Origin of the sequence: Gilliamella bombicola, from assembly GCF_900094945.1 — a bacterium.
In the GTDB taxonomy this organism is placed as follows: domain Bacteria; phylum Pseudomonadota; class Gammaproteobacteria; order Enterobacterales; family Orbaceae; genus Gilliamella; species Gilliamella bombicola.
This window is the reverse complement of the sequence record NZ_FMAQ01000001.1, coordinates 1-57,671: the sequence shown is the minus strand read 5'-3', so window position 1 is coordinate 57,671 and position 57,671 is coordinate 1. Positions and strand designations below refer to the sequence as shown.

The following is a 57,671-nucleotide window of genomic DNA, read 5'->3' as shown; positions in this document are numbered from 1 at the left end:
ATCGGCTGAAATTGATAATAAGCAAGGTATTAAAAGTGTTATGATTGTCGATAGTGCATTACGCATTTCGGCAATAAATAATGAAGTCACTTTTAAGGCATTGACTACAAATGGTGAAAAGCTATTACCTTTATTGCAACACTCTTTTTTGGATAAACCAGTCAATGTTCAAATGGATGAAAAAACACTTAAATTGGTTTTTCCTGCTATTGATAGTATGCAAGATGAAGATTCACGGTTAAAGTCATTATCTGTTTTTGACTCCTTACGAACATTATTAACTATTGTGGATATTCCAGAACAATACGGTCAAGATGCAGTTTTTGTCGGTGGCTTATTTGGTTATGATCTCGTTTCTGGATTTGAGAACTTACCTAGTTTACCCACAGATCAGCGTTGTCAAGATTTCTGTTTTTATTTGGCAGAAACACTATTAGAAATTAATCATCAAGATCATGAGTCAATTTTAAAAGCGACAGCTTTTACGGATGATTCTGTTGAGATTTCGCGATTAACTCAACAATTAGAAAACTTACAAAAAACATTAAATAAGCCGATAAAACCAATTAGTACTCAGTCGTTGACGGATATTGAAGTGACTTGTAATAAAAGCGATGATGATTTCAATACAATTGTCAAAAAGATGCAAGATGCAATTCAGCAGGGGGAAATTTTCCAAGCTGTGCCTTCACGGCGTTTTAGTTTACCTTGTCCAGAACCGTTATCGGCTTATCGGGTATTAAAAAATAACAACCCAAGCCCGTATATGTTTTATATGCAAGATAATGATTTTATATTATTTGGCGCATCTCCTGAAAGTGCACTTAAATACACTAAAGCAACCAATCAAGTTGAAATCTACCCTATTGCGGGCACCCGTCCACGTGGGTTAACCACCAATGGCGAGATTGATTATGACTTAGATAGCCGGTTAGAGCTTGAAATGCGTACAGATAAAAAAGAGCTGGCTGAACACTTGATGTTAGTGGATTTAGCGCGTAATGATTTAGCCCGCATTTGTAAACCAGGTACTCGTTACACCAAAGAGTTATTAAAAGTGGACCGTTATTCGTTTGTTATGCATTTAGTTTCTCGGGTTGTTGGACAATTGCGTGATGATTTAGATGCGCTTTATGCTTATCAAGCTACCATGAATATGGGGACATTAACGGGAGCACCTAAAATTAGAGCAATGCAATTAATTGCTGAGTCTGAAAAAGTCAAACGTGGTAGTTATGGCGGTGCGGTTGGTTATTTTACTGCTAATGGTGATTTGGATACTTGTATTGTGATTCGTAGTGCGTACGTAGAAGAGGGTATTGCAACAGTACAAGCTGGTGCCGGTGTGGTTTTGGATTCAGAACCACAATCAGAATCTGATGAATCGCGTAATAAAGCGCGAGCCGTCATCCATGCGATTATGGCAGCACATCATGTAGAAGGTGAATTCTAATGGCTAATATCTTATTTATTGATAATGTTGATTCTTTTACATATAACTTAGTTGATCAATTACGTAATAACAAACATTGTGTGACTATTTATCGAAACACAATTGCGACTGATGTAATTATTGAAAAATTGTCACAAATGCAAAATCCTATTTTAATGTTATCTCCAGGTCCTGGTGCTCCAAGTGAAGCCGGTTGTATGCCTGATCTGCTTAAACGTTTAAAAGGGAAATTGCCAATAATCGGCATTTGCCTTGGACATCAAGCAATTGTTGAATCTTATGGCGGTAGTATTGTGCCAGCCGGTGATATATTACATGGTAAAGCCTCGTTGATTGAGCACGATCAGCAGGCGATGTTTAAAGAATTGCCCAATCCGCTACCAGTTGCGCGTTATCACTCTTTAAAAGGTGAGAATATTCCCAAAACACTCACTATTAATGCGCTTTGCAACAATGTTGTTATGGCGGTGCGTAATGATGAAGATCGTGTTTGTGGCTTTCAGTTTCACCCTGAATCAATTCTAACCATTCAAGGGGTAAAACTATTAGAGCAAACAATTGCGTGGGCACTTAATCCACCAGAAAAGAAAGAACAACCAAAACAAGAAGCTATTGTTGATAAGCAAGAGTACAATATTCAACCAACACTAAATAAGTTGTATTTAGGACAAACATTAAGCCAAGAAGAAAGCAAAGTATTATTTAATTTAATTATTCAAGGAAAAATTGAACCAACGATATTGGCGAGTGCAGTTATTAGTATGAAAGTTCGAGGCGAAAAACCTGATGAGATTGCAGGTGCCGCTCAGGCTTTACTTGAAAATGCAGATGCTTTTGATATTCCCGATTACGATTTTACCGATATTGTCGGAACCGGCGGGGATGGTACCAATAGTATTAATATCTCAACTGCTAGTGCCTTTGTGGCGGCGGCATTGGGGTATAAGGTGGCTAAACATGGTAACCGTGGAGTATCAAGTAAATCGGGATCTTCAGATGTGTTATCGTCTTTAGGTATTCGATTAAATATGTCCGCTGAAGCGTCGCGCCAAGCGTTAGACGAACTAGGAGTCTGCTTTTTGTTTGCCCAGCAATATCATTCAGGCTTCCGTCATGCAGCTCCTATTCGACAACAGTTAAAAACACGTACCATTTTTAATGTATTAGGACCATTGATAAACCCGTCTCGTCCTAAACGTATTTTATTGGGTGTGTATCATCCTGATTTAATTAAACCTATTGCTGAAACATTAAAAATGTTGAACTATACCCATGCTTATGTGGTGCATGGTGCAGGAATGGACGAAGTGGCTATTCATGGAGCAACTCAAGTAGCTGAAGTTAAAAATGGCGAAATCCGTTATTTTACAATTACTCCAGATGATTTTGGCTTACCAACATTTACCTTAAAAGATATTGAAGGTGGGACACCAGAGCAGAATCGTGATATGTTGCTTGCCATTTTACAAGGTCATGGTAAACCCGCTCACGAGGCCGCTATTGCAGCCAATGTCGCAATGTTAATGAGCTTATTTGGTGAACTAGATTTAAAACAAAATGCGCAACGTGCAATTGATATGATGCGTAGTGGTAAAGCCTATGCGCTATTACAACAATTAGCAGCAAGATAATAAATGGAGAATAACATGGCAATTGCAGCATTAGTAAAAAATGTTGAAATGGCAACAGTATTAAAAAAGATTATTGAAGATAAGCAAATTTGGTTAACTGAGCAGCAAGCAGTAAAGCCACTTGCGACTTTTCAATCAGCGGTAACCCCAAGTGATCGCAATTTTTATCAAGCGCTAAATCAACCTGAAACTGTCTTTATTTTAGAGTGTAAAAAAGCATCACCGTCGAAAGGATTAATTCGGGATGATTTTAATCCCGCTAATATTGCTAAGGTTTATAATGATTATGCTTCGGTAATTTCGGTGCTGACTGATGAAAAATATTTCCAAGGTAGCTTTGAATTTTTACCGATAGTTCGTAATGAAGTGACACAACCCGTGCTTTGTAAAGATTTTATTATCGACGAATATCAAATCTATTTAGCGCGTTATTATCAAGCTGATGCGATACTATTAATGTTATCTGTATTGAACGATGATGAATATCGTCATCTAAGTAAAATTGCTCATCAACTTAATATGGGGATACTGACTGAAGCTAGTACTGAAAGCGAAGTTGAAAGAGCCATTCAATTGGGTGCAAAAGTAATCGGTATTAATAATCGTAATTTAAGGGATCTAACCGTTGATCTAAATCGGGTAAAAGTTTTATCTAAGTCAATTCCTGACGATCGCATTATTATTAGTGAGTCAGGTATTTATACTCATAATCAAGTTAAAGAATTAAGCCATTACGCTCATGGATTTTTAATTGGTAGTACGTTAATGTCTGAACCAAACTTAACGTTGGCAATTCGCAAAGTAATGTTAGGTGAAAATAAAGTCTGTGGCTTAACACGCGCCGAAGATGCAGTAAATGCTTATCAAGCTGGTGCTGTCTATGGTGGTTTGATTTTTGTGCCAAATTCAGCGCGTTATATACAGCCAATTAAGGCACGATCTGTTATTGCCTCTGCACCACTGAATTGGGTTGGTGTTTTTCGAAATGAAGAGATTGAAACTGTATGCCAAATCGCAAAACAGTTATCTTTGTATGCTGTCCAACTGCATGGTGATGAAGATGAAAACTATATCGAAACATTGCGACAAGAATTACCTAAAACTTGCCAAATTTGGAAAGCACTAAGTATTGGAAGCACCATCCCTAAACATGACAATCCATTAGTTTCACGCTATCTATTCGACAACGGGGCGGGTGGCACGGGTAAATGTTTTGATTGGACAATGCTTGCTAATCACAATTTAAATAATGTCATTTTAGCTGGTGGTATTAATCCAAAAAATATAAAGGCAGCTTTAGCGACGGGGGTGATGGGGGTTGATCTTAATTCAGGGGTTGAAGTTTCACCAGGAATTAAAGATAAACAGAAAATTCAAGCTGCATTTGAGCAAATTTAATTTTTAATTTAAAAAAGGAATGGTTATGTCTAAATTAAACCCTTATTTTGGCGAATTTGGTGGGCAATATGTTCCCCAAATATTAATGCCTGTACTTGAGCAACTCGAGGACGCCTTTATTTCAGCTATCAACGATCCCAACTTTCAAAAAGAATTTAACGATTTATTAGTCAACTATGCAGGCAGACCAACGGCATTAACTTTATGCAAAAATCTAACTGCTGGCACAAAAACCAAGCTTTATTTAAAACGAGAAGATTTAGTCCATGGTGGTGCACATAAAACGAACCAAGTTTTAGGGCAAGCGTTACTTGCTAAAAGAATGGGCAAAACCGAAATTATCGCCGAAACAGGGGCAGGGCAACACGGTGTTGCTTCAGCGTTGGCTTGTGCACTACTTGGTTTAAAATGCCGAATTTATATGGGCGCAAAAGATGTTAAACGCCAAGCACCGAATGTGTTTAGAATGCGACTGATGGGGGCAACGGTGATCCCAGTTGAAACAGGTTCAGCCACGTTAAAAGATGCCTGTAACGAGGCATTACGTGATTGGTCTGGAAGCTATGAAAAAGCCCATTATATGCTTGGTACGGCAGCAGGCCCTCATCCATTCCCAACCATTGTGCGTGAATTTCAGCAAATGATCAGCCGTGAAGCAAAACAACAAATCCTTGAAAAAGAAGGGCGTTTGCCTGATGCGGTGATTGCTTGTGTTGGTGGTGGTTCAAACGCAATTGGCATGTTTGCTAATTTCATTGACGATAAATCGGTCAGATTAATTGGCGTCGAGCCTGGTGGTCATGGTATTGAAAGTGGTGAACATGGGGCATCGCTTAAACATGGTAAACTAGGTATCTATTTTGGGATGAAATCACCCATGATGCAAACAGATGAAGGTCAAATTGAAGAGTCTTATTCAATATCAGCTGGGCTTGATTTTCCATCAGTTGGTCCTCAGCATGCGTATTTAGATAGTATTGGTCGTGCTGATTATGTCTCCATTACCGATGATGAAGCGCTTGATGCCTTTAAGGCTTTATCGCGACATGAGGGCATTATTCCTGCGCTAGAGTCATCACATGCATTAGCCTATGCGATGAAAATGATCAAAGAAAATCCAACAAAAGAACAGCTATTAATCGTTAATCTATCGGGTCGTGGCGATAAAGATATTTTTACTGTTTATGATATTTTAAAAGCAAAAGGAGAAGTCGAATGAGCCGTTATAAAAAACTGTTTGCCATATTAACAGCTGAAAAACGAGGTGCCTTTGTTCCTTTTGTGCCGGTTGGCGATCCAACGCCAGAGTTGTCTTTTAACATTATTCAAACATTGATCGAATCTGGTGCCGATGCGTTAGAGTTAGGCATACCATTTTCAGACCCGATGGCCGATGGTCCAACCATCCAAAATGCTAATATTCGTGCATTCAAAGGTGGAATAACCGTTGAAAAGTGTTTTGAGATTTTAACTAATGTGAGAGCGCAATATGCTGATATCCCAATTGGGTTACTTATTTATGCTAATTTAGTGTTCAAAAATGGTATCGACAATTTTTATGCCAAGTGCGCCAAAGCGGGAGTTGATTCGGTATTGATTGCTGATTTACCTGTTGAATATGCACAAGAATTTACAGTTGCAGCGGAAAAATACAATATCGCACCCATTTTTATTTGTCCACCTAATGCTGATGATGAAGTCATTAAAAATATTGCTAAGTATGGTAAAGGTTATACCTATTTGGTATCTCGTGCCGGTGTTACGGGGGCTGAAAATCGCGCGAATAAACCACTTACTCATTTGTTAAAAAAATTAACTGAGTTTGGAGCGCCTCCTGCTCTACAAGGGTTTGGTATTTCCGAGCCAACTCAAGTTAGCGAAGCGATTAAATCAGGTGCGGCTGGGGCAATTAGTGGATCTGCAACTGTTAAAATTATTGAGGAAAATCTTAATAACCCAGAACAAATGCTTAGCCAGTTAGCAAATTTTGTTAAAACCATGAAAAAGGCAACTTATAAGTAATTTAACGCACTGAATTATCGGTACAAATAGTTGCATTGACACGTGAATTATTGTGCCGATATAAATTTATCGGTTATGCCTTGTATTATTATTAAACACGCTAGAATTAACGTGTAATGTTTTTTCACAATTTTAGGCATATGAATAAAACTACAGTGATTTGCAGTTGCATTTTATTCAAAATACCGTATAATTCTCACTCATCTATCGCGGGGTGGAGCAGCATGGTAGCTCGTCGGGCTCATAACCCGAAGGTCGTTGGTTCAAATCCAGCCCCCGCAACCACTTAAATTTTCATTCATACCAATCTATCCTGCTATTGTATGAAAGTTCGAATGAAGTGGCTTCATTATAGTTAGTATTTAAATGTAAGCCTCGCATGTCGAGGTTTTTTTTGTGTTATGATTTAAACGTAAGTTTAAAAGAAATGTTGGGCTTTATGCCCTTTTTTATTTTTTGCAGTGGAGGTTTGTTTGGCTAATATAGAACAGCAATTAACCAACATTATCCAAGAGCCAGTTAATGCTCTTGGTTTTGAATTAGTCGGGGTTGAATATATTCGTGGTCGTTACCCTGTACTACGAGTCTATATCGATAGTGAAAATGGTATAACGGTTGATGATTGTGCTGATGTTAGCCGACAGATTAGTGCAGTACTGGATGTCGAAGACCCTATCAAAGATGCTTACAATCTTGAAGTTTCATCGCCAGGAATGGACAGGCCTTTGTTTACGCTTGAACATTACCTGCGTTTTGTTGGTGAAGAGGTCACAGTGAGTCTGCGTATTCCTGTTGCTAACCGTCGCAAATGGAAAGGACGAATTAAGTCTATCGATAGTGGGATGATTACATTAACTGTCGACGATAATGATGAAGTGTTTGCTTTTAGCAATATACAAAAAGCAAACATTGTACCTAATTTTAACCTTAAATAGAGTACGGATGTAAAGGATGAATAAAGAAATTTTAGCTGTTGTTGAAGCGGTATCAAACGAAAAAGCGCTTACGCGCGACAAAATTTTTGAAGCGTTAGAAACTGCATTAGCAACGGCCACTAAAAAGAAACATGCTGTTGATATTGATGTTGTTGTAAAAATTGACCATAAAACTGGCGATTATGATACCTTCCGTCGTTGGCTAGTTGTTAACGAAGTTACCCAACCAACGAAAGAAATTACATTAGATGCAGCACAATACGAAGATCCATCAGTGCAACTAGGCGATTATGTTGAAGAGCAAATTGAGTCAGTTGCTTTTGACCGTATCACCACGCAAACGGCTAAACAAGTTATTGTGCAAAAAGTGCGCGAAGCTGAACGTGCCATGGTGATTGACATGTTTAGACATCGTATTGGCGATATTGTGACAGGTATTGTCAAAAAGACTAATCGCGATAGTGTCATTCTTGACTTAGGCAACAATGCTGATGCCATGATGTCACGCCATGATATGTTACCGCGTGAAAATTTCCGTATTGGCGATCGTGTTCGAGGAATTTTATATCTTGTAGAACAGAATAATAAACCAGCACAACTTTGCATTAGCCGTTCGAACCCCGAAATGATGGAAGAACTATTCCGCATTGAAGTGCCTGAAATCGGTGAAGAGATGATCGACATCAAAGGCGCGGCTCGTGATCCGGGTTCACGTGCTAAAATTGCTGTTAGCAGTAATGACCGTCGTATTGACCCTGTTGGTGCTTGCGTTGGTATGCGTGGAGCGCGTGTACAAGCTGTATCAAATGAATTTGGTGGCGAACGTATTGATATTGTTTTATGGGACGATAACCCTGCACAATATGTAATCAATGCCATGGCACCTGCCGATGTGGTTTCGATCGTTGTTGATGAAGATAAACATACCATGGACGTAGCGGTAAATGCAGACACTTTACCACAAGCCATTGGTCGAAATGGTCAAAATATTCGTTTAGCGTCTCAACTTACTGGTTGGACATTAAATGTAATGAGTACCGAAGATTTGCAAGAAAAACACCATGCAGAATCTTTTGCAGCAATCAATAATCTAATTAAACATCTTGATATTGATGAAGGACTTGCACAGCTATTAGTTGAAGAAGGCTTTACCTCGCTTGAGGAACTTGCCTATGTACCTGTTGATGAATTACTTGAAATCGAAGATCTTGATGAAGAACTAGTTGAAGCATTAAGAAACCGAGCAAAAGATGCATTAACAACACTTGCACTAGCAAATAGTGGCGACAAACAACCTGCTCAAGATTTACTTAATCTGCCAGGTATGACACAAGAGTTAGCTTATCAATTAGTGCAACATGACATCATTACTTTGGAAGATTTAGCAGAACAAGGTACCGAAGATCTAGCCGATATTGAAGGCTTAACAAGCAAACAAGCTGGCGATTTTATTATGGCTGCACGTAATATTTGTTGGTTTGCAGATGAATAATTGAGGAAAAGTAATACATGACCAAAGTATCAATCGAAACACTGGCTCAAGAAATCAACACTCCAGTGCAAACACTTTTGCAACAGTTTGCCGATGCAGGTATGAATAAAACTGCGTCTGATACTGTGACACAAAAGGAAAAAGAAGCTTTGCTTGCCCACTTAAAACCTCAGCAAGGCCCAACAAAATTGACATTGCAACGTAAAACGCACTCAACCTTGAATGTGTCTAGCGGTGGTGGTAAAAGTAAAGAAATTAAAGTAGAAGTGCGTAAAAAACGCACTTTTGTTAAACGTGATCCAGCCGAAATTGCTGCTGAGCAAGAAAAGGCACGCCTTGAAGCTGAACAAAAAGCCAAAAAAGAGGCGGAAGAAAAAGAAAAATTAGCCGCACAAGAGGCGAAAAAACGCGAAGAAGCACAAGCTAAAAAACGTGCACAAGAAGAAAAAGCAAAAGCAGTGCAAGAACAATCCAACGATCCAAAAGTGAAAAAAGCACAAGAAGAAAAAGCACGATTAGAAGCAGAAGCGAACGAAATTAAACGTAAAGCTGAAGAAGAAAATCGTCGTAAACTAGAAGAAGACGCTAAACGCATGGCTGAAGAAGCGCGCAAATTAGCTGAACAATATAGTAATATCGACGAAAAAGACACTACCGAAGACGAAGATTACCATGTCACAACTTCTAAATATGCTCGTGCAGCTGAAGACGACACCGATCGTGAGGTTGAAAGCGCGCGTGGTCGAGGTCGGAGTGGTAAACAAACTAAGCAGAAAAAAGGTAGCAAATTATCCGAAGGGAAAGCTGAGCGTGAAGAAGCACGTGCAGTGACTCGTAGTGGTCATAAAAAGAAAGGTAAAAGTACATTACAGCAGGGCTTTAACAAACCAGTACAGGCAGTCAACCGTGACGTTGTGATTGGTGAAACCATCACTGTTGCTGAACTTGCTAACAAAATGGCAGTAAAAGGCTCTGAAGTTATCAAAACTATGATGAAAATGGGTGCGATGGCAACCATCAATCAGGTTATTGACCAAGAAACTGCGCAGCTTGTTGCTGAAGAAATGGGACATAAAGTGGTATTACGTCGTGAAAATGAGCTTGAAGAATCACTCATGAGCGACCGTGATACAGGTGCAGAAAAAGTTGCACGCGCTCCAGTTGTCACCATTATGGGACATGTTGACCATGGTAAAACCTCATTGCTTGATTATATCCGTAAAGCGAAGGTGGCATCAGGTGAAGCTGGTGGTATTACTCAGCACATCGGTGCTTATCATGTTAAAACCGCAAGCGGTGAAATTACATTCTTAGATACTCCGGGTCATGCGGCATTTACTTCAATGCGTGCGCGTGGTGCTAAAGCAACAGATATTGTGGTACTTGTAGTCGCTGCCGATGATGGTGTGATGCCACAAACCATTGAAGCAATTCAACATGCTAAAGCGGCAAATGTGCCAATTGTGGTTGCTGTGAACAAAATTGATAAACCAGAAGCTGATCCAGAGCGCGTAAAAGGTGAACTTGCTCAATATGGTGTAATGTCAGAAGATTGGGGTGGAGATACACAGTTTGTTCATGTTTCAGCAAAAGCGGGAACCGGTATTGATCAACTGCTTGAAGCTATTTTATTACAAGCGGAAGTGCTTGAGCTTACTGCATACGAAACCGGTATGGCAAGTGGTGTGGTTATTGAATCATTCCTTGACAAAGGTCGTGGTTCGGTAGCTACTGTTCTTGTGCAATCAGGTACACTGCGTAAAGGCGACATCGTTCTTTGTGGATTTGAATATGGACGTATTCGTGCAATGCGTAACGAACTTGGCAAAGAAGTGACAGAAGCGGGTCCATCAATACCAGTTGAAATCCTTGGTTTGTCTGGTGTGCCATCAGCAGGTGACGAAGCCACCGTTGTGCGTGATGAAAAGAAAGCACGTGAAGTTGCCCTTTATCGACAAGGTAAATTCCGTGATGTGAAACTTGCTCGTCAGCAAAAAGCGAAACTTGAAAACATGTTTACTAATATGACAGAAGGCGATGTTTCTGAGCTTAATATCGTATTAAAAGCGGATGTTCAAGGTTCGGCTGAAGCAATTTCTGATTCATTACTTAAACTGTCAACAGACGAAGTTAAAGTTAAAATTATTGGATCAGGTGTGGGTGGTATCACTGAAACTGATGCATCGCTTGCTGCAGCATCGAATGCGATTATTTTAGGTTTCAACGTTCGTGCCGATGCATCAGCACGTAAAGTGATCGAATCAGAAAACTTAGATCTACGTTACTATTCTGTTATTTATGACTTAATTGATGAAGTTAAACAAGCAATGAGCGGTATGCTCGCACCAGAATACAAACAAGAAATCATTGGTCTTGCTGAAGTGCGTGATGTATTTAAATCACCTAAATTTGGTGCAATTGCTGGTTGTATGGTAACCGAAGGTGTGGTTAAACGTCATAATCCAATTCGTGTTCTACGTGATAATGTAGTTATCTATGAAGGAGAACTTGAATCATTACGTCGCTTTAAAGATGATGTTAACGAAGTCCGTAACGGAACCGAATGTGGTATTGGTGTGCGTAACTACAACGATGTTCGTGTTGGCGATACGATTGAAGTCTTTGAAACTATCGAAATCAAACGTACGATCTAATTACAACGTATTAATGTTATAAGCAAGGTTTAGCCTTACTTATTCATTTTTTAAGGAAAATAGATATGGCAAAAGCATTTAATCGTTCATCTCGAGTTGGGCATGAATTACAAAAAGAAATTGCAATTATCTTACAACGAGAAATTAAAGATCCTCGTCTTGGCATGGTTACTGTTTCGGGTGTTGATATTTCGCGCGATCTTGCCTATGCTAAAGTGTTTGTCACTTTTTTAAATGACGATGATCCGCAAGTGATTGAACAAGGTTTAGCAGTACTTAATGATGCTAAAGGCTATATTCGCACTTTGATTGGCAAAGCGATGCGTTTGCGAATCATTCCTGAGATCAAATTCTTTTACGATGAGTCGCTCGTTAAAGGTATGCAAATGTCGAGCTTGGTGGCGGATGTTATCAAGCATGATAACGAGCGTCATAAAGATTAATATTAAAAAAATAGCCCTGAATTTTTAAAAAAATTTCAGATAACTATGCATTTCAGTATAAAATAAATGATGAATATAAAAAGAACTCGCCGTGATCTTCACGGCGTTTTGTTACTAGACAAACCCCAAGGCATGACATCCAACGATGCGTTGCAAAAAGTGAAATGGCTATTTAATGCTAAAAAAGCAGGGCACACAGGGGCACTTGATCCATTAGCGACAGGCATGTTGCCTATCTGTTTTGGTGAAGCGACCAAATTTTCACAGTATTTATTAGATTCAGACAAGCGCTACCGAGTTATCGCCAAACTTGGTGAACGTACAGATACCTCTGATGCTGATGGGCAAATTATTTGCACTAAGCCTGTCAACGTAACCGAATCGCAAATTAACCAAGCTTTAACACATTTTCGAGGTGATATTTTACAAGTGCCGACCATGTTTTCGGCTTTAAAATATCAAGGCAAACCACTTTACGAATATGCCCGCCAAGGTATTGTCATTGAACGTGAAGCTAGACCTATTACCGTTTACGAAAATCAATTTATTCAATTTGATGCTATAAAAAACGAATTAACCCTAGAAATACACTGCTCTAAAGGCACTTATATTCGCACAATTATTGATGATTTAGGCGAATTACTGGGTTGTGGGGCACATGTTATTTATTTAAGACGATTACAAGTATCTAATTATCCGATTGATAAAATGATCAGTTTATATGCATTACAAAATAGGTTCGAAAAGGATGAACTGTTAATGCCTGTTGATAGCCCGTTACAAGAACGTCCAAAAATCACGCTGACTGATGCACAAGGTAAAGATATATTGTTAGGACGAACCATTGAACTTGAAAATACTACGCAAGTTGAAACCTTAGTGCGAATTTATCAAGGTCAGCTATTTATTGGTGCCGGTGTGATGCAAAGTAACAAATTATCGCCAAAACGCTTAATATCAACATTCATCAACTAATCTTGCGTGGTTTAAATCCCACTGTAAAAAAACAAGCAAATAGTACAGCAGAAGTTATGATTGTAAACTCGGTTCAGAAAATCTCTGCCTAAACTATAATTTTAATATAAAGACGATTTGGTACTCTGTTATTTTAACCAAAGCGAATTTACTACTTTTTGCTGTACTAGTTAAAAGGATAGTTACAACTCCCTTATCGTTATTTAGAAATTGATTTAGGAATCCAGCAAATTGCTAAAATACCAACAGTAAAAGTTAGTGTACTTGCAACGAAAATTGCGATCTTGCAGATCATAAATAGACTATGAAGATACAGCCACTGCAATTCATAAAGATAGCGGATAGAATTGTTGCTTCTTAGGGACTAAATAACACAAAACGAATTGAATTTGACTGAGTGCTATATATCCTCTATTCAAAAATAAAAAATACACTTATTCCTATTTTTCTTACAAAAACGGTCAGAAAAGGCATTGATTTTATTAATGTTTTTTTTGTGTGTTTCCTGTATCGGTAAAGGCGGATTTGTTATCATGGTTGGTAACAAAACATTTATAAAATATTGAATTTTCATGCCATATTTATGGCAAAACTCTTTAATAGGAATACTTGCTTCAACTTCTTTTAAAATAGATACGATTTGATGCTCTGTCATCTTTTTCATGTTTCAATCCTCTTTTACTTTTATCATAGAGAATTTTCTACTTTTTGGCTGTACTATTTTAGGGGGTAGTTACACTGCGGTAGCGAAAGGGGCGATTATTATCTGTAATAAAGAGGAACAAAAACAAGATATCAACGAATTAAGTTGTGATACTTGGCATGTCAATAACGAGCTCAAACATATCTTTAACCAAGAAAAAGAACAAGACATCATCGACCAAATGTAACTAGTAAGTGAACTTGGTGGTGAAACGTTGATTACAATAAGTTTAACAATAAATCATGCGGCTCAAACATTAATAAAACATCGATTCAGTGTTAATGATTGTACATCGCTTAATGGGTTTTATTGTGTTTTCTATAAGCTCACACAGTAAAGCAGCCGATTTTTGGCCCATTTTAAACAATGGTTTATTTATTCTGCACAGGCTATCTAATTCATTGTATTTAAGTTCCTTAGAGGCACTAAAATACGATATTGTAAGTGGTTTAGTCAGTTTTGCTTTATTTTCATTGGCTTGGTGCAAGGCGCCCAGAACCATGCTATCGGGTAATTGGTGGTGTTGTTCTTTATAGTTATTTTTATTCAAGTAATTTAAACTAAAATGATCGGTACAAATAATCGCAGTAGGTGATTTTGTGCTGTTTATTAGTTTATTTACCGCTGATCTAGCATGTTGATAGGTAAAGCAGCCGTGAATAATATATCGGGGTTCAATAGCAATACTGGCGCGCAGTAAAGCCTGTTTATAACCTTGTAGCAAAAGCATGGTGCTGGTTAGTGTTTCATTGTTAAGCAAAATGGCAATTTTGCTATGTGATTTATCAATCAAATATTTTGTTATTTGATGCCCAATTAATAAATGATCAAAGTGCACACAAACAAAATCAAGCGAAAAATGATTAACTAATACAATAGGTGGTAATGTATTCTTATAAGCAACCAACGTTTTTAAGTAGGGAGCATCATTAATAATGATAATTCCGTCAAAGGCATTTTGAGCAACATAACGAATAATATGATGGATATCACTTTTATTATTATAAGGAAACTGCAAATAAAACACTTGATACTGCTTTTCTTTTAGTTCTTGTTCTAAACCAATATTGATTAAGCTCTTTGTAAAAAGTTGGTTATCAATAATTAATATCTTGCCACTGTTATGTATAGGTTTATAGGGTTTGAAATTTTTTGATGTGTCCATATTTAATTCCTCAATAGCTTTATAAACGCGTAGTTGTATTTGAGAGGACGTTAAATGTGGTTTTTTTAACACTCTAGATACCGAAGCGACTGATGTGTTGGCTTTTTTGGCAATTGTTGATAGGGTGATTTTTGGCATATTAATAAATAAAATTAATTAAAATGGCTTATCACTTTACTGATATTGAGTTGTTTTGTAAGGGATCGAATTTTGTTTTGTCGATCTGTGTTCCAAAATATCTATCATAGGTATCTAAACCGCTTAAACGGATATGCTGTATCAAAAATATGGTATAAGTAATATAACCATGTTATATATAATGTGAAAAATATACTTGAATGAAAAAATAGAATGAAATGATTCTAACATGAGGTAGAAAAAGGAATTTGATATGAAACTGAAACTTTTATTGGGCGCAATTTTATTTATGTTTAGTTATTGTGTCTATGGTCAATTACTTGATATTAACTCTAAATATCGTGGTGAACCATTTTTTATGAGTGTTGATATGCATCAATTGCAACAAGATTGCGCTAGAAACGAAGATGAATATAATCAACTCGATAAAAAAGAAAAGATAAAATATGATAGCCGTTGTCCTCTCAACAATTTGAAATTTGATTTTAAACGGCTAGATAAATTAATTGATGAAGATCCTATTGCCTATAATGGTAATGATTTTCAACTAAAATTGAGCATTAGCCCAATTAATCCTAAGAATCAAAACGAAGAAGATTTACCTAATTTAGGGCGAGATATTACGTTATCTTTAATCAGCAAAAATCAGGTAATTGATAAGCTTTTTTTAGCAAATAATTCTTTTTCTAATAATCCTAATCTTTGGAATGGCTATCAGCATTACTATATTGCACCAAGTGGCGATATTTACACATTATTGTCAATAAAATCAGAGCCGATTGAGGATGAGTCTGGGACTTTTCCTACATTATGGAAGCATTACAATGTTGATACCAGTAATATGAGATTTGTGCTTAAAGAGATGCAAATCAATATGCCAGAAGCAACTTATCAAATTATTTATCCTAACCAATTTAATACTAAATTTCACGAAGGCGCTGTTGAGTATGGTTTAACATTAGAAGAGTCAATTGCACTTTTTGATCAATCATCTAAGGATGGCTCTTCCGATTATAGTCTTGCATCTAGAGTTTATCATTATTATCAAGATCAGCTAAAAGAAAAAGTAAATCAGCTTGATAATAAAAAGCAACAACAAGATTCATTTACAGCATTAAAACAAAACATAAATAAAACGTGTTTAGCTACACCAGCTCCAATTCATGAGAGTGATATCGAACTTTATTTACATAAAGTACTTACTTGTTTAATTGAACAAGATCGACAAGCGATAAAACATGCGGAAGATGAGTTAGGTAGCTAGATGTTAATATAATAATCGAGTTAACTATAACTAAAAGCTTAGTATCAACAAAGCCATCTTGATGATGGCTTATCGTTTTAATGTTCAGGCTTATAGTCAAATAAAATCTATTCATCTATCTTTGACAATATAGTGATATAATTACCGCTAAATTTTTTATTGGGTTTATAAATATGTCTGCATGGAATATTGCTATTATAGGGGCGACAGGCCAAGTTGGTTCTGCGCTAGTTGAGTTGCTACAGCAACGTAGTTTACAAGACAGTAGTCTAAAAATTGAAAATCTTTATTTAGTCGGTAGCGACAATAGCGCTGGTGAAATAGTTCGCTTTGCTGGTAAAAATTTAACGGTGATTGATAGTACACAAATGGATTGGAGCGAGTGCCATTTTGCTTTTTTTGTCGCTGGTGCTAAAACCAGTGAAAAGTATGCGCAAGTTGCTGCAGAATCTGGATGTGTGGTAATTGATGCAAGTGGTTATTTTGCTCAGCAAGATCATATTCCATTAGTGGTACCTAAAGTCAATAATAGTGTATTGACCGAATACCGTAATGAAAACATCATTGCCGTTGCTAGTGCCACTGTATGCCAGTTGTTGCGTTGTGTTGCTTCATTAACTGATATGGAATTATTAACAAATTTACATGCGACTAGTTTTATCCCAGCATCATTGTATGGTAAGCCGGGTGTTGATGAGCTGGCAGGGCAAAGTGCTCGCTTGTTAAATGGTATGCCAGTTGATAATCAACTGTTTGATAAGCAATTAGCTTTTAATCTATTACCGGTATCGCACGAACATCACGATGCAATACTAGGAGAAAAATCACAAGTTGATCAGATCCGTAAAGTATTGAGTAATTATGAACTTCCTGTCTCTATCGAGTCAGTGATTGTGCCCGTGTTTTATGGCGTGTCACAAGCTATTAATGTATCAAGTAGCTTACCGATTGAATTAGATATGGCACGCTTTGGTGAATTTGGTGTTGAAGTACAAGGCGATAATTTGCCAACGCCAGTGACCGAAGTCAGTACCGAATCAGAACACAATTTGGTTATAAAGTTAGCGAATTTAAGACATAGTTATGGCCATTATGAACAAATTCAATTTTGGTCAGTAGCCGATAATATCCGTTATTTAGGGGCATTGATGTTAATTGAGACGCTTGAGATCCTGATTAATGACTACCTGTAAAATTGCCCTTGGTATTGAATATGATGGCAGTGGTTATTTTGGCTGGCAACGACAGCAATCTGTCGATTCTATCCAAGAAAAGCTAGAATCTGCATTATCAATTATTGCTAATGCGCCAATCAACGTATTTTGTGCTGGTCGAACCGATGCTGGCGTGCATGCTACAGGACAAGTTGTGCATTTTGAAACCCAAGCAGAGCGCTCACCGAGTGCTTGGACAATGGGCGTTAACTCGCATTTACCTGATAATATTGCAGTGCGCTGGTCGCAAACCGTTGAGGATAGTTTTCATGCAAGGTTTAGTGCGATAGCTCGGCGTTACCGTTATGTGATCTATAATCATCGCTATCGTCCTGCTATTTTAGCTAAAGGGGTATCACATTATTATTTACCATTAAACGAAATATTAATGCACCAAGCGGCGCAGTATTTATTAGGTGAAAACGACTTTTCATCATTTCGAGCGGCTCAATGCCAATCAAGAACGCCTTGGCGAAATATTCATCATATTGAAGTGACAAGGCAAGGTGCATATATTATTGTTGATATAAAAGCCAATGCATTTGTGCACCACATGGTACGCAATATTGTGGGTAGTTTACTTGAAGTTGGAGCGGGAAATCAGCGTCCAGAGTGGATTTATGAACTTTTGCAAGCTAAGGACAGAACGCAAGCTGCCGCAACAGCAAAACCGGAAGGATTATATTTAGTTCAGGTGGATTATCCATCTGAATACCAAATCCCCGATCCTAGTTTAGGTCCATTATTTTTAAGATAAGCGAAGTAGCTTAGCAATAAATTCAATTTAGAACAAAAGATGAATGTAATGAATACTGATCGAACAAGAACAAACAAAGATTCTAAAAATCAAGAAGCAGAAAAATCAAATCTGCACAATATCAAGCTTCCACCGCACTCAATCGAAGCTGAACAAGCGGTGCTGGGTAGCTTGATGCTTGATAATCAACGTTGGGATGCGGTATCTGAAATGATCACTGAGCGAGATTTTTACTCGCGTCATCATCAATTGATCTTTTCTGAAATGCATACCTTGGTCAGCAAAGGGACGCCAATTGATTTAATTACTCTTTCAGAAAGTCTTGAAAGTAAAGATCTATTAGCCGATGTAGGTGGATTTGCTTATTTGGCCGAGCTTTCTAAAAACACGCCAAGTGCGATTAATGTCGTTGCTTATAGCGATATTATTCGCCAACAAGCGATTTTGCGTGAATTAATTAGCGCATCAAATGATATTGCCGATAACTGTTATGCCACAGAAGGACGGGATAGTACCGAAATTTTAGATCTGGCGGAAAGCAAAATCTTCCAAATTGCTGAAAGCCGAACTAAACAAGGCGAAGGCCCAAAAAGTATTACCGAAGTACTAGAAGCAACAGTGGCTAAGATTGAAGAGTTATTCCAACGTCCACATGATGGTGTGACAGGGGTTTCAACCGGTTATACTGATTTAGATAAAAAAACAGCTGGTTTACAGCGTTCTGATTTAATTATTATTGCAGCAAGGCCATCAATGGGTAAAACCACCTTTGCCATGAATTTGTGTGAAAATGCTGCTCTAGAGCAAGAAAAGCCGGTGTTAATATTCAGCTTAGAAATGCCATCAGAACAAATTATGATGCGTATGTTAGCGTCACTTTCGCGTGTTGACCAAACCCGAATTCGAACAGGGCAATTACAAGACGATGATTGGGCAAGAATTTCAAGCACAATGGGATTATTGCTGGAAAAGAAAAATATCTATATTGATGACTCATCAGGCTTAACGCCAATGGAGTTACGCTCAAGAGCCAGACGTATTTATCGTGAGCATAAAGGGTTGAGTATGATTATGGTCGATTACTTACAACTTATGCGCGTGCCTAATATCTCTGAAAATCGTACCCTAGAAATTGCCGAAATATCACGTTCACTAAAGGCGTTGGCTAAAGAACTACAAGTGCCTGTGGTTGCGCTATCTCAGCTTAATCGTAGTTTGGAACAACGTGCTGATAAAAGACCGGTTAACTCAGACTTGCGTGAATCGGGATCCATTGAACAAGATGCTGATGTGATTATGTTTATCTATCGTGACGAGGTGTATAACGAAGCATCAGAACATAAAGGTATTGCTGAAATCATTTTAGGGAAACAACGAAATGGACCAATTGGTAAAGTACGATTAAAATTCCAAGGTCAGTTTTCACGTTTTGATAATTATGCAGATAATAGTAAATATCTGGATGATGAGTAAAAACTAAAAGTAATAAGCATCAGTACAGCGTAAATAGAGTTACAAATATATTTACGCTGTTTTTTTATAGCTATTAACAATGTAGTTTTAATAGTGATTTCAATAGTAGTTTCAAAAATTAATTTAACGGCGCACTTTTTTGTGAGCAACAAACTGATAAGTTTGGGCAAATAAAAAAAGAGTTGCTTGTAAAATAACGATACAAGCGCTAGTTGACGCATCTATATAATAACTTATTAACGTTCCCATCACTGTTGAAAATGTCGAAACCAATACGGCAATCACTAACATCCATTCAAAGCGTTTACTTAATGAAAAAGCAGTGATGCCAGGGGCTATTAACATCGCAATAACTAAAATCATCCCAGCGACTTTTAATGATCCTACAATAGTTAAAGCCAAAACACTCAACAAACCGTAATGGAGTAACTTAACGGGCAGTCCTACAACTTTAGCTTGCACTGGGTCGAAGCAATAGAGCATAAGATCACGGCGTTTAATGATAATTAAAAGCGAGACAATTACAGCAATAAAGATGATCTGTTTAAGCTCGTCATAACTGGTGCCAAGCACACTACCAAATAGGATATGATTTAAATGTTGCGATGTATCTACTTTGGAAAATAACACTAAGCCAAAAGCAAACATCCCCGAAAACACAATTCCCATGACCGTATCTTCTTTAATGCGACTGTTTTCTTTAATATAACCTGTTGCAACCGAGCAAAATAGGCCAGAAGCAAAAGCACCGATGATAATAGGGATACCTGCTACATATGCCAGCACAATGCCGGGTAAAACCGCATGCGAAATCGCATCGCCCATTAACGACCAACCTTTTAAAACTAAAAAACAAGATAGTAGGGCACACACAATACCGGTTGCTAACGAAGCTAAGATTGCGCGCTGAATAAGGGGAAGAGTAAGCGGATAATAGATATATTCCCAAAACTCTGTCATACCAGCCCCCTTTTATTTAAACGGCTTTGGCGGATCCTAAGGCGATTTACAATTAACCCTTGCTGTGGAGCAAATAAGAATGCAGCAATAAATATTAGCGTTTGCAACGTAACAATAACGCCACCGGTTTCGCCATTTAAAAAGTAACTGATCCAAGCACCAATAGCACTTGTTATCGCACCAATTAGAACCGAAATAATCAATAAGTGCGAAAATCGATTAGTCAATAAGTAAGCGGTTGCACCAGGTGTAATAACCATAGCAATTACTAAAATGGCACCAACAGTTTGCAGTGCCGCAACAGTGCAGGCGCTTAAAATGGTAAAAAATAGGATTTTTAATGGTAGTGGTTTTAATCCAATGGATCGGGCATGGGTTTCATCAAAAAAAACGACTAACAAATCCTTCCAAAAAAAGAAAAGTAATATAAAAGACACCAAAATAATGATTTGCACTTGCCACATATCACTATCATCAATTCCTAGAATATTGCCAAATATAATGGTTTGCGCATTGATTGATGTTGGATTGAGCGAAATAATTAACAAACCGACAGCAAAAAAGGTTGAAAAGATAAAACCAATAATGGCGTCTGCTTTTAATCGGGTAAAGGCACGCACTAGCGTAATGGCTAGCGCAGCGAGTAATCCGGTAAAAAAAGCACCAACAGAATAAGGTACCCCCAACGCATAAGCCCCTGCAACTCCAGGCACAACAGAATGCGAAAGCGCATCGCCCATGAGTGACCAACCTTTTAACATTAAAAAAGCCGATAAAAAAGCACAGGCAGCACCCACAATACTACTTACCCAAATTGCTTTTAACATAAAACCGTAGGTGAATGGTTCAAGTAATAGTTCCATTTATTATTGCCCTTTTGGTTCATTATCGTGATGGTTAACTAGCAAATCTCGATGAGGTGAGTCATGCTTACCTTCCCCATAAAAAATTGCAGCGCGTTCATCATCGGTTAAGATCGATACTTTACGAGGATCTTCATCATCGTGCAATTGTTCGCCCGACAAACTCAGGTAACGCAGGGCACCACCAAAGGTGGTCATTAAATTTTGTGGTGTAAAGGTTGTTTTAGTTGGACCAAAGGCCAAAACAGTTTGATTAATTAATACCACTTGATCGCAAAATTCTGGCACACTACCTAAGTTATGAGTTGAAACTAAAATCAAATGGCCTTCTTTGCGCAGATTTTTCAACAGATCAATAATGGCATTTTCAGTTTTAACATCAACCCCAGTAAAGGGTTCATCTAGCAACAGCACTTTACCTTGCTGAGCTAACGCTCGAGCTAAAAATACCCGTTTTTTTTGTCCACCTGACAGTTCACCAATCTGACGATGTTTAAAATCGAGCATATTGACACGCTCAAGGGCAAGATCGACCTGTTTTTTATCTTCTTTACTTGGAATACGTAAAAAGGACATATGCCCATATCGCCCCATCATGACCACATCTGACACAAGGACAGGAAAATCCCAATCGACCTCTTCGGTTTGTGGGACATAAGCAATGATATTTTGTTTTAAGGTCTGCTTAACTGACATATCATTAAATGTGACATGACCACGAGTTGGACGAACCATCCCCATAATGCTTTTAAATAACGTCGATTTACCACTACCATTAACGCCAACTAACGCACAGATAGTGCCACCATTTAAGCGAAAGCTAGCATCATAAATTGCGGTATGACCATTATTATAAGTCACGGTGATATCATCAACATTCAAGCAAATTTGAGTCATTATTTTTCAAATCCTTTAGCGATAGTTTCAACGGTCACTTTGAGTAGATCAATATAAGTGGGTACAGGGCCATCTTTAGTTGAAAGTGAATCGACATATAAAACGCCGCCATATTTAATATCGGTTTCTTTACTAACTTGTTTAGCGGGCTTATCTGAAATAGTACTCTCACTAAAAATAACAGGAATATCATTTGCTCTAACTAAATCAATTAAATGCCTAACTTGCTGAGGGGTGCCTTGTTGCTCGGCATTGATTGGCCAAAGGTAAGCTTCTTTCAAATTATAGTCACGAGCCAAATAACTAAACGCGCCCTCACTGGTGACTAACCAACGTTTAGCTTCAGGAATTTTAGCTAAACGTTCACGTAATGGTGCATCAAGAGCTTTAATTTTAGCAATATAATCGGCTGCGTTTTTATTATAAATATCTGCATTTTTAGGATCGTATTTAACAAACGCCGCACGGATATTTTCAACATAAATTAAAGCCAACGTTGGCGACATCCAAGCATGCGGATTTGGGTTACCTTTATAGCTACCTTCTTGAATTGGCATTGGCTCAATACCCTCTGTCACTACAACCGAAGGTACATCTTTAACGTCTTCAAAAAAACGTTTAAACCAAAGCTCTAAATTAAGGCCATTCCATAACACCAAATCGGCTGAATGCACTTTAGTGATATCTTTCGGAGTGGGATCGTACTCATGAATTTCAGCCCCGACTTTGGTAATTGACTCAACCTCAGCAGCATCACCAGCAACATTTTGCGCAATATCTTGAATAATGGTAAAGGTGGTAACCACTTTAAACTTTTTTCCTACCGCATGGGCAGATTCAGAAAGACCAGCCAAAATAATTAACGAAGTTAAAATAACCTTTAATAACGTTTTGCGGTTTTTAAAAAAAATGAACTTCATTAGCGACTCCTTGCAAACAACACATAATCAAATAACAAAATTCAGTGATAGCGATATAACAATCAAGCAGAGATCTTTTATTTAATTAGTTATAATAATGAAACAGCATTACCGTTTGCAACAGCAATAAAATTAAATGTTAATGAGAATTATTATCATTTGGTGTAATAAAGTCAAATCCTTTTTAAAACTCGCTGTTTCTTGCTTCATTATTGCTATAACGATAGCCTGAATTTATTGTATATAAAACTCAATTAAATAGTAGGTAATTCCGTCTATTTAACTAATAGTTAGCACAAAACAAATAATTAACTAGGTCGCAATAATGTCTCTTTATTGATAATACCTAAAGGTATATTATTGAGCTAATTTTTACTGTTTTACCTATTTCTTAAATCAAGCGAGGCTTAACATGAAATTACGAAAAGTAATGATTATTGGCGTGGGTAATGTTGGATCAACAACAGCTTATACATTGGTTAACCGAGGCATTTGTGAAGAAATCGCACTCGTTGACCTCAATAAAGAGCTAGCCTATGGACATGCGCAAGACTTATTAGATGCCGCCGCTTATCGGCAAAACATGGTTAAAGTTAGCTTGCGTGAATCGACAGATTGCGCTGACATAGATATTGCCATTATCACCGTCACATCAGGCATAGCCCAAAAAAGCCGAGCCGAAGAACTTGCTGGTACATCTAAAATTGTTGCTAGCATTGTACCTAACATGATGAGTAATGGATTTAAAGGCATCTTCTTAATTGCAACCAACCCTTGCGATGCCATCACATATCAAGTCTGGAAACTATCAGGGCTACCTCGTCACCGCGTAATTGGTACAGGGGTATGGCTTGATACGGTACGATTACGTCGATTGTTAGGCGAAAAAATGGACATAGGCCCACAAAGCATTGACGCCTTCATTGTGGGCGAACATGGTGATTCGCAGTTTCCAGTTTGGTCTCATTCATCAGTTTATGGTATTAATTTAAATGATCTAGAAAAAAACAAAATAGATTTTGATGAAGTGGGTAGCCAAGCTCGAAAAATGGGCTTTGAAATAGCGAATCGAAAACACTGTACCGAATACGGTATTGCCAGCACTATCACCGAAATATGCCAACATATATTCACCAACAGCCACCGAGCATTAGCGCTCAGTTGTATTTTAGACGGAGAGTATGGCTATAAAAATGTTGCTATTGGTGTCCCTGCAATTTTAGATCAGCATGGAATCAAAAAAGTGATCAAGCTCGACTTTACCGAAAATGAAAAACAACTCTTTGAAAAAAGCGTAAATATAGTAAAAGGGTATATTGATCAAATTAGATAACTTGCAGTAAAAACATTTTAATACCTACTATTATATATAAAATAGCTGGGAGTGGTTTGGTTTAGGACGTTTTGGTCTTTAAAAAATAAATAGCATCTGAGATAACGCCCGAGTGAAGAATTTTTATGCGAAATCCTATAAAGCCAAGCCACATATTCCTTCTTAAGGTGCTAATCTTACCTAGTTGTTGGTACTTTTAAAGGTACTAAAAAAGCAACCAGCAAAAATATTCCCCAAAACAAGCAACGATAATTTAACTCCTATTATCCATAACAAAACTTTACAAATATTTAACAAAAAAACTAGCGCATTATTAATCAACCGATTATAATTCAATCGCTTTCAAAACAAGAGAGAGCTCATCAGTTAAGCAGTCAGTTGTAAAAAATTCAAATAAAACAAAAAATTACTTGACAGGATAATCGAAATGCGCTACCATGCATGGCATCTGGCATCTGGCATCTGGCCTGCCAAACCTACGCCCTAAATCTTTTTCATTTTCGCTGTAGTCTAAATCAGACTCAGTTCTTATTTGTATCATCTGAATTATCAAAATCATTGCATTTAACGAAGTCGCCATGTTTATCGGCAGTGTTATCACCAAGGCCGAGACACTTATCTTTTCTACCTAAATTGCCGTTGTTTTTTGTGTTGCTACTCTTATTGTCGTATGCGCAGTGTTCTATGGCATTGACGGCAAATACATCAAAGGAAATAGAAGGTAGTGCGCCGTATTTAACGTTCGACGGTGGTCGGACAAAGGTAACAGATGCAGACAGTTTGTTGTCTATAAGATTGCAGGATGGTCGGGTTATCACGCCATCTACTAATCCATCAAGTGCAGCAAATCCGATAAGTTTGCCGTATGTGGGGAGTAACTTAGGTCATATAACAATGGTCGTCCCGTCATCACAGAGTTCAATTAGTATGAATGATTTGGTTGTTCAGGGTAATTGGGAAGATGATGATGGGGATGGACAGGGGGCTAATGGAGTAACGGCTACAGGGAGTATATCGGTATCGTTTACGGATAAAAATGGCAATACCGTTAATCGTAGTGATGCATTAGATATATGTAATGCTCCTTATAGGGTAAGGTTAATAAGTACAGGAGGAAGTTTAACTACCCAGTATGGGGTGCCAAGGAGTAGTAATTTCGGTGGAGCTATGGTGGATTATTATATCAATCCGTATAACACTGTTGCTCGAGTTTGTTACGCAAGGCCGAATTTGTTAATGGGGGGTACTACTAACATCGTTTCTAATGATAATCCTCGCTACGCAGGTCCAGCTAACATATGGAGTCCCGTTAGGGGTTTTTTAGTTCAGTCAACAAGTCCATCATCTTACAACCGAAACTTTCCGACAACGGGTGCTGATGGATTGTATTTTGATTTAGACATAGGTGGAGTAGATGGAAGTCAGTTGACGTGGTCTGTTGTCACGAATGGTAGTATAAGAGCAACGGTAAGTTGGACAAAGCCGCGTTCTGGTGCATTCACAGACCCACATGGAAATATTCTACAAGCCGATGAATGGATTAGAGATAAATCCAGTTATGTAACACGGGTAACGTTAAGCGGTCCTAGGGCGGATAGAACTCAGTTACAGTCAGCTACTCCTAATCCATTGATTGTGCCATCTTTGCCACAGACGTTTGAGTTAGTCGGTAGGGATAGTCGTGGTCATGAGGTGAGGTATGGATTTGTCTTAAAGCAGTGGTTTGTCCATCAAGGGGCTAATAACTATAGCCAGCCTAATCAATCCTCTTGGTGTAGAAGTTTGGGTTATCGTTTGTCAGAGGTTAGGGATTTAACTAATGCGACTTGTTCTGGTTTTAATTCAGGTTCAGCTTGTCGAGCTGCAGTAGGCGCCACGCCGTCGTCTAGTAATAATGTTTACCAACGTCACATAGGTGCTGGGTTTTTCACGGAGTGGGGCAGCATGGGCATCTATGCTGATGCGGACTTCATCCCCGGCAGCTACTGGACGGGCGATGCCTCAGGTGGTAATGGCTTCAATGTCTACTCGGACAGCGGCGCCGTTAACGGGCTCAGCATCAGCAATAGCTCTTACGCTGTTTGCACCGCACCTTAGCTTTTATTTCTTAGTCCTTAAACCTTGGGCTGCGGGGGGGTTATAGTGTAGATAGAGGATAATCTAACAAAGAATAAAGTTCCCGCGTAGTTGGGGCGGACCAGTAAAACTGGGCTTGTGTTGTCGTGGTTAATTACTACAACAACATAAGATCCAAACAACCAAAGCAATAATCGCTTTTAATTCTCAAAAAAGTATTCAATTTTTCATTAAAAATCGGTCAGAAAAGGTATTGATTTTATTGGAATTTTTGGGGGTGTTTTTTAACAAAAAATACCCAATCAAAAATGTAAATCATAAAAAAATAATTTATTTTATTTGTCTTATTCCTGCATCAGAATGTGCCAACAACTAAACTAGGTTATTAGAATATAATATAGTTTTTTGTCGTTTTAATAGATATTTAAAGAAAAATGTTTCAGCCCGCTTTTTATCCAATTGAATCTATCGCGCATATAAACTTTTTACAATCATAGTTTAACTATAGTACGTCTTACGATACTGGGCAATTATTTTAAATAACACAATGATTTTATTTGCGATAATTTATCTAACCTTAACTTGGTCTAATCTATTTAATCAATTCGTGTTTAATTATTAGGAATCTTCTTGAATAAACCTATAAAATTTGATAGTTTACACGAAAGGATTTTTACATTAAAAACTCAAAAAAAGAAGGTAATTGTTATGACAATCAAAGTAGGTATTAATGGATTTGGCCGTATTGGCCGTATTGTTTTCCGTGCTGCTCAAAAACGTTCAGACATTGAAATTGTTGCAATCAACGATTTATTAGATGTTGAATATATGGCTTATATGCTTAAATATGATTCAACTCACGGTCGTTTTGACGGTACAGTTGAAGTTAAAGACGGTAAATTGGTTGTTAACGGTAAAGCAATCCGTGTTACTGCTGAACGCGATCCTGCAAACTTAAAATGGAACGAAGTCGGTGTTGATGTTGTTGCAGAAGCAACTGGTTTATTCTTAACTGACGAAACTGCGCGTAAACACATCCAAGCTGGCGCTAAAAAAGTTGTTTTAACTGGTCCTTCAAAAGATAGCACACCAATGTTTGTTATCGGTGTTAATGATAAAGATTATGCAGGTCAAGATATCGTTTCTAACGCATCATGTACTACTAACTGTTTAGCGCCATTAGCTAAAGTTATCAACGACAACTTTGGTATCGTTGAAGCGTTAATGACTACTGTTCACGCAACTACTGCAACTCAAAAAACTGTTGATGGTCCATCTCATAAAGATTGGCGTGGTGGTCGTGGTGCTGCTCAAAACATCATCCCTTCATCAACTGGTGCTGCTAAAGCAGTAGGTAAAGTTATCCCTGAATTAAATGGTAAATTAACAGGTATGGCTTTCCGTGTTCCTACTCCAGACGTTTCTGTTGTTGACTTAACAGCTCGTTTAGCTAAACCTGCTAAATACGAAGATATCTGTAAAGCAATCAAAGCCGCTGCTGAAGGTCCAATGAAAGGCGTTCTTGGTTATACAGAAGATGATGTTGTTTCTACTGATTTCTTAGGTGAAGTTTGCACATCTGTATTTGATGCTAAAGCCGGTATCCAATTAAGCGATAACTTTGTTAAACTTGTTTCTTGGTATGATAACGAAGTAGGTTATTCAAACAAAGTTCTAGACTTAATTGCGGTTATTTCTAAGAAATAATTAACATTTAGCTTTGTTTAAAGGCGGCCTTAGGGTCGCTTTTTTTATGCATTAAATTATGTAATTTTAGAATATAAAAAACGCCCATTTTCGAATGGGCGTTTTGCTGTATGGAAATGAATTTTTTAAGCTTCAATTATTAGATAACAACAACTTCAGCAGCGGCTGGTCCGCGAGGGCTATCTTGGATAGCGAATTCAACTTGTTGCCCTTCAGCTAAGGTTTTGAAACCGTCACCTGAAATAGCAGAAAAATGAACGAATACATCTTTGCTTCCATCAGCAGGGGTAATAAAACCAAAACCTTTACTTTCATTAAACCATTTCACTTGGCCTGTTTTCTTATTCATTTACTAGACATCCTAACAATAATTAATAATTAGCCTTTCGGCTCGTATGGGTATTAACATTGTATTAATTATGTAGCTCAAAACCATAATCATGTACTCAAGGTTACATTAATTAAGGTGAATCGTTTCCGTAATTTTTTACTATGTTGTTTGCCCATTGCTATTACCGCATAATTTATAATCGAAAGCAAGATGTTAATAACAATTTTTTTTACTTAGAATACAGTTTTTCTTAAATTTTTAGACAGTCACTTATTAATTGATAAAAAGTAAATTGCTGGGTAATTGAATCTTTTAAATTATTTCGAAAGTCGATATATTAGAGGTTGTTGATTTTTTGTATTAATCATAATTTTCTTTACATTTTTCGCCATATCATACGCACCGCTCCGATATAACTTATTTGTACCATTGATAATGGAAAATCAATAGCCCCTATATAAAATAAAAGCCATAAATGGTATTTATGGCTTTGTTGAAGTTTTTTGTTACTTAATTTTATTTATTTTTGGCTCGTTCAAATGACTCAATAATTTCTTTACGGGCTGCTTCAGCATTGTCCCAACCGTCAACTTTAACCCATTTACCTTTTTCTAATGCTTTGTATTGTTCAAAAAAATGTTTGATTTGCGATTTAAGTAATTCAGGCAAATCATCAACATCTTTAATGTGATCATATTCTTTTGATAGTTTGCTGTGAGGCACTGCAACTAGTTTTGCATCTTGACCGGCTTCGTCAGTCATTTTTAATACACCAACAGGGCGGCAGCGAATAACAGAGCCTGGTTGTAATGGGTATGGTGTTGGGACTAATACATCAACTGGATCGCCATCTAATGATAATGTGTGATTAATATAACCGTAGTTGCATGGATAAAACATTGCTGTTGCCATAAAACGGTCAACAAATACAGCGCCGGTGTCTTTATCGACTTCATATTTTATTGGATCTGCGTTAGCTGGAATTTCAATCACAACATAAATATCATCTGGTAATTCTTTACCTGCTGGTACATTTAAAAGTCCCATTTTTGTATCCTCTATCTAAGTTTATATAGTGTTTGTTATTAACAATAAGCGGCACATTATAAAGATTATTCTGTATCGCTCAATTCTTTTAAATATTGAAAAATTTGCCTTGCCGATTTGACGGGTTTATTGGCTTCTTGCTCTTTTTTAGCTAAACGAGCTAAGGTGCGAAGTTGCTGGCGATCGGCTGTTGGATATAAGTCCATAATGGTTTCAGCATCGCCAGTTGTGATCAGGTCATCGCGTAGCTTTTCGAGTTTATGAAATAGGGCAATTTGCTGATTGTGTCGATTTTTCAGTTTATCAAGCGCTTGGCTGATAGGTTCAATGTCACGGCTACGTAACAGTTTACCAATGTATTGAATTTGTCTGCGATATCCTTCTTTTTTTATTTTCTGCGCAAGTTCAATAGCATAAATAAGATCTTCATCCAGAGGGATTTTTTCTAGTTCGTTTTTACTTAAATTGACAAGTTCAATACCTAATTTTTTGAGGGCTTCGGCATCGCGTTTAATTTCACTTTTGCTAACGTAAATGATTTCCTCGTCTTCATTGTCAATAGCAAAGTTGGGTTCTAGGTTTGTCTCTTGATTGTGATTCATATTATTTCTTTTGTTAACTAATATTTAATTCTGGCTTATTATAACGTATCACTAGCAGAATTGTAGAAAATAATAAAATGAGCATTGAACAGAATAAAAAAGAAGCCTTAAAGCAAAAAGAACATTTATCAGCCATTGTCGCTAATGCTATTAATCAAGCAAAATCACGTGTTGATGCTGTTGAGGTATCAATTAATCAATCAACAGGTATTAGTGTAAGCACGCGTCTAGGCGAAACTGAAAATGTTGAGTTTAATAGTGATGGTGCGCTATCTATAACTGTTTATCAAAATCAAAGTAAAGGCAGTGCGTCAACCAATGATTTATCCGAACAGGCTATTTCGCAAACGGTGGATATGGCAATTAATATTATGCAATATACCTCGCCCGATCCTTGTTCTGGTTTAGGGGATGCAAGCCAAATGGCATTTAATCCACCTGATTTAGATTTATTTTACCCAAGTGATTTGAATGTCGATAACGCTATTGAGCAGGCCAAACAAGCCGAGTTAACCGCGCTCAATCATTCAAAATTAATTAATACTGATGGCGGTTATTTTAGTAGTCGCTATGGTGTTTATGTGTACGGTAATAGTTTAGGGATGTTACAAGGTTATTGCGCAAGTTCACATTCACTTTCATGTTCTGTCATTGCTGAACAAGCAGGGCAGATGGAAAGTAATTATGCTTATACTTCATCACGCGATTTTAGTGAGCTAAAATCAGCAAATTGGGTTGGTAGGCAGGCGGCCGACAGAGCGATTTCACATTTAGGCGCTAAGCAACTCCCAACCATGCAAGCACCAGTGCTATTTAGTGCGGAAGTTGCCGTTGGGCTGATTAGGCATTTAGTGGGCGCTATAAGTGGCGGGGCAATTTATCGTAAATCCTCGTTTTTATTAAACAGTGTTGGGCAAACTGTTTTTCCTAACTGGCTAACCATTTATGAAGATCCTCATATTCTAAAAGGTATTGGGTCATCACCTTTTGATAGCGAAGGTACTAAAACAGTTCAACGTAATATTGTTGAGCAAGGTGTGCTGCAGACTTATTTGTTAGGTAACTATTCTGCGCGTAAATTGGGTTTAACATCGACTGGGCATGCAGGTGGAATTCATAATTGGTTTGTATCACCAAGCCAAAATAATGCGGGTTTTGATGATATGCTTAAAAAATTGGATAAAGGTGTTGTTATAACTTCGTTAATGGGGCAAGGTGTTAATAGTGTGACTGGTGATTATTCGCGTGGTGCTACTGGTTTTTGGGTTGAAAATGGTCAAATTCAATATCCAGTTAACGAAATTACCATTGCTGGTAATCTTAAAAATATCTATAAGAACATTGTGGCAATCGGTAATGATATTGAGACAAGAACGAATATCCAATGTGGATCAATTTTGATTGATAATATGAGCATAGCCGGAAAATAAGGATCAGTATGGGCAGATTTTTTCACAGTGCTTTTTTTCAAAAAATAACTTCATGGATGCCAGGGTTAAGCAGTTTATTACAGTATAAACGCGAGTATTTAGGTTTTGACATTAAGGCTGGTCTATCGGTTGCCGCTGTTTCATTACCTGTGTCAATTGCTTATGCTGAATTGACTGGCGTTGGTGCTATAGCTGGACTATATTCGACCATTTTGCCTTTAATTGTGTATGCGCTTTTTGGTTCTTCTAAACAACTGATTGTGGGGCCTGATACGGCTACTTGTGCAGTGGTTGCGGCTGTTGTATTACCGTTAGCGGCAAATGATCCAATATTGCGTTGGCAATTAGTTGTGATATTAACAATCATGATAGGTATTTGGTGTATCATCGCAGGAAAGTTGCATTTAGGAGCCTTGGCCGACTTGCTTAGTCAGCCTATTTTAATTGGTTTACTAAATGGTATTTCAATCACCATTATGGTTGATCAGTTGGCCAAAACATTGGGCTTTAGTTATGATTATTCTTATTTGATTGAGCGAATTGTGTATTTCCCCTTTAAAATACTACAAATCCATATAGGTACTGCACTGGTTTCATTTTTTACGTTATTAATTTTAATTGTTTTAAAGCGTTTAAAGCCTCAATATCCAGCGCCGCTGTTAGCCGTTATTGTGATGACGTTTTTTTCATGGCTGTTTAATTTTGATCACTTTAATATTCGGATTATTGGTAATGTGAGTAGTGATTTTATTCCAGCCGAATCATGGCTTGATTTTGATAAAGGTTTAATGCGTGATTTAGTTGTTCCTTCACTTAATATTGCCATCATCTGTTTTGTGAGCATGATGATAACTGTGCGCAGTTTTGCATCCAAAAATAATTATGAAACAAATGCTGATGTTGAATTTAAAGCATTGGGTATTGCCAATATTGTAGCTGGGTTATCACAAGGTTTTGTGGTTAGTGGTACGTCATCAAGAACCGCTGTGAATGATGCCAATGGGGGGAAAACTCAGCTCGTTTCGATTATTGCCGCAATGTTAATTGGTCTAGTTGTGTTGTTTTTTCTTTCACCTTTACAATTTATTCCAACTTGCGTGTTAGGGGTGATTTTAATTTATTCTTCAATTTCGTTAATCAATTTTCAAACAATTATCCGTTTTTTTAAATTTGATCGGGATGCATTTTATTTAAGTTTGACAACACTTGTATCAGTACTGGTTATCGGTATTATTCCAGGTATGGCGTTAGCAGTATTATTAGGGCTATTTTTGTTTTTACGTCGTGTATTTAGGCCAAACGATCAATTGCTAGGCGTAGATGAAAGTGGTCGAATTCATTCAATAAGCCAAGATGTAAAGCCGCTCAGTAATACCATGATTTATCGATTTAATTCTCCATTGACGTATTTTAATATTGCGTATTTTAAACGAAGAATTATTAGTTATGTTGATGAAGCTCAAGAGCCTATACACTATGTGATTGTTGATGCAATTCCTTGTTTTACTTATAAAGATGTTAGTGTGCTTTCGGGAATTGATGAGTTGGTGAAGTCTTTAAAAGTAAGAAACATTATTCTAATTTTATCCGGTCGACGTAAAACGCTTAAAAACTGGTTTAAAAAAATGAATATTAGGCTTGATGAAGAATATGTTGAGTTCGCTTATGATCTTTATTTTGCGGTTAGATTGGTTCAAAGTAAGGAGCATATGGATAATAAGATTGACGATGAATATGACCAGTTATCATAATGGGTGATTAAATATGACAGATTTGTTTTTTTTATTTATCTAAATATCCCTTGATTTCGATAGATCAGCCAATATTAATATAGACAATACCCTACAAATTTAAGTAGAATACTAGATCTTTCAAATGAAGCATTTTAGTAAACAATTTTAGAGGTAAAAATGGCACGTGTAACTGTTCAAGATGCAGTAGAAAAAATTGGTAATCGCTTTGATCTCGTTATTGTAGCAGCAAGACGCGCTCGTCAACTACAAGTTGAAAATAAATCACCACTGGTTCCGGAAGAAAACGACAAAGAAACGGTTGTTGCTTTGCGTGAAATTGAAGAAGGTCTTGTAAATAAGCAAATTCTTGATGTTGCCGATTTCCAAGCACGCCAAGATGAAGAAGCAGAAGTGCGTGCAACGCTTCATGAGTCGATTCTTCTCGAAAATACGCCATCGTACGAATAAGTTTAGCTTGACAGGAATTGCTTATGCAATATTTTGATAGCTTAAAAGAGCTTGTAGCATCTTATCTTCCTCCTAAACAAGTCGAATTGATACAAGATGCTTATCTTTTTGCTAAAAATGCTCATGAAGGGCAATTCCGATGTAGTGGTGAACCTTATATCACTCACCCTGTTGCAGTGGCAACAAATTTAGCTGAAATGCGGCTTGATTATGAAACCATTATTGCCGCACTTTTACATGACACTATTGAAGATACTCCAGTCACTTTTCAAGATATTACAAACAAATTTGGTAATCATGTCGCCGTTTTAGTAGAAGGTGTCTCTAAACTTGATAAATTAAAATTCCGTAACAGACAAGAGGCACAAGCCGAAAATTTTCGAAAAATGGTGCTCGCCATGACCGAAGATGTGCGCGTTATTTTAATTAAACTTGCCGATCGTACTCATAATATGCGCACATTGGAGGCTTTAAGGCCTGACAAACGCCGCCGCATTGCTAAAGAAACTCTCGAAATTTATGCTCCTTTGGCTCATCGTTTAGGTATTCATCATATTAAAACTGAACTTGAGATTTTGGGCTTTACAGCAATGCATCCTAATCGCGCTAAAGTGATTGAAAAAGTGGTTAAAACAGCGCGTAATACCCGAAAAGAGCTTATTCAACAGATTTTGTCTGAAATAAAACAGCGATTACTCGATGCTTATATTGATGCAAAAGTGACAGGTATTGAAAAAAATATTTATGTGATTTATCAAAAGATGAAACTGCGCGAGCAGCAGTTTCATTCCATTATGGATATTTACACTTTTAGAATTGTGGTTAAAGATGTGGATGCCTGCTATCGTGCGCTTGGGCTGGTACATAATTTATATAAACCACGGCTTAATCGCTTTAAAGACTATATAGCAATTCCTAAAGCGAATGGTTACCAGTCGTTACATTCATCGTTAATTGGTCCACACGGAACCCCCGTTGAAGTGCAAATTCGTACAGAAGATATGGATCAAATGGCCGAAATGGGCGTTGCTGCGCATTGGGTATATAACGAAACTGACGAATTAAACAATACTACAACGCAAATTAAAGCACAGCGTTGGATGCAAAGCCTGCTAGAACTACAACAAAGTGTAGGGAACTCTTTTGAATTTATCGAAAACGTAAAATCAGACTTATTTCCTAAAGAGATTTACGTTTTTACTCCTAAAGGCCGTATTGTTCAGTTACCTGAAGGGGCGACTGCGGTTGATCTTGCTTATGCGGTTCATTCAGATATTGGTTATCAATGTATTGGCGCGATTGTTGATCGTAAACCTTATCCACTATCACAGCCATTAAGCAGTGGGCAGACGGTCGAAATTATTACCTCACCAGAAGGGCGACCTAATGCCAATTGGCTGAATTTTGTAGTGAGTGCTAAAGCAAAGTTGCGTATTCGTCATGCGCTAAAAACACTTAAACGTGAAGATGCCATTGAACTAGGCCGACGTTTACTTAATCTTTCGTTAGTTAAATCTGGCGGTATTAGTGGGCTATCATCGAGTCAAAAAGCTCGAGCGGTTGAATTAGCACAATTACCCACTTTTGATGACGTCTTAGCCGAAATAGGGCTAGGCAATATTATGAGTCATTTTATTGCTAAAGGTTTAGAGCATAAATCGCTGTTACAAAGTAAATCAGAGCAAAATAAAACACTTGTTATTACTGGTAGCGAAGGCGTTTTGGTGACATTTTCTAAGTGCTGTCATCCTATTCCCAATGATCCTATTGTTGGGCATGTTAGCCCTGAAAAGGGACTGACAGTGCATCATGAATCTTGTCGCAATATTACTGGTTATCAAAATAACCCAGAAAAATACATCTCGCTCAAATGGGCACCAGATATTTCTCAACGCTTTGTTGCTGAAATTTGGGTCGATATTTTAAATACTCAAGGTTCTTTAGCTCATATTCTTTCGATTATTAATGATGACAATACTCATTTGCAATGGCTAAATACTGAAGAAAAAGATAGGCAAATTTATACTGTTATCTTACAGATAGAAGTAAACAATACTCAACAACTTAATGAATTAATTCGTAAAATATCACTTCAACCTGATGTAGTAAGTGTTATACGAAATATAAATTAGTCATTATGATAAATCGTTTTCTAGACCATTTGCCATTAATAAAATTAATGGGGATTGGTGCAAGTTTAGAAAAAAAATTCAATACATTAGGTATTTATACCGCCAAAGATCTGCTATTGCATTTCCCTTTACGCTATGAAGATCGCACTTCGTCTTGTGCTATTGGTGATGCCGTTATCGGTGAATTTACGACAATCGAAGGTGTGATTGTCAAAAGCGAAGTGACATTTAGCCGTCGGAAAATGCTCGTTTGCTATGTTCAAGACCATTCAGGCATTGCTTTATTACGATTTATGCATTTTACTGCGGGTATGAAAGCTTCGTTAATAAAAGGAAAATGGGTCAGTGCTTATGGTGAAATAAAACGCGGAAAAAACCACCTTGAAATTATTCATCCTCAATTTAAACTTAAAACCAATCGGGATGATAAAAATACCACTTTAAATGATGATCAAGAAAAATATACGCCTATTTATTCAACCACCTATGGATTATCTCAAACAGTGATTCGACGGTCGATTATGACGGCATTATTGTTTTTGAAAAATAATCCTCCAGACGAAATTTTACCACCACAACTAGCTTGTCATTTTTTGTCAGCATTAGATTGTTTAAATACTATTCATAACCCACCGATTGATACCCAAATAGCGCAGTTAGAATCGGGAGAACACCCTGCGATTAAACGATTTATCTTTGAAGAATTGCTTGCGTATCATTTGAGTATGTTGATGATAAAAAAACATAACCAAAACCAGCAATCGCATCAATTTTTTCCAAATCAACGCTTGATTAAACCGTTTTTATCATCATTGCTCTTTACCCCAACTCGTGCTCAACAACGAGTTGTGCAAGATATTTATCAAGATATGACCAAACCTGTGCCGATGATGCGATTAGTTCAAGGTGATGTGGGCTCTGGCAAAACATTAGTTGCTGCATTAGCGGCATTAAATGCGATTGAAAACGGTAACCAAGTGGTGTTAATGGCGCCGACTGAAATATTAGCAGAACAGCATTATCACAATTTTAAACAATGGTTTGATCCACTAGGTATTTCTGTTGATTGGCTATCAGGGAGTTTAACAGCCAAAAATAAGCGACAGCGTTATGAGCGTATTTTAAATGGTGAAATTACCATGTTAATTGGAACGCATGCGGTATTTGTCGATAAAGTGCAATTTAATTCATTAGGTTTGGTTATTATTGATGAACAGCATCGTTTTGGTGTTAATCAGCGCTTAAGTCTTTGGGAAAAAGGCATTAAAGATCATCTTTATCCACATCAATTAATTATGACCGCAACGCCTATTCCCAGAACATTAGCCATGACAGTTTATGCCGATCTCGATGTTTCAGTTATTGATGAACTACCACCGGGACGAACGCCGATTACCACAGTTGTTATACCTAATACTCGCCGTGATGAGATCATTGAACGTGTAAATCAGGCTTGTTTAGATAATCGTCAAGTATATTGGGTATGTACTTTGGTTGAAGAGTCCGAAACGCTTGATGCGCAAGCGGCTGAAATGTTGGTTGCTGAATTACAAGCGCGTTTACCTCATTTAAGCATTGCGTTAGTGCATGGCAAAATGAAATCTGATTTAAAACAATCCGTCATGCAAGACTTTAAAGCCGGAAAAATTCAATTGCTTGTTGCCACAACGGTCATTGAGGTCGGTGTTGATGTACCTAACGCTAGTTTAATGATTATCGAAAATGCAGAACGATTAGGTTTGGCCCAATTGCATCAGTTGCGTGGACGAGTCGGACGTGGTTCGGCGGTGTCTCATTGTGTGTTGATGTATCAAGCACCTTTAAGCAAAATTGCCCAAGCACGTATGAAGGTAATGCGTGAAAGTAATGATGGTTTTGTTATTGCTCAAAAAGATCTTGAACTTCGAGGTGGTGGTGAAATTTTAGGAACACGGCAAATGGGAATGGCTAATTTTAAAGTGGTTGATCTGATTCGCGACCAGCATTTGATTAGCGAAGTACAGCAAGCCTCTTATGATATCCAAAAAAACTACCCACAAAGCGCAGTGCAATTAGTTGATTGCTGGCTACCAAATCGTGAAAAATATATTAATGCGTAATCTTTAATGTGTTGATTTTAAATTATTATCAATCCAACTCATTGCTATAAAACAGTTAATTACTCAATTGTTTATTACTTGGTAAATTGATGTATGGCTTTAATCTTAAATTTTTAACTTTATAAGTTTACCCATTTTTATATCTGTTTGGTTAGCCATGATTATTTGCGCTTTGCACTGCAATGGCTATCGTGTAATATAGATAGCATCATAAAAAATGAAAAGAATTGCGAAGGTTGTATGAAATTAACTATAAAATCACTCTCTATCTTTTTCGTTACTTTGGCATTGGTGGGATGTGGATTAAAGGGCCCACTTTATCATCCAGTTGAAAAGGCACAAACGCAACAAATCCAACTAACAAAAACTGCCTCAATTCAATCCGATATATTGATTAAAATTGCATAATGGAATAAAGCGATGGATTTTTTAAATTATCAACATGATCATTTATTTGCAAATCAAATAGCGATAGCCGATCTTGCAAAGCAGTATGGTACCCCGTTATATGTTTATTCGGCTGATCACATAAGTAAACAGTTTTTAGCCTATGAACAAGCTTTGATCAATAATAAGCATTTAGTCTGTTATGCGGTTAAAGCTAATAGTAATTTAGCTGTTTTAAGTTTACTGGCAAAACTGGGGGCTGGTTTTGATATTGTTTCACAAGGCGAGTTAGAACGAGTATTAAAAGCGGGTGCTGATCCTAAAAAAATCGTCTTTTCTGGTGTTGCTAAATCAGTCGTTGAAATTGAACGTGCGCTTGAAGTCGGTATTAAATGCTTTAATGTTGAGTCTGAAGCTGAATTGTATCGAATTAATGAAGTTGCCAAACGATTAAATAAAACTGCACCGATTTCATTAAGAATCAATCCTGATGTAGATGCTAAAACACATCCTTATATTTCAACAGGTTTACGCGAAAATAAATTTGGGATTAGCTACGAGTTAGCTTTAGATGTTTACCGAAAGGCACGATCATTAGCCAATATTAATATTGTTGGTATTGATTGTCATATTGGTTCACAATTAACTCAATTATCGCCATTTCTTGATGCTGCCGATCGTATTCTTGCCTTAGTAGATAAATTGCAATCAGATAACATTATTATTGAACATATCGATTTAGGCGGCGGTTTAGGTGTTTGCTATGATAGTGAACAACCTCCGACAGCATCGCAACTTGTGACTGAGTTGAAAAATAAATTAATTAATTATCCCGATATTGAAATTTTGTTTGAGCCAGGACGATCTATTGTTGCTAATTCAGGTGTATTAATTACTAAAGTAGAATATACCAAACACCAAGATGATAACCATTTTGCGATTGTTGATGCGGGGATGAATGACTTGATCCGTCCAGCACTTTACGATGCTTGGATGAATATATTGCCCGAAAAACAACCACAAGCTGGCGATGAATCTTTTGTATACAATGTCGTTGGGCCAATATGTGAATCAAGCGATGTATTGGCTTATCAGCGCAAGCTTTCGGTTAAGCAGGATGATTTATTGGTCATTTGTAGTGCTGGAGCTTATGGCTTTAGTATGGCATCAAATTACAATAGCCATCCAAGACCTGCTGAAGTGATGCTTATTGATGAACAACAGCATAAATTAATCCGTGAGCGTGAATCTTTCGAAGATTTATGGCGCGGTGAAGTGGTTTTATAATCTGGATAAATTGTATTGCTTAATGATAATCACATTTCAGATTTAAGTGGATGCTGTTTAACATTTAAAGCTAGAAACAAAAAAGAAAATAAATAATAACCTGTTACAGTAGAAGGTAAACTAACGATGAACTTTTCAAAAATGCATGGACTCGGAAATGATTTTATGGTTATTGATGCAGTGACGCAAAATGTTCATCTCTCGACTGAAATGATTAAACGAATGGCAGATAGGTATACAGGCGTTGGATTTGATCAGCTCCTTATAGTAGAACCGCCTTATGTGCCAGAGAGTGATTTCCATTATCGTATTTTTAATTCCGATGGTTCTGAGGTTGAGCAATGTGGTAATGGAGCGCGTTGTTTTGCGCGTTTTGTTCGTTTAAAAGGATTGAGTCGAAAACGCGTATTAAAAGTCAGCACCATGAAAGGTAATATTGTTTTAACCGTCAATGACGATGATACAGTACGTGTGAATATGGGAGTGCCTATTTTTGAACCGAATAAAATTCCTTTCAAGGCTATTAAAGAAGAAAAAACCTATATCATTCGAGCTCAAGAACAGACTGTATTATGTGGTGTTGCATCTATGGGCAATCCTCACTGTGTGATTCAAGTTGATAATATTGTAACGGCAGAAGTTGCAACGCTTGGTCCACTATTAGAACAACATGAACGTTTTCCTGAACGCGCCAATATTGGTTTTATGCATATTATTGATCGCAATAATATTAACTTACGAGTATTTGAACGCGGAGTTGGCGAAACACAAGCTTGTGGTACAGGTGCCTGTGCAGCTGTTGCAGTTGGTATCAATCAAGGGTTATTAAATCAAAGTGTTAATGTTAATTTGCCTGGAGGTAAATTATTGATTGAATGGAAAGGTGGCAATCAACCACTTTATATGACAGGGCCGGCTACACATGTGTATGATGGTTTTATTGCGACTTAACTTTAATATCATCACCAATAAATGTTAGCATTTGTTAATAAAAAATGACAAGGCAAAAATTGTTCAGGAAAGGTATTGATTTTATTAAAGTTTTTATTTGTGTCTTCAACGCATTAAACAAAGCCCAAAAGTAATAGAAACATAACACAATAATACAGTAGACGTTAATATGGTTGGTAAAAATACACGAAACTTAAGAGCAAAAAAAGCTCGACAACAGTGTTCATCAGTAAAATTAAATGACGAAATTGTGATTCAATATCTTATTGATAATCCTGATTTTTTTATACGAAATGCACGGTATGTTGAGAGTATGCGAGTACCTCATCCTGTGCGAGGGATTATTTCATTACCTGAATGGAACATGGCCCGTCAGCGCAACAAAATTAATCAATTAGAATGCGAGATTTCATTATTGATGGAACATGCCAGTGCTAACGAGCTGTTGTTTAGCCAACTGATGGATCTGCAAATTGAATTGATTAAAGCTCAGGATCTAAGCGAATTAATTGTATTATTAAACACGTGGGCAAAATCGTTAGGGCTTAGCGGTGCCTATTTATATCTTTTTGACGATAAATGGCTACTTAAGGCACCGTCAAATTATCTTCACTTAGCTTTAAATTCATCACAATTTGATTTTATTCGTGTTAGACATTTACAGTATAGCCAACAATATTTAGGCACACTAAATTCAACTGAACTTGATTTTTTATTACCTGAACATGGCTATGTTGGATCGGTAGCTTTATCTTTATTAGGGCAATTTGGTGATTTGGGGCTGTTAATGTTTACTAGCGCTAATCCAGAACATTATCAAGCCGGACAAGGTACATTGTTACTTGAAAAAATGAGTGAAATTTTACCTATTTTAATTAGCCGATGGATTATGCGGAAAAGATAAGGAAATGTCATGGTTCAGCCTAATGAAAATAGTAATGCTACATTAACTTTGCCTGTTGATCAGTTTTTGAATTATTTAAAGTCAGAAAAACAGCTCAGTTTAAATACTCAAATAAATTATCGACGTCAGCTTTATGCGCTTATTTCATTGGCAAAAGAGGCTGAAATTTCAACGTGGCAAGATCTAGATTCGTCGGCTGTAAGGGTGTTAATTAGTCGCAGTAAACAAACAGGATTACAAGCAAGAAGCTTATCATTAAGGCTATCGGCTTTGCGTAGTTTTTGTGATTGGATGGTAAAAAATGAGCGTCTTACAGCTAACCCTGCTCGCGGAGTGTTAAATCCAAAATTAGGTCAGCATTTACCTAAAAATATTGATATTGACGAGATTAATAAGTTGCTTGATATCAATTATAACGATCCACTTTCAGTCCGTGATAGAGCAATGCTTGAAATCATGTATGGGTCAGGATTGCGCCTTTCTGAATTAGTTAGCCTTGATTGCCGGAAATTAAATCTTACCGATGGCGAAATTCGCGTAATGGGTAAGGGTAATAAAGAACGAAAACTGCCGTTAGGTCGAGAATCTATCAAATGGATTAAACATTGGCTGTCTATGAGAGATTGTCTTGTTCCACAAGACGATGCCTTGTTTATTTCAAAGTTAGGCAGAAGAATTTCACCACGTAATGTTGAAAAACGATTTGCACAGTGGGGCGTTAAACAAGGTTTAAGCAGTCATGTTCATCCTCATAAACTACGCCATTCATTTGCCACACATATGCTTGAATCAAGTCGAGATTTGCGTGCAGTCCAAGAGTTGCTAGGGCATGCTGATTTATCAACGACCCAAGTCTATACTCATTTGGATTTTTCACACCTATCAGAAGTTTATGATTCAGCGCATCCACGAGCAAAAAGAGGAAAATAAATGATGAACTTTTATCGATCTATTAATACGATTAAAGCATTGACTTTCGATCTTGATGATACGTTATATGATAACAGCATGATTGTTGAAAAAGCAGAAGAAGAAATGATCAAAACGCTTCAAGGTTATGAACAATTACGCACGCTAACAATATCGGAATATTTTGCTGAAAAGCACGCTGTGCTTGTGTCTGATCCTGAAATTTATCACGATGTGATTGTTTGGCGAATTCAAACTATCAAATCGTTGTTAAGTAAAACTAACATACCAGTGCAAAAATTTGCAGATGTAATTGATGAATCAATTGCTTGTTTTAATTTTTGGCGACATAAGATTCAAGTTCCAGAATCAACCCATACATTATTAAGCAAATTAGCCACCAAATACCCTTTGGCTGTGATCACTAATGGTAACGTTGATGTTAACCAAATTGGTCTGGGCGATTATTTCCAATTTTCACTACGTGGTGGTGAACACGGGCGTTCAAAACCCTTTCCTGAGATTTTTGAATTGGCCTGTCATAAACTGGCTATTCCATCGCACCATATCTTACATGTGGGCGATAATTTATTGACAGATGTTAATGGTGCCATCAATAACGGTTTTTTAGCTTGTTTCATTAATATTTATGAACGTGATATTTTACAGCTTGATGATGCAAGGTGTGTACCTCACATTGAAATAACTCAATTGCCAGAATTAGATAATCTGTTATAATTTTGCCTTTATCTGCATAAATAGACTGTAAATCCAAGTAAAGGTAAGTTAAGCTTTATTGAGTGTGCGGTATGTTGCGCTTGATGGCTTTGTTATTACCTTTATATTCTATTTGATCACGCTCAACAAAAACATCTCGGAATATGATGAAAATATTAACATTTTCAATATTAATGCTTGTTAGCATTTTTTATTATTAAAATAGGTTCGAATATAATGGAAATGAATAAATCATTATTAAAAGACCTGAATGCAGAACAACAAAATGCTGCCACCACTGATAATCAATACACCATTGTTCTTGCTGGTGCAGGAAGTGGTAAAACTCGGGTTTTAGTTCATCGGATTGCTTGGCTTTGTATTGAAAAGCAGTATTCTTCCGGCTCAATTTTTGCGGTTACTTTTACCAATAAAGCCGCGGCTGAAATGCAAGAACGTATCCAAGCATTAGTTGGTGAAAGTTATTTTAATGGTATGTGGGTAGGTACCTTCCATGGGTTGACTCATCGGTTATTACGCATGTTTTCAGAGCAGGCTAAGCTGCCGCCTAATTTCCAACTGATTGATACCGAAGACCAAGTTCGGCTTATCAAGAGGATTTTTCGCGAACTCAAAATTGATGAAAAACAGTGGTCAGCTAAACAGTGTGCTGCTTTTATTTCTGCTCAAAAAGAAAAAGGGATTCGTGCAGAGGATATTGTTCCTGAAGATCCTAAACAAGTCATGTGGCAAACGATTTATCATGATTACCAAGTTATTTGTGATAAACTCGGTTATCTTGATTTTTCAGAATTAATTCTAAGAACCTATGAACTACTTTGTCGAGACGAAGAAGTCTTGAAGTATTGTCATCATCGTTTTTGTAATATTTTAATCGATGAATTTCAAGATACTAACAAGATTCAGTATCGCTTGTTACAAAAATTAACTGGCAATACTGCTAATGTGATGATTGTCGGTGATGATGATCAATCTATCTATAGTTGGCGTGGTGCCAATGCGGATAATCTTCAATTATTTATCAATGATTATCCTGAAACTGAAATTATTCGATTAGAGCAAAATTATCGTTCAACGAGTAATATTTTAGACGCTGCAAATAAGTTAATAGCGCAAAATACCAAGCGATTGGGTAAAAACTTATGGACAGAAAGTGGCGATGGCGAACAGATTTTGCTTTATGTTGGTTACAACGATGTTGATGAAGCAAGGTTTGTTGCCAATCAAATAAAAAAACGCCATCAAGAAGGTGACAATTACTCAAGTTGCGCTATTTTGTACCGAAGCAATATGCAATCACGTATACTTGAAGATACATTATTACAAGCGGGACTACCTTACCAAATTTATGGCTCTATTCGTTTTTATGAACGACAAGAAGTAAAATTAGCGCTTGCCTATTTACGCCTATTACATGATCACAATAATGATATGGCGTTTGAAGCAGCAATTAATACTCCAACACGTGGTATTGGTAGTATCACGCTAGATAGAGTTAGATCTGTAGCCAAGCAACATGGTATTTCATTGTGGGATGCCTGTTTAACGCTAATCCAAACCAATGCATTGAGCGAAAGACAATGTCTAGGTTTGAGTCGCTTTTTGGACTTGATGGAATTTATTTTTGATAAAGTAGAATCACAACCAATTTACAAGCAACTTGATCTTATTATTAAATTATCGGGCATATTACAGATGTACGAGCAAGAACCCGGTATAAAAGGGCAATCAAGGTTAGAAAATCTTGAAGAGTTGGTATCAGCTGCAGAACAGTTTTACCATTCTGCTGAAAATACCGTTATTGAAGATAGTAAGACGGGTAAACCATTAACTGTTTTAGAGTCTTTTTTAGCTTACACTTCACTAGAAAGCCGAGATTTAGTTAATGAACAAGATTCCGTGCAATTGATGACCCTACATTCAGCTAAAGGGCTTGAGTTCGATAATGTGTTTATCGTTGGATTAGAAGATGGCATATTCCCAGACCAGCGTTCAGCACAAGATGTCGAAAAACTGGAAGAAGAAAGGCGTCTTGCATATGTCGGTATCACTCGAGCTCGTAAACGCCTAACACTGTCATTAGCAGAGATAAGGCGCTTATATGGTCGTGAAGAGCGTAATTTGCCTTCACGGTTTTTATCCGAATTACCGGTGGATGCATTAAACCAGATCAGCCATCGAGGTGCTATCAAATCGTCTGATCGAAACGAATATCGTGACTATAAAAAAGCTTATCCTAAAAAGGCTCGCCAAATTGATGATGGTTATAAGTTAGGTCGTAAAGTGTTACATAATCGTTTTGGTGAAGGAACCATTGTTTGTATCGATGGTGAAGGTGAGCATAAGCGAGCACAAATAGCTTTTGTCAATGAAGGGGTTAAATGGCTGGTGGTTAAATTAGCAAATCTTACTTTATTATAGCTTTTATTTGTTTAGTTTGTATCATGATGTAATTAAAACGGGAATTAATGGTTAAATTAATTCCCGTTTTTTTGTTTGTGCTATTGGGCTGATTGCTCTACTACTGATTCAGAAAAAATTAGGTCAAATGATTCGTTAGTTCGATTGCAGATCCAATTATCATTAACATAGTCAAAATGATAACCTTGTTTTCGTGTGGCTAGCCAAACCTGCAAAAGTGGCTCTTGAGTATTAACAATGATTTTACTACCATTGGGAAAACTAATAGTAATAACGTTACCATTGGTTTCATAGTCTAAATCAATGTCATGCTCATCAGCATAATCATCCAAAAACAGTTCGATTTTATTAAATAAATGATCAGCAAGCGTATGGAATTGTGTGATATTCATAAAGGTATCATCATGCAAATAAATAATAGAGTGATAGTAGCATAAATGGATATACTCTGCCACAGCAAGGTGGCAAGAGTAAAATAGGGGGTGGATCTAATAATTATTTATTAGCAAGCGGTAAAGAACAAGCAATAACAAATAACTTATATTGTTCGTTGTCTTGAGTTATCGCTACCCAGCGGTTTGGTATTTCAATGGTGTTAACTAATTCGCCATCACCAAAGTTATTTTTGATTGTTCTTAGTTTACCTTTTGCTAACTCCATTTTGTCACAATTGGCATAATAATCAATTTTGATGGAATTATATGGAGTTTCAGTACCATCATCATTTTTTTGTACTAATTCAGGACTGTAATTAGTTACTTCACTAAATACACGAATTCGTTCATTGAAAGGATGCAGCTTGATTGATTGTCTATCTAAAAATGAATAACCAATGATATTATCTTCGGTAGATTTAGAGGTAGGAATAAATTGCTTACCTACTCTAGGATCCTTCAAACTTTCGGCTGCTGTATTTGTTTTAGCTTCGGTGTCGGCTTTTTCTTCAACTGCATGAGCAAATGTTACAAAAGAAAAGAGAATTAAGAATAAACTGAGCTTTTTCATTTAAATATTATCTCCATCTTTTGACGTTGTTTCTGTCGTATTAGTTTGTGGTTGAGATTGTTGTTGCTGTAACTTTTCTTTTTCTGCTTCTTCTTTTTGCTTCTTCTCTTTATATGCTTTAATGCGTTCTTGTTGTTCAGCTTCTTGTTTTTCGATGATTGTTTTTAGATCCGGACGGGCTTCAATAAGGATTTCTTTTTTTAAATCACCTTGGATAGAGCAAAAAACACTACTTTGCTTATCGGTAATGTCTTCTAAATAAAGTGCTTTATTAATGGTACCAAATCTTGGTGCAACACCATCAATGGCATAAAGGTCATCTTGCCATTCGGTTAATTTTGCGTTGAGATCATAAATTTTAGCATTTGCGATATAAACATTGGTGTTGTATGGCAACCAATTAATATTATTTAAAGCGTTTTTAATTTCGTCTTCTTTATTATCAAAAATAAATCCCCAGTACAAATATTGACCAGATAAAGTGGTGGGAATATAGATGCTTTGATAGCCAGTAATTTTTAAACCTCGATACTCCAATGGTTTTTTAAATAGAACTTTGTTTTTATCGTTCTCATGAATAGATTCAACAGGGATATAAGTTACATTATCGGGTGTGGTTGCCAAATCAACGTATTGATTTATTGATTCTTGATGTTTGGCAAGTTGTTCGTAAAACTGATTATCACATTGAAAAAACGTATCGATTACGTTATCTGTTTCGCTTTGTGCATCACTCTTTTGTGCAAAAGACATACAGGAAACAAATGAGGCACAAACAAAAACAGAAATTTTTTTTAAAAGCATGGCGTGTATCCTTTGACCAGTAATTATGCTTATTATTTTGGTTAACTATTGTAAAGTAATGTAAATGTCGATGTCAATATTAATTAACATTATGTAAATTTTCAATAAAAACCATTAGGTGTCCCTCCTTAAAAGATATTTGAACTAAATTGTTGATCGCTTTATTTCGTAAACTAACCTGTCCACCTAACGATAGCGTCTGGTCAATCAAAGGGTACTGAAAGCCAGTGATGGTTAATCCAGTTACTTTGGAAAGTGGCATTAGTGAAATAATATGATCTTTTACATTGGTAATTTTTTGATCATACTTAGCAAAAAAGAAATAGCAATAGTTATCATAAAATGTGATTTGATATTGACGATAATATTGCATTGCGACAGAAATATTTCCTAAAAAGTGATCGCTAGCACGACCACAAGCACCATAAACATCAAATTTTGTCACCCCTTTACTAGCTAAAAATAAAATAGCTTTTTCAAAATCAGTCTTATTTTGGTCGGGCGTGTGAATAATTTGGGTGTTAGGTGGAATTGTTTTGTTAGTATGATAACTGTCTAAATCTCCAATAATAAAATCAGGCTCAATTGTTAATGCCGACAGATAATTATGGTAAGCGCCATCAGTGCAAGCAATGTAGCTATAATTATCTAAATGGTAAACGGTGTGGTGTGGTGGTTCACCGTTAACAAAAAGTAAGGCACTATTTTTCGACATTACACTTTTCCTTTTGCTTATCTTATTGGTTTATCATAAAGCTAATGTATAAGCCATTATGATTGCATCTTCTTGTTTACCATCGGCTGTTGGGTAATAGTTTTTACGAACAGTTATTTGGTTAAACCCCAGAGTTTGGTATAGCTTGATTGCAGGGCTATTTGATTGTCTCACTTCAAGCCAAAGCGTCGAAATTGGACAAGGCGATTTTATAGTTATTAACGTGTCTATCAAATGATTGAGCAAAGCCTTTGCTAGTCCCTGTTTTCTAAAATCGGGATGTATTGCAATATTAAATAAATTGGCTTCATCGGCGACTTGTTGGCAGATACAAAATCCTGCTATTTGGTTATCAATCGTTATTTTAAAATTTAAGTAACGATCACCTTGGTTTGAAAAGAATGTCTGTTTTGACCAGGGGATTGTATGACAGATCTGTTCTAATTCAAAGGCTTTTGTTAAATCATGTTCGGTCAGGGTGGAAATAGTTTTCATATTGACATAATTGTTGCCACAATAGGCGTTTTTGTTGTGGTGTTTTGGCAAGCTGATCTAAGCTAGCGGTTTGAATGGTTAATGGATTTTGCCAAGACTCTTCGGGCTTAACATCAATAAACCAAATCACAGTCTTAATATCATTTGCTGGTACAATGAGTTGGGATGGTGTTAATACTAACACCTGATCTTGAGTAAGGCTAATCGCATTTAATATATCTAAATAGATTTTTTGGGTAGGTTGCTGCTTGGCAACGACAATTAAACGGATCTTATCACTGATATGGGGTGCGATTTCGCCTTTAAAGACATTCGTGTTACGCAAAACATATTGCGTTATATTGCACTGTTTTAGGTACCAATCTTGTTGTGTCATTATTGACTTACTGTTTTTTATTAGAGATTAAAGATAGTTAATTGTATAATCAACGCATCAAATTATAAAGGTTTTTCATTGAGGAAATATGGCAACATCTGCTTTTACTCCAGCAAGTCAAGTGCTTGAACGTCATCAAACATTTTTTAACGATAAAAATGTGATTATAGCTGGTGATATTCAAGATAGCTATCCGGCTATTATGTCGGCAAATCAAGTTAAGATTCATTGCACACAATTTCATACTTATTTGCGTTTAAAAAATAGTGTCCGTGGCAAGAATACTTATTTTTCATTATTGCCAGAAGCAGAACTCTATGCCGGTATGGATACGCTAATTTACTATTGGCCAAAAACAAAAAGCGAAGCGCAGTTTCAACTCTCTTATTTATTGCATAATATGCCAAAAGGCAGTGATATTTTTATCATTGGTGAAAATAGAACAGGTGTAAAAAGCGTGGAAGCGTTATTGAGTGATTTTGGTACAATTCAAAAAATCGACAGTGCAAGGCGTTGTGGTTTATACCACTTTCAGGCGGATAGCCGTTTAGCCTTTAATCTTGATGAGTGGTGGTTAAGTTATCATTTAACTATTGAAAATCAGAATATTGAAATCAAAAGTTTACCCGGTGTGTTTAGCCAAAAAGGGTTAGATGCTGGCAGTGAATTACTCTTAAATGCATTAATGGATCGTACTGATATTATTAAAGGTAATGTATTAGATGTGGGATGTGGTTCTGGCATCTTATCCACGGTGCTAGGTAAATTATACCCTGATATTGCACTAACGTTATCCGATGTAAGCAGTGCAGCAATTGAATCAAGTAAAGCAACATTAAACAGTAACAACGTGAATGCAACCGTTGTGGCGAGTGATGTTTTTTCTAATCTGAATGATAAATATCATTTAATTGTTTCTAATCCACCTTTTCATGATGGCAAAGAGATAAATTACACAGCCGTTAATGCACTAATTAAAGAGGCGAAAAAACACCTAAAATTAAATGGTTATTTGTGCATTGTGGCAAATTCATTTTTACCGTATCAAACCATTTTAGATGAAACATTTAAAAGCGTTGAAGTGATTGCCCAAACGACAAAATTTAAGGTTTATCTAGCAAGTCATTAATAAGCGCAGTTTATTTATTTTATTTAAAAAATAATAAGTTGCAATACATATCACAAGTTTAAAAAAATAGGGCGATGTTATCGCCCTATGTATAAAATTTAAATATTAAAACTTAAACTGATTTCACTATTATTGATATCATATCTCAATTAAGAGAGAGCTTCTTTTAATGCCTGCATTTCATTATAGGTAAAATCACAGCGCGTAAATTCTTGATCAAGAAGAATAGGAACCGAGTTGCTTTCTCCGACTACGGCCAACACATTACATTTATTTCTAATCCTATCACCTATAATGATTGGTCCACCGTTTGAGCTTTTATTAAAATTGGCTGCATATTTAGCATTTATTCCTTGTGCATTGTTTGCACGATATAAAGCTGTTATTGTTTTACCATAAGAAACTAATTTAACTGGCACAATAACAGGTGTTAATTTTTGCCCGTTAATTTCCTTGATAACTTTTGTCATTTTATGTGTTCTTAAAAAACATCCTAAACTCATCCATGCAACCAACAACAAAGCAATAATAAGACCAGTTGTAGCCACAAATACAGTTCGCATATTCTCAATAGCTAAGTCGATTGTTACGAGTGATGGATCATCGGCAGAAGCTATAGTTACAACTTGATAATTTCCTTTTTTCCCTCCAATGAAAGTATAATCACGCTTAATAACTTGTCCTGTATCAGTGGTAATTTTCACTGAACAGTTATCAACCGCACGTTTTGCACGACATGTTCCTTCTACATCATAGTTAACCACAACTGGATTCCGTGATATTCTATAATCATCAATTAATCCAGGATAATTTCTTATGCCAAGAAATATAGCTAACACAAAGAGAATTATTGCCGCAAGTAATCTTCTTATTTGATGAAATGAGCCTTCTTGCTTTAGTTTCATAACTTTTAAAGGGCGAGTTGGAAATACTTCTACTAATTTATTCATCGATCCCATTTTATAAATATACTCCTTATTAAAATAAAAATTTCATGTCTAAAGGCTAAAATTTTGAATTTAAAAGCTAATTTATTATTTTTTTTATTAAATTCGATTAAATTTTATCATAATATTTATTTTGTAGGAATCACTAGCGTTGTTTACAGTAATTTGGAAAACGACTTCAGATTAAATAACCCTAGAAAACTGCTGTTGCCTAGCCATTTTTCGCATATAAATATCAAAGCACATACAAATATTGCGTATCAGTAAATGCCCTTTAGGTTGAACTTTAATTATCTTGTCATTTACTGTAACTAACCCATCTTGTTGCAATGGAGCGAGTAGTTTTAAGTCCTCAGCAAAATAGTTATCGAACTGGATATGAAATTGTTCTTCTATTGCTTTTTTATCTAAATAAAAGTGGCAAATGAGTTGCTTGATTACATCACGACGAATAATATCATCACGATTTAAGGTGAATCCTTTCCATAATCCATGACCTTTTTGTTCAACTTGCGTTTGATAAGATCTAAGATCTTTTTGGTTTTGCGCATAACTATCACCTAACATACTAATGGCTGACACACCCAGCCCAAGTAAATCTGCATCTCCTTGCGTTGTGTAACCCTGAAAATTACGGTGCAATTGATTCTCTTGTTGGGCAATTGCTAATTCATCAGTAGGTTTGGCAAAATGATCCATGCCGATAAATTGATATCCTGCTTCGGTTAGTTTTTGAATACTTGTGTATAAAATCTGTAATTTTTGATTAGCATTAGGTAAATCTGCATCTTTAATTTTACGCTGTGCTGCAAAACGGCTAGGCAAGTGGGCATAATTAAATACACTTAAACGATCGGGCGAAATATCAATCACTTTATTGAGCGTTTCGGTAAAACTAGTAACTGTTTGTTTCGGTAAGCCATAAATGAGATCTAAACTAATTGAGTCAAAATTATTTTTGCGAGCTTGATTAATAAGAGAACGTATTAATGTTTCATCTTGCTCGCGATTAATTAGATTTTGAATTTCATGATTAAAATCTTGAATTCCCATGCTTAATCGATTAAACCCAACGTGAGCTAAATGATCAATAGTTTGTGGGGTAATTTCTCGCGGATCGATTTCGATCGAAAGTTCAGCGTTATCGGCAAAATTGAAATGCTTTTTTAGCGAAGTTATTAGTCGAGTGATTTCATCATTAGTTAAAAAAGTTGGCGTACCGCCACCCCAGTGCATTTGGGTTACTGTGCGATTGTTAAACAATTTGGCACGTTTGGCAATTTCAATATCTAAAATATCTAAATATTTGGTGACTTTTTGCGTTTGGCGAGTAATAAGCTTATTACAACCACAAAAATAACAAAGTTTATGGCAAAACGGAATATGCACATAAAGCGATAATGACTTTGTTGGGTAACGTGCTGCTGCCGATAAAAAATCCTGCTCATTAAAGTTTTCATTAAATTCAAGTGCAGTAGGGTAAGAGGTATATCTTGGACCAGAATAGTTATATTTTTCAATTAACGCCTGATCCCATAATTGCATATTAGTCATGCTGTTGCTTCCGTTTAGAGCTATGTTTAATGTTGTTATTTTTGTGAATTTTTAATTGTTGTTTTTGTTGGTTTCTAATTTTTGTTTTAATTTTGATTCGATTGGTTTTATTTAAATATAACAATGTGCAGACTAATAACCCAAAATATAAACTTAACATAATTAATATTGGCATTATGATTCGCTCGCTTTTAAGTTATCAACGGATTGTATAAAAAATAATAGTTTCTAATTTTAAATTATGAGCAGAAATTAAATGACTAGGATCTTATTTCTGCTTGCATTGAGAAGATACTAATAAGTACTAATGACAGTTATCCCTTATTAGTTTCGTTTTAATAAACTAACAATATCTTCTTTCTTTTCTTCTTCATCTTCAAAATCATCATCAGTATAACCGAGCTCTTGCATTAACTCATCAATACGATTTAATTTGCTATCAAGATAAGTTTGTTGATCTTTAGTGAGTTTGGCATTTTGCTCTACTAAATCCAGTAACATATCTAGTTTTGGGTCGTTCTCTAATTGTTCTAATTCTTGTTGTGGCGATAAAACTGTTTTAGCCGGTTTCGGTTGTTTAACCGGTTTTATTGCATTGCTAGCACTTTCAACAACTAATGAAATCGGTTTTTTACTGCCAATGCGTGGATCTTTGCTTTTGTTTGTCGAATTTTTATTTTTGTTATCATCTTGATTATTAAAGCGAGAGCCACTTGGTAAGCCTTTGTGCTTACGTTTGCGCTTTAGCTCACGAGACTCTTCATTAATCTCTTGACGGCTTTTTTTAGTTTTTTGTTTCGATTTATTCTTTAACATACAATCTCTGTTTAATATTAGGGTTAATCATTTAACCAGCGTATTTTATCAGTAAGTCTTAAAGATAGCTATGATGAAGCAGTCATGCTAATTTAAGATTGTAAAAAAAGAGATTTATGTATAATCTGGGCCCAATAAATTTGTCAGATCGAATTAGAGAACAAAATAAAATGAAAAATCATTTGAGCCCTTATATGCAATTTAACCGTCAAGAATGGGCAAGTTTGCGTAACGCAGTACCGATGACGTTAACCCCTGACGAGTTAACTTCTTTACAAGGCATTAATGAAGACTTATCTATGGATGAAGTCAGTGACATCTATTTACCTTTATCAAGATTACTTAATTATTATATTAGTAACAGCTTTAGCCGGCAGGCGGTACTGTCTAAGTTTTTAGGCAAAAGTCACAAAATCCCTTATATCATTGGTATTGCCGGTAGCGTTGCAGTAGGCAAAAGCACAACTGCACGGGTATTGCAGGCATTGTTAACGCGTTGGCCAGAGCATCGTAAAGTAGCGTTAGTGACAACCGATGGGTTTTTATACCCCAATAAATGCCTTGAAGAGCGTGGGATAATGAACAAAAAAGGCTTTCCACAATCATATGATATTAAAAAACTGATCAATTTTGTTGCGGATATAAAATCAGGACAAGCAAACGTTAAAGCACCAGTGTATTCTCATCTAGTTTATGATATTGTCGAAGGTGAAGAAATGGTGATTGATAGTCCAGATATTTTGATTCTTGAAGGATTAAATGTACTACAAAGCACCTTGAATTATCCGCAAGCAAATAACCGTGTTTTTGTCTCTGATTATGTCGATTTCTCGATTTATGTGGATGCCGAGGTTTCGTTATTACATGATTGGTATGTGAACCGCTTTTTAAAATTTAGAGCCGGTGCATTTAGTGACCCCAACTCTTACTTTAACCACTACTCAAAACTGCCAGAACAAGAGGCCGTCAACATTGCTAATCGCCTTTGGCGTGAAATTAATGAGTTAAATTTGGTTGAAAACATCTTACCTACAAGAGAAAGGGCGAGTTTAATCCTGACTAAAGGTAAAAATCACAAAGTTGATTTGGTTCAATTAAGAAAATAGGGTAAAAGGGGGGAAATTGATATGAAATCAGTAATTCTAGTCATGACTAAAGTAACCATTATTACTTTGGCGAGTTTATTTTCGCTTGGTGCTTATGCTTCAGAACATTCTGAAGGATTAACGTGTGAAAGCAAAAAACAAACTATTGAAACACAGATTGATTATGCCAAAAAAAATAATAATTCTCACCAAGTTCAAGGGCTTGAAAAGGCATTACATGATGTCAATAATTATTGTTCAAATGATAAATTAGAAGAAAAATATAATAAAAAAATTCAAGAAAAGACAGATAAAGTTGTCGAAAGAACCCAAGAATTGAATCAGGCAAAAACAAAAGGTAATGAGCACAAAATTGCCAAACAACAAGCCAAATTAGCCGATGCCGAAAAAGAACTCAATGAAGCTAAAGCTGAATTAGCTAAATTTTATCAAGAATTAAAATTAAGATAAGCAGTAACAGATAGATTATTTACCCACTTTGCTTGCTTTTCCACCGTGTTTTTATCATTAACACTATCAATGGTTATTGTTGATGGTGTTAGTTTGATATTTTGTATTCTTTACCACACTAGACTTTTTTATTTAAAAAGAGTATGGTGTGCGGCTTGTTACGTGGTTCGTAAACCTCCCACGCTAAAAAACTAAGGAACATCATGAATAAAATTACACTACTAGGCGATCAGTCTGTTCGCTATCCTACAACCTATTGTCCTGAAATACTCGAAACGTTCGATAATAAACATCCGAACAACGACTATTTTGTTAAATTTAATTGCCCAGAGTTCACTAGCCTTTGCCCTATCACTGGTCAACCTGATTTTGCGACGATTTATATTTCGTACGTACCCAATATCAAAATGGTCGAAAGTAAATCGCTAAAACTCTACCTATTTAGCTTTCGTAATCATGGTGATTATCACGAAGATTGCATTAATATCATCATGAAAGATCTGATTAAATTAATGGATCCTAAATATATTGAAGTTTGGGGCAAATTTACACCACGCGGTGGCATTTCGATTGATCCTTACGCCAACTATGGCAAATCAGGTACTCATTGGCAACAAGTTGCGGCTAATCGATTAGCTAATCACGATATGTATCCAGAAAAAGTGGATAATCGCTAATTTATAATCCATCCAAACAGGAACTTTTAATGCAGACTCGTAAAGCACTCGTTATATTTTCTGGCGGGCAAGACTCAACTACCTGCTTACTGCAAGCCATTGCCGATTATGGACGTGAAAACGTTCAGGCAATCAGCTTTCATTATGGTCAACGTCATGCAATTGAGCTTGAAAAAGCCAAATGGATCGCCAAAGATTTAGGTATAAAGCAAACTGTCATTGATACATCAGTTATCAAACAAACCACAAATAATGCGCTCATCGACGACTCACAAGAAATTCAAGCGGCTCAAGATGGCGATTATCCTAATACCTTTGTGGATGGGCGTAACATGCTCTTTTTACTTTTAGCTGGCTGCCATGCCAAACAGCAGGGCATTGCTGACATTATTATTGGTGTTTGTGAAACCGACTTTAGCGGCTATCCAGATTGTCGTGATATCTTTATTAAATCAATGAATGTATCGATGAATTTAGCCATGGACTATGCGTTTAATCTTATTACACCACTGATGTATTTAACCAAAGCACAAACGTGGGAAATGGCCGATAAACTGGGTTATCTTGATTATGTCCAACAACATACCCACACCTGTTATTACGGGGTTGATGGGGGATGTGGCAAGTGTCCTAGTTGTTTGCTGCGCGATAAGGGCTTGCAAGAATATATGGCTAGGGCTAGATAGATTTATTAATAACTGGGTTCTCTCACCCCATTAAAAAGGAAAAAAGATGTACTTACAGAATCATTTCGAATCGATAGAAAAAAACTTTACCCGTGGGCAACAGCAAAAAGCGCTTTACTGGTTGGCTTTTTTTCATATTTTAGTTATTGCTTCAAGCAATTATTTAGTCCAAATCCCATTTGATATTTTTGGTTTTCACACCACATGGGGGGCTTTCACTTTTCCATTTATCTTTTTAACCACCGATTTAACCATTCGAATTTATGGTGCAAGTTTGGCAAGAAAGATCATTTTTGTGGTGATGATCCCCGCATTGCTATTTTCATACCTTATTTCGGTGCTATTTTTTGAGACACATTGGGTTGGCTTTTCGGCATTGACCGAATTTAATAGCTTTGTATTTCGAATAGCGCTAGCCAGTTTTGCTGCTTATCTAGTTGGGCAATTGATGGATATCACTGTTTTTAACTATTTAAGAAAAAATAAATCATGGTGGGTGGCACCAACTGCATCAGCAATCTTTGGTAATGGTATTGATACTATTGTCTTTTTTGCTATCGCATTTTATCAAAGTAGCGATGAATTTATGGCAAATCATTGGACCGAAATTTCGTTAATGGACTATAGTTTTAAAATTCTAATTTGTGGGCTATTCTTTTTGCCACTTTACGGAATGATTTTAAATTTTATCCTAAAAAAATTAGTCTCAGCGCCTAAAAATAATTGATTATTAAACTCTAAAATTTATTGTCTCACCTTAACAAACATAAAGCTCATTATTATTTTGGTGAGTTTTATGTTTAATACTAAAAAATCACTCTTTATAATCAATTGTTTTTTAATGATCTATCTCAACTATTATTATAAAAAAACACACTAATATTTCACAACACTCAAAGGTCAAGATAGCCCTTTATCTGGTATCTGAATGCACCGAATCGGAAACACAAATTTGTCTGGAACAAATTTGAACATCTGAGCACAGCGAAGATGGCCTCG

Annotated in this window: 54 protein-coding genes, 1 tRNA gene, 1 pseudogene and 1 riboswitch (1 of these 57 running past the window's edge); of the genes and pseudogenes, 37 read left to right on the top strand and 19 right to left on the bottom strand. The window is 36.6% G+C overall.

Annotated elements, in window-relative coordinates:
* The 11 genes from GA0061081_RS00280 to truB all read left to right on the top strand — a co-directional run.
* On the top strand, positions 1-1,453 hold the 3' portion of the coding sequence (locus tag GA0061081_RS00280) for an anthranilate synthase component 1 (protein WP_091345985.1). Its footprint begins 110 nt before the window's first position; only the last 1,453 of its 1,563 coding nucleotides appear in the window; the start codon falls outside the window, past its left edge; the stop codon is at positions 1,451-1,453.
* Positions 1,453-3,084, top strand: coding sequence for a bifunctional anthranilate synthase glutamate amidotransferase component TrpG/anthranilate phosphoribosyltransferase TrpD (gene trpD / locus GA0061081_RS11150; protein WP_091345984.1), 1,632 nt, complete (start codon positions 1,453-1,455; stop codon positions 3,082-3,084). The genes GA0061081_RS00280 and trpD overlap by 1 nt, the downstream gene beginning before the upstream one ends.
* A 15-nt stretch (positions 3,085-3,099) precedes the next feature.
* Positions 3,100-4,482 (top strand): bifunctional indole-3-glycerol-phosphate synthase TrpC/phosphoribosylanthranilate isomerase TrpF, encoded by a 1,383-nt coding sequence (trpCF, locus tag GA0061081_RS11145; RefSeq protein ID WP_209435331.1) that lies wholly within the window; start codon positions 3,100-3,102, stop codon positions 4,480-4,482.
* A 25-nt stretch (positions 4,483-4,507) separates the two neighbouring features.
* The gene (gene trpB / locus GA0061081_RS00265; protein WP_085247493.1) at positions 4,508-5,701 is read left to right on the top strand and encodes a tryptophan synthase subunit beta; all 1,194 of its coding nucleotides are present in this window, start codon (positions 4,508-4,510) and stop codon (positions 5,699-5,701) included.
* Positions 5,698-6,504, top strand: coding sequence for a tryptophan synthase subunit alpha (trpA, locus tag GA0061081_RS00260; RefSeq protein ID WP_091345982.1), 807 nt, complete (start codon positions 5,698-5,700; stop codon positions 6,502-6,504). The genes trpB and trpA overlap by 4 nt, the downstream gene beginning before the upstream one ends.
* Before the next feature lie 208 nt (positions 6,505-6,712).
* Positions 6,713-6,789 (top strand) — tRNA-Met (locus GA0061081_RS00255).
* Between the two features lie 188 nt (positions 6,790-6,977).
* Positions 6,978-7,439, top strand: a complete 462-nt coding sequence (rimP, locus tag GA0061081_RS00250; protein WP_091345968.1) for a ribosome maturation factor RimP — start codon at positions 6,978-6,980, stop codon at positions 7,437-7,439.
* A gap of 16 nt (positions 7,440-7,455) precedes the next feature.
* Complete coding sequence (gene nusA, locus GA0061081_RS00245) at positions 7,456-8,931, top strand: transcription termination factor NusA (protein WP_091345966.1); 1,476 nt, start codon at positions 7,456-7,458, stop codon at positions 8,929-8,931.
* Positions 8,932-8,948: 17 nt separating this feature from the next.
* The gene (infB, locus tag GA0061081_RS00240) at positions 8,949-11,585 is read left to right on the top strand and encodes a translation initiation factor IF-2 (protein WP_091345964.1); all 2,637 of its coding nucleotides are present in this window, start codon (positions 8,949-8,951) and stop codon (positions 11,583-11,585) included.
* Positions 11,586-11,650: 65 nt separating this feature from the next.
* Complete coding sequence (gene rbfA, locus GA0061081_RS00235) at positions 11,651-12,028, top strand: 30S ribosome-binding factor RbfA (RefSeq protein WP_065586528.1); 378 nt, start codon at positions 11,651-11,653, stop codon at positions 12,026-12,028.
* A 66-nt stretch (positions 12,029-12,094) separates the two neighbouring features.
* Positions 12,095-13,003 carry a tRNA pseudouridine(55) synthase TruB gene (truB, locus tag GA0061081_RS00230; protein ID WP_209435330.1) on the top strand — a complete coding sequence of 303 codons (909 nt, stop codon included), beginning with the start codon at positions 12,095-12,097 and terminating at the stop codon, positions 13,001-13,003.
* Positions 13,004-13,418: 415 nt separating this feature from the next.
* Here the strand turns inward: truB and GA0061081_RS00225 are convergent, their stop codons facing one another.
* Entirely contained in the window at positions 13,419-13,667 is a 249-nt protein-coding gene (locus GA0061081_RS00225) for a hypothetical protein (RefSeq protein ID WP_091345962.1), read from the bottom strand.
* On the opposite strand from GA0061081_RS00225, the gene GA0061081_RS00220 reads away from it, so the two are divergent.
* Positions 13,666-13,893 (top strand): hypothetical protein, encoded by a 228-nt coding sequence (locus tag GA0061081_RS00220; protein WP_091345961.1) that lies wholly within the window; start codon positions 13,666-13,668, stop codon positions 13,891-13,893. The two genes, GA0061081_RS00225 and GA0061081_RS00220, sit on opposite strands and share 2 nt — an antisense overlap.
* Positions 13,894-13,962: 69 nt before the next feature.
* Here the strand turns inward: GA0061081_RS00220 and GA0061081_RS00215 are convergent, their stop codons facing one another.
* Both GA0061081_RS00215 and GA0061081_RS11230 read right to left on the bottom strand, forming a co-directional pair.
* Positions 13,963-14,871: a substrate-binding domain-containing protein gene (locus GA0061081_RS00215; protein WP_245176370.1), complete on the bottom strand. Its 909-nt coding sequence runs from the start codon at positions 14,869-14,871 to the stop codon at positions 13,963-13,965.
* A gap of 12 nt (positions 14,872-14,883) precedes the next feature.
* A pseudogene (locus tag GA0061081_RS11230) lies at positions 14,884-15,009 on the bottom strand (LacI family DNA-binding transcriptional regulator); the annotation flags it as partial.
* A gap of 253 nt (positions 15,010-15,262) precedes the next feature.
* Here GA0061081_RS11230 and GA0061081_RS00210 point away from each other — a divergent pair.
* The 4 genes from GA0061081_RS00210 to dnaB all read left to right on the top strand — a co-directional run bounded on the left by GA0061081_RS00210 (position 15,263) and on the right by dnaB (position 19,717).
* The gene (locus tag GA0061081_RS00210) at positions 15,263-16,273 is read left to right on the top strand and encodes a hypothetical protein (protein WP_091345957.1); all 1,011 of its coding nucleotides are present in this window, start codon (positions 15,263-15,265) and stop codon (positions 16,271-16,273) included.
* A 173-nt stretch (positions 16,274-16,446) separates the two neighbouring features.
* Positions 16,447-17,466 carry an aspartate-semialdehyde dehydrogenase gene (locus GA0061081_RS00205; protein WP_091345955.1) on the top strand — a complete coding sequence of 340 codons (1,020 nt, stop codon included), beginning with the start codon at positions 16,447-16,449 and terminating at the stop codon, positions 17,464-17,466.
* On the top strand, positions 17,453-18,244 hold the full coding sequence (truA, locus tag GA0061081_RS00200; protein WP_091345953.1) for a tRNA pseudouridine(38-40) synthase TruA: 792 nt from the start codon (positions 17,453-17,455) through the stop codon (positions 18,242-18,244). Before GA0061081_RS00205 ends, truA begins: the two co-directional genes overlap by 14 nt.
* Positions 18,245-18,292: 48 nt before the next feature.
* Positions 18,293-19,717 carry a replicative DNA helicase gene (gene dnaB, locus GA0061081_RS00195; RefSeq protein ID WP_091345951.1) on the top strand — a complete coding sequence of 475 codons (1,425 nt, stop codon included), beginning with the start codon at positions 18,293-18,295 and terminating at the stop codon, positions 19,715-19,717.
* A 123-nt stretch (positions 19,718-19,840) separates the two neighbouring features.
* Here the strand turns inward: dnaB and GA0061081_RS00190 are convergent, their stop codons facing one another.
* Genes GA0061081_RS00190 through GA0061081_RS00175 form a run of 4 tightly spaced genes read right to left on the bottom strand, consistent with a single transcriptional unit; the run spans position 19,841 to position 23,357 of the window.
* The gene (locus GA0061081_RS00190) at positions 19,841-20,677 is read right to left on the bottom strand and encodes a metal ABC transporter permease (RefSeq protein WP_091345949.1); all 837 of its coding nucleotides are present in this window, start codon (positions 20,675-20,677) and stop codon (positions 19,841-19,843) included.
* The gene (locus tag GA0061081_RS00185; RefSeq protein WP_091345945.1) at positions 20,674-21,540 is read right to left on the bottom strand and encodes a metal ABC transporter permease; all 867 of its coding nucleotides are present in this window, start codon (positions 21,538-21,540) and stop codon (positions 20,674-20,676) included. Before GA0061081_RS00185 ends, GA0061081_RS00190 begins: the two co-directional genes overlap by 4 nt.
* 3 nt (positions 21,541-21,543) lie before the next feature.
* Positions 21,544-22,437, bottom strand: coding sequence for a manganese/iron ABC transporter ATP-binding protein (locus GA0061081_RS00180; protein ID WP_091345943.1), 894 nt, complete (start codon positions 22,435-22,437; stop codon positions 21,544-21,546).
* Positions 22,437-23,357 carry a metal ABC transporter substrate-binding protein gene (locus tag GA0061081_RS00175; protein ID WP_091345941.1) on the bottom strand — a complete coding sequence of 307 codons (921 nt, stop codon included), beginning with the start codon at positions 23,355-23,357 and terminating at the stop codon, positions 22,437-22,439. Before GA0061081_RS00175 ends, GA0061081_RS00180 begins: the two co-directional genes overlap by 1 nt.
* A 412-nt stretch (positions 23,358-23,769) precedes the next feature.
* Between GA0061081_RS00175 and GA0061081_RS00170 the strand changes: the two genes are divergently transcribed.
* The 3 genes from GA0061081_RS00170 to gapA all read left to right on the top strand — a co-directional run bounded on the left by GA0061081_RS00170 (position 23,770) and on the right by gapA (position 28,473).
* Positions 23,770-24,690: an L-lactate dehydrogenase gene (locus GA0061081_RS00170; protein WP_091345940.1), complete on the top strand. Its 921-nt coding sequence runs from the start codon at positions 23,770-23,772 to the stop codon at positions 24,688-24,690.
* A gap of 441 nt (positions 24,691-25,131) precedes the next feature.
* A complete protein-coding gene (locus GA0061081_RS00165; protein ID WP_141683301.1) occupies positions 25,132-26,787 on the top strand; it encodes a hypothetical protein in 1,656 nt (551 codons plus the stop codon).
* Between the two features lie 687 nt (positions 26,788-27,474).
* On the top strand, positions 27,475-28,473 hold the full coding sequence (gene gapA, locus GA0061081_RS00160) for a glyceraldehyde-3-phosphate dehydrogenase (protein ID WP_091345936.1): 999 nt from the start codon (positions 27,475-27,477) through the stop codon (positions 28,471-28,473).
* Between the two features lie 139 nt (positions 28,474-28,612).
* On the opposite strand, the gene cspE is transcribed toward gapA, so the two are convergent.
* The 3 genes from cspE to yjgA all read right to left on the bottom strand — a co-directional run bounded on the left by cspE (position 28,613) and on the right by yjgA (position 30,453).
* Positions 28,613-28,822 carry a transcription antiterminator/RNA stability regulator CspE gene (gene cspE, locus GA0061081_RS00155; RefSeq protein WP_025315032.1) on the bottom strand — a complete coding sequence of 70 codons (210 nt, stop codon included), beginning with the start codon at positions 28,820-28,822 and terminating at the stop codon, positions 28,613-28,615.
* 498 nt (positions 28,823-29,320) lie between these two features.
* Positions 29,321-29,851: an inorganic diphosphatase gene (gene ppa / locus GA0061081_RS00150; RefSeq protein WP_065561528.1), complete on the bottom strand. Its 531-nt coding sequence runs from the start codon at positions 29,849-29,851 to the stop codon at positions 29,321-29,323.
* 65 nt (positions 29,852-29,916) lie between these two features.
* Complete coding sequence (yjgA, locus tag GA0061081_RS00145) at positions 29,917-30,453, bottom strand: ribosome biogenesis factor YjgA (protein WP_091345934.1); 537 nt, start codon at positions 30,451-30,453, stop codon at positions 29,917-29,919.
* Between the two features lie 77 nt (positions 30,454-30,530).
* On the opposite strand from yjgA, the gene pmbA reads away from it, so the two are divergent.
* From pmbA to uvrD, 12 genes are all read left to right on the top strand, one after another.
* Positions 30,531-31,883 (top strand): metalloprotease PmbA, encoded by a 1,353-nt coding sequence (gene pmbA / locus GA0061081_RS00140; protein ID WP_091345932.1) that lies wholly within the window; start codon positions 30,531-30,533, stop codon positions 31,881-31,883.
* 8 nt (positions 31,884-31,891) lie between these two features.
* The gene (locus GA0061081_RS00135; protein WP_202983819.1) at positions 31,892-33,634 is read left to right on the top strand and encodes a SulP family inorganic anion transporter; all 1,743 of its coding nucleotides are present in this window, start codon (positions 31,892-31,894) and stop codon (positions 33,632-33,634) included.
* 159 nt (positions 33,635-33,793) lie between these two features.
* Positions 33,794-34,084 (top strand): DNA-directed RNA polymerase subunit omega, encoded by a 291-nt coding sequence (gene rpoZ, locus GA0061081_RS00130; protein ID WP_091345929.1) that lies wholly within the window; start codon positions 33,794-33,796, stop codon positions 34,082-34,084.
* Positions 34,085-34,107: 23 nt separating this feature from the next.
* Positions 34,108-36,216, top strand: a complete 2,109-nt coding sequence (spoT, locus tag GA0061081_RS00125; RefSeq protein ID WP_091345927.1) for a bifunctional GTP diphosphokinase/guanosine-3',5'-bis pyrophosphate 3'-pyrophosphohydrolase — start codon at positions 34,108-34,110, stop codon at positions 36,214-36,216.
* A gap of 5 nt (positions 36,217-36,221) precedes the next feature.
* Complete coding sequence (gene recG, locus GA0061081_RS00120; RefSeq protein ID WP_091345924.1) at positions 36,222-38,315, top strand: ATP-dependent DNA helicase RecG; 2,094 nt, start codon at positions 36,222-36,224, stop codon at positions 38,313-38,315.
* Between the two features lie 240 nt (positions 38,316-38,555).
* Positions 38,556-38,723, top strand: coding sequence for an LPS translocon maturation chaperone LptM (lptM, locus tag GA0061081_RS00115; RefSeq protein WP_091345922.1), 168 nt, complete (start codon positions 38,556-38,558; stop codon positions 38,721-38,723).
* 12 nt (positions 38,724-38,735) lie between these two features.
* Positions 38,736-39,989, top strand: coding sequence for a diaminopimelate decarboxylase (gene lysA / locus GA0061081_RS00110; protein ID WP_091345920.1), 1,254 nt, complete (start codon positions 38,736-38,738; stop codon positions 39,987-39,989).
* 126 nt (positions 39,990-40,115) lie between these two features.
* Positions 40,116-40,940 (top strand): diaminopimelate epimerase, encoded by an 825-nt coding sequence (gene dapF / locus GA0061081_RS00105; RefSeq protein ID WP_091345918.1) that lies wholly within the window; start codon positions 40,116-40,118, stop codon positions 40,938-40,940.
* Between the two features lie 169 nt (positions 40,941-41,109).
* Complete coding sequence (locus GA0061081_RS00100; RefSeq protein WP_091345915.1) at positions 41,110-41,844, top strand: DUF484 family protein; 735 nt, start codon at positions 41,110-41,112, stop codon at positions 41,842-41,844.
* A 9-nt stretch (positions 41,845-41,853) separates the two neighbouring features.
* On the top strand, positions 41,854-42,774 hold the full coding sequence (xerC, locus tag GA0061081_RS00095; protein ID WP_091345912.1) for a tyrosine recombinase XerC: 921 nt from the start codon (positions 41,854-41,856) through the stop codon (positions 42,772-42,774).
* Positions 42,775-43,491 (top strand): 5-amino-6-(5-phospho-D-ribitylamino)uracil phosphatase YigB, encoded by a 717-nt coding sequence (gene yigB, locus GA0061081_RS00090; protein ID WP_091345910.1) that lies wholly within the window; start codon positions 42,775-42,777, stop codon positions 43,489-43,491. It abuts the gene before it with no gap.
* Between the two features lie 222 nt (positions 43,492-43,713).
* Complete coding sequence (gene uvrD / locus GA0061081_RS00085) at positions 43,714-45,912, top strand: DNA helicase II (protein WP_091346596.1); 2,199 nt, start codon at positions 43,714-43,716, stop codon at positions 45,910-45,912.
* An 80-nt stretch (positions 45,913-45,992) separates the two neighbouring features.
* Here the strand turns inward: uvrD and cyaY are convergent, their stop codons facing one another.
* The 6 genes from cyaY to GA0061081_RS00055 all read right to left on the bottom strand — a co-directional run bounded on the left by cyaY (position 45,993) and on the right by GA0061081_RS00055 (position 49,307).
* Positions 45,993-46,304 carry an iron donor protein CyaY gene (cyaY, locus tag GA0061081_RS00080; protein WP_091345908.1) on the bottom strand — a complete coding sequence of 104 codons (312 nt, stop codon included), beginning with the start codon at positions 46,302-46,304 and terminating at the stop codon, positions 45,993-45,995.
* 103 nt (positions 46,305-46,407) lie between these two features.
* Complete coding sequence (locus GA0061081_RS00075) at positions 46,408-46,917, bottom strand: surface-adhesin E family protein (protein WP_091345906.1); 510 nt, start codon at positions 46,915-46,917, stop codon at positions 46,408-46,410.
* Positions 46,918-47,721, bottom strand: a complete 804-nt coding sequence (locus GA0061081_RS00070; RefSeq protein ID WP_091345904.1) for a hypothetical protein — start codon at positions 47,719-47,721, stop codon at positions 46,918-46,920.
* 79 nt (positions 47,722-47,800) lie between these two features.
* Positions 47,801-48,436 (bottom strand): thiamine diphosphokinase, encoded by a 636-nt coding sequence (locus GA0061081_RS00065; protein WP_091345902.1) that lies wholly within the window; start codon positions 48,434-48,436, stop codon positions 47,801-47,803.
* A 33-nt stretch (positions 48,437-48,469) separates the two neighbouring features.
* Positions 48,470-48,931 (bottom strand): ribosomal protein S18-alanine N-acetyltransferase, encoded by a 462-nt coding sequence (gene rimI, locus GA0061081_RS00060; protein ID WP_091345900.1) that lies wholly within the window; start codon positions 48,929-48,931, stop codon positions 48,470-48,472.
* Positions 48,900-49,307, bottom strand: coding sequence for a DNA polymerase III subunit psi (locus tag GA0061081_RS00055; RefSeq protein WP_091345899.1), 408 nt, complete (start codon positions 49,305-49,307; stop codon positions 48,900-48,902). Before GA0061081_RS00055 ends, rimI begins: the two co-directional genes overlap by 32 nt.
* 88 nt (positions 49,308-49,395) lie before the next feature.
* On the opposite strand from GA0061081_RS00055, the gene rsmC reads away from it, so the two are divergent.
* The gene (gene rsmC / locus GA0061081_RS00050) at positions 49,396-50,436 is read left to right on the top strand and encodes a 16S rRNA (guanine(1207)-N(2))-methyltransferase RsmC (protein ID WP_091345897.1); all 1,041 of its coding nucleotides are present in this window, start codon (positions 49,396-49,398) and stop codon (positions 50,434-50,436) included.
* Between the two features lie 149 nt (positions 50,437-50,585).
* On the opposite strand, the gene GA0061081_RS00045 is transcribed toward rsmC, so the two are convergent.
* From GA0061081_RS00045 to yihI, 3 genes are all read right to left on the bottom strand, one after another.
* The gene (locus tag GA0061081_RS00045) at positions 50,586-51,386 is read right to left on the bottom strand and encodes a hypothetical protein (protein ID WP_141683300.1); all 801 of its coding nucleotides are present in this window, start codon (positions 51,384-51,386) and stop codon (positions 50,586-50,588) included.
* Between the two features lie 180 nt (positions 51,387-51,566).
* Positions 51,567-52,937, bottom strand: coding sequence for an oxygen-independent coproporphyrinogen III oxidase (gene hemN, locus GA0061081_RS00040; RefSeq protein WP_091345894.1), 1,371 nt, complete (start codon positions 52,935-52,937; stop codon positions 51,567-51,569).
* Positions 52,938-53,261: 324 nt separating this feature from the next.
* The gene (gene yihI / locus GA0061081_RS00030) at positions 53,262-53,753 is read right to left on the bottom strand and encodes a Der GTPase-activating protein YihI (RefSeq protein ID WP_091345890.1); all 492 of its coding nucleotides are present in this window, start codon (positions 53,751-53,753) and stop codon (positions 53,262-53,264) included.
* A 170-nt stretch (positions 53,754-53,923) separates the two neighbouring features.
* Between yihI and coaA the strand changes: the two genes are divergently transcribed.
* From coaA to GA0061081_RS00005, 5 genes are all read left to right on the top strand, one after another.
* On the top strand, positions 53,924-54,859 hold the full coding sequence (gene coaA, locus GA0061081_RS00025) for a type I pantothenate kinase (RefSeq protein ID WP_091346594.1): 936 nt from the start codon (positions 53,924-53,926) through the stop codon (positions 54,857-54,859).
* 21 nt (positions 54,860-54,880) lie between these two features.
* Positions 54,881-55,309 carry a DUF1090 domain-containing protein gene (locus tag GA0061081_RS00020; protein WP_091345888.1) on the top strand — a complete coding sequence of 143 codons (429 nt, stop codon included), beginning with the start codon at positions 54,881-54,883 and terminating at the stop codon, positions 55,307-55,309.
* A gap of 156 nt (positions 55,310-55,465) precedes the next feature.
* A riboswitch (PreQ1 riboswitch) is annotated at positions 55,466-55,510 on the top strand.
* 2 nt (positions 55,511-55,512) lie between these two features.
* Positions 55,513-55,986, top strand: coding sequence for a preQ(1) synthase (gene queF, locus GA0061081_RS00015; RefSeq protein ID WP_085246647.1), 474 nt, complete (start codon positions 55,513-55,515; stop codon positions 55,984-55,986).
* A 29-nt stretch (positions 55,987-56,015) separates the two neighbouring features.
* Positions 56,016-56,672 carry a 7-cyano-7-deazaguanine synthase QueC gene (queC, locus tag GA0061081_RS00010; RefSeq protein WP_091345886.1) on the top strand — a complete coding sequence of 219 codons (657 nt, stop codon included), beginning with the start codon at positions 56,016-56,018 and terminating at the stop codon, positions 56,670-56,672.
* Positions 56,673-56,718: 46 nt separating this feature from the next.
* Positions 56,719-57,399, top strand: a complete 681-nt coding sequence (locus tag GA0061081_RS00005) for a 7-cyano-7-deazaguanine/7-aminomethyl-7-deazaguanine transporter (protein WP_091345884.1) — start codon at positions 56,719-56,721, stop codon at positions 57,397-57,399.
* The last annotated feature ends 272 nt before the right edge of the window (positions 57,400-57,671 follow it).

Excerpts from the sequence above, each read along its gene's own strand:
- trpD (WP_091345984.1), top strand. The coding sequence starts at position 1,453 with ATGGCTAATATCTTATTTATTGATAATGTTGATTCTTTTACATATAAC.
- trpCF (WP_209435331.1), top strand. The coding sequence starts at position 3,100 with ATGGCAATTGCAGCATTAGTAAAAAATGTTGAAATGGCAACAGTATTA.
- trpB (WP_085247493.1), top strand. The coding sequence starts at position 4,508 with ATGTCTAAATTAAACCCTTATTTTGGCGAATTTGGTGGGCAATATGTT.
- trpA (WP_091345982.1), top strand. The coding sequence starts at position 5,698 with ATGAGCCGTTATAAAAAACTGTTTGCCATATTAACAGCTGAAAAACGA.
- nusA (WP_091345966.1), top strand. The coding sequence starts at position 7,456 with ATGAATAAAGAAATTTTAGCTGTTGTTGAAGCGGTATCAAACGAAAAA.
- infB (WP_091345964.1), top strand. The coding sequence starts at position 8,949 with ATGACCAAAGTATCAATCGAAACACTGGCTCAAGAAATCAACACTCCA.
- rbfA (WP_065586528.1), top strand. The coding sequence starts at position 11,651 with ATGGCAAAAGCATTTAATCGTTCATCTCGAGTTGGGCATGAATTACAA.
- truB (WP_209435330.1), top strand. The coding sequence starts at position 12,095 with ATGATGAATATAAAAAGAACTCGCCGTGATCTTCACGGCGTTTTGTTA.
- GA0061081_RS00220 (WP_091345961.1), top strand. The coding sequence starts at position 13,666 with ATGTTTCAATCCTCTTTTACTTTTATCATAGAGAATTTTCTACTTTTT.
- GA0061081_RS00225 (WP_091345962.1), bottom strand. The coding sequence starts at position 13,667 with ATGAAAAAGATGACAGAGCATCAAATCGTATCTATTTTAAAAGAAGTT.
- GA0061081_RS00215 (WP_245176370.1), bottom strand. The coding sequence starts at position 14,871 with ATGGACACATCAAAAAATTTCAAACCCTATAAACCTATACATAACAGT.
- GA0061081_RS00210 (WP_091345957.1), top strand. The coding sequence starts at position 15,263 with ATGAAACTGAAACTTTTATTGGGCGCAATTTTATTTATGTTTAGTTAT.
- GA0061081_RS00205 (WP_091345955.1), top strand. The coding sequence starts at position 16,447 with ATGTCTGCATGGAATATTGCTATTATAGGGGCGACAGGCCAAGTTGGT.
- truA (WP_091345953.1), top strand. The coding sequence starts at position 17,453 with ATGACTACCTGTAAAATTGCCCTTGGTATTGAATATGATGGCAGTGGT.
- dnaB (WP_091345951.1), top strand. The coding sequence starts at position 18,293 with ATGAATACTGATCGAACAAGAACAAACAAAGATTCTAAAAATCAAGAA.
- GA0061081_RS00190 (WP_091345949.1), bottom strand. The coding sequence starts at position 20,677 with ATGACAGAGTTTTGGGAATATATCTATTATCCGCTTACTCTTCCCCTT.
- GA0061081_RS00185 (WP_091345945.1), bottom strand. The coding sequence starts at position 21,540 with ATGGAACTATTACTTGAACCATTCACCTACGGTTTTATGTTAAAAGCA.
- GA0061081_RS00180 (WP_091345943.1), bottom strand. The coding sequence starts at position 22,437 with ATGACTCAAATTTGCTTGAATGTTGATGATATCACCGTGACTTATAAT.
- GA0061081_RS00175 (WP_091345941.1), bottom strand. The coding sequence starts at position 23,357 with ATGAAGTTCATTTTTTTTAAAAACCGCAAAACGTTATTAAAGGTTATT.
- GA0061081_RS00170 (WP_091345940.1), top strand. The coding sequence starts at position 23,770 with ATGAAATTACGAAAAGTAATGATTATTGGCGTGGGTAATGTTGGATCA.
- GA0061081_RS00165 (WP_141683301.1), top strand. The coding sequence starts at position 25,132 with ATGGCATCTGGCATCTGGCATCTGGCCTGCCAAACCTACGCCCTAAAT.
- gapA (WP_091345936.1), top strand. The coding sequence starts at position 27,475 with ATGACAATCAAAGTAGGTATTAATGGATTTGGCCGTATTGGCCGTATT.
- cspE (WP_025315032.1), bottom strand. The coding sequence starts at position 28,822 with ATGAATAAGAAAACAGGCCAAGTGAAATGGTTTAATGAAAGTAAAGGT.
- ppa (WP_065561528.1), bottom strand. The coding sequence starts at position 29,851 with ATGGGACTTTTAAATGTACCAGCAGGTAAAGAATTACCAGATGATATT.
- yjgA (WP_091345934.1), bottom strand. The coding sequence starts at position 30,453 with ATGAATCACAATCAAGAGACAAACCTAGAACCCAACTTTGCTATTGAC.
- pmbA (WP_091345932.1), top strand. The coding sequence starts at position 30,531 with ATGAGCATTGAACAGAATAAAAAAGAAGCCTTAAAGCAAAAAGAACAT.
- GA0061081_RS00135 (WP_202983819.1), top strand. The coding sequence starts at position 31,892 with ATGGGCAGATTTTTTCACAGTGCTTTTTTTCAAAAAATAACTTCATGG.
- rpoZ (WP_091345929.1), top strand. The coding sequence starts at position 33,794 with ATGGCACGTGTAACTGTTCAAGATGCAGTAGAAAAAATTGGTAATCGC.
- spoT (WP_091345927.1), top strand. The coding sequence starts at position 34,108 with ATGCAATATTTTGATAGCTTAAAAGAGCTTGTAGCATCTTATCTTCCT.
- recG (WP_091345924.1), top strand. The coding sequence starts at position 36,222 with ATGATAAATCGTTTTCTAGACCATTTGCCATTAATAAAATTAATGGGG.
- lptM (WP_091345922.1), top strand. The coding sequence starts at position 38,556 with ATGAAATTAACTATAAAATCACTCTCTATCTTTTTCGTTACTTTGGCA.
- lysA (WP_091345920.1), top strand. The coding sequence starts at position 38,736 with ATGGATTTTTTAAATTATCAACATGATCATTTATTTGCAAATCAAATA.
- dapF (WP_091345918.1), top strand. The coding sequence starts at position 40,116 with ATGAACTTTTCAAAAATGCATGGACTCGGAAATGATTTTATGGTTATT.
- GA0061081_RS00100 (WP_091345915.1), top strand. The coding sequence starts at position 41,110 with ATGGTTGGTAAAAATACACGAAACTTAAGAGCAAAAAAAGCTCGACAA.
- xerC (WP_091345912.1), top strand. The coding sequence starts at position 41,854 with ATGGTTCAGCCTAATGAAAATAGTAATGCTACATTAACTTTGCCTGTT.
- yigB (WP_091345910.1), top strand. The coding sequence starts at position 42,775 with ATGATGAACTTTTATCGATCTATTAATACGATTAAAGCATTGACTTTC.
- uvrD (WP_091346596.1), top strand. The coding sequence starts at position 43,714 with ATGAATAAATCATTATTAAAAGACCTGAATGCAGAACAACAAAATGCT.
- cyaY (WP_091345908.1), bottom strand. The coding sequence starts at position 46,304 with ATGAATATCACACAATTCCATACGCTTGCTGATCATTTATTTAATAAA.
- GA0061081_RS00075 (WP_091345906.1), bottom strand. The coding sequence starts at position 46,917 with ATGAAAAAGCTCAGTTTATTCTTAATTCTCTTTTCTTTTGTAACATTT.
- GA0061081_RS00070 (WP_091345904.1), bottom strand. The coding sequence starts at position 47,721 with ATGCTTTTAAAAAAAATTTCTGTTTTTGTTTGTGCCTCATTTGTTTCC.
- GA0061081_RS00065 (WP_091345902.1), bottom strand. The coding sequence starts at position 48,436 with ATGTCGAAAAATAGTGCCTTACTTTTTGTTAACGGTGAACCACCACAC.
- rimI (WP_091345900.1), bottom strand. The coding sequence starts at position 48,931 with ATGAAAACTATTTCCACCCTGACCGAACATGATTTAACAAAAGCCTTT.
- GA0061081_RS00055 (WP_091345899.1), bottom strand. The coding sequence starts at position 49,307 with ATGACACAACAAGATTGGTACCTAAAACAGTGCAATATAACGCAATAT.
- rsmC (WP_091345897.1), top strand. The coding sequence starts at position 49,396 with ATGGCAACATCTGCTTTTACTCCAGCAAGTCAAGTGCTTGAACGTCAT.
- GA0061081_RS00045 (WP_141683300.1), bottom strand. The coding sequence starts at position 51,386 with ATGAATAAATTAGTAGAAGTATTTCCAACTCGCCCTTTAAAAGTTATG.
- hemN (WP_091345894.1), bottom strand. The coding sequence starts at position 52,937 with ATGACTAATATGCAATTATGGGATCAGGCGTTAATTGAAAAATATAAC.
- yihI (WP_091345890.1), bottom strand. The coding sequence starts at position 53,753 with ATGTTAAAGAATAAATCGAAACAAAAAACTAAAAAAAGCCGTCAAGAG.
- coaA (WP_091346594.1), top strand. The coding sequence starts at position 53,924 with ATGAAAAATCATTTGAGCCCTTATATGCAATTTAACCGTCAAGAATGG.
- GA0061081_RS00020 (WP_091345888.1), top strand. The coding sequence starts at position 54,881 with ATGAAATCAGTAATTCTAGTCATGACTAAAGTAACCATTATTACTTTG.
- queF (WP_085246647.1), top strand. The coding sequence starts at position 55,513 with ATGAATAAAATTACACTACTAGGCGATCAGTCTGTTCGCTATCCTACA.
- queC (WP_091345886.1), top strand. The coding sequence starts at position 56,016 with ATGCAGACTCGTAAAGCACTCGTTATATTTTCTGGCGGGCAAGACTCA.
- GA0061081_RS00005 (WP_091345884.1), top strand. The coding sequence starts at position 56,719 with ATGTACTTACAGAATCATTTCGAATCGATAGAAAAAAACTTTACCCGT.